Origin of the sequence: Delftia sp. WSY_12, assembly GCF_043104645.1 — a bacterium.
Taxonomy (GTDB): Bacteria; Pseudomonadota; Gammaproteobacteria; order Burkholderiales; family Burkholderiaceae_C; genus Comamonas; species Comamonas tsuruhatensis.
Genome location: NZ_JBICKW010000031.1, coordinates 1 through 55,415 on the forward strand (window position 1 = coordinate 1; position 55,415 = coordinate 55,415).

Here is a 55,415-nt window from a genome sequence, read left to right on the forward strand (position 1 = left end):
CGTGCCGCATCGCGGCGGCGCTGCCCCAGGCCAGCGAGGCGCACGCCGCCGACCCCGCCTTTGTGCGCAGCGTGGTGCTGCGCACGCAGCTGTTCGACCGGCTCACCACGCAATTCCTGAGCGCGCATCCGTCCGGCCTGTGCATTGCGCTGGGCGCGGGCCTGTGCACGCGGCGCAGCCGCCTGGCGGCCCTGGCCGGCACCGCACGCTGGCTGAACGTGGACCTGCCCGACGCCATTGCGCTGCGCGATCAATACATGGACGGCGACGAAACCCGCCTTGCCTGCTCCATCCTCGACACCTCCTGGCTGGACGCCGCCGCCCTGCCCGGCAGCCAGCCCGTTCTGGTGCTGCTCGAAGGCGTCTGCCCCTACCTTCCCCAGGCGCCGCTGGAGGCCATGCTGCAGCAGCTGGCCCAGCGTTTTGCCGCGCCCGGCAGCCCGCCGTGCACCGTGGTGCTCGACCATGTGCACCCTGCCCTTGCACGGCTGCCCATGCAGGTGGGCGGCATGCGGCTGCCCGTCGTCTCGGGCTTTGCGGACGGCGCCCAGATGGAGCGCATCCACCCCGCCATCCGCATCAGCCTGCAGGAGCACCTGTATGCCCGGTTCTCGCAGCAGCACCAGCTGTTCGAGACCGCCTTCCACGCCACCACCGGCCAGCACCCGTATGCCGTCGTCCGCCTTGAACTGGGAGCCCCGTCCCTTGCCTGAGCCTGCGGCCCCGGACCTGTTTGCCGACGCCTTCCGCTGGCACGAGAAATTCCTGTCCCCCGTGCAGCAGGGCGACCGCCTCTTGCTGGCCAGCGAACGCGACACCCTGGCCCTGGGCTCCGCCGCCGTCCTGGCGCTCAACGCCCCGCTGCAGGCCGGCACCAGCCTCATGCAGCACTGCGCCACAGCGCCCGATGCGCCGCTTGCGCAGATGCTGCACGCCCTGGGCGCCCTGCTGCGCCAGGGCCTGGTCCAGCCGGTGCTGCACAGCGGCTTGAACGGCCACGGTTATCTGCAACCGGATTTCTCGGCCCCGCCCGTGCGCCTGCAGGCATCGGAGCAGATCGACATCGTCCTGCTGACTGCAGCGCTGGACAGCACAGCCGCCTGCCACTGGGCTGCGGCCGTGGCCACGCAGGCACCAGCCCCCGCCCCCGCCCCGCTCACCATCGTTTTCTGCGACGACTACCTGGACCCGCGCCTGGGCGCCATCGACGCCGGCCAGCGTGCCGCAGGCCGGCCCTGGCTGCCGGTCCGGCCCGCGGGCGAGCAGGCCATGGCCGGGCCCTTGTTCACGCCCCATGCCGGCACCGCATCGGCCTGCTGGCATTGCCTGGCGCACCGCTGGCAACGCAACCATCCCGCACGCGCCGCGCAAGGCGGCCCGCCGCACGACAGCGGCCGCTGCCCGCCCGTGCGCGCCGGCGCCGACCTCATCGCCACGCGGCTGCAGGCCCTGCTGCCCACGGTGCAGCGCCTGCTGGCGCACACCGATGCAGCGCAAACCGTGTGGACGCTGGAGCCCCTCCAGGCCCACCCCGTGGCCGCCCGCCCGCAATGCCCGCACTGCGGCACACCGGGGCTGATGGCACTGCGCCAACGCGAACCCATTGCGCCAGTTCCCGGCACGCATGCCGCGCGCGCCGACGGCGGCTGGCGCAGCGTGCCGGCCGAGACCACGGTGCAGCGCCTGTCCCGGCACGTCAGCCCGCTGACCGGCGTGATTGCCCGGGTCACGCCGCTGACGGCCGAGACAGACGAAGCGCTCACCGTCTACCGCAGCGAAATATTCAGAACGCCCGCGCCTGGCAGCGGCTTCCTGGCAGGCCCCCCGACACAGCTGTGCCTGGGCAAGGGCCTGTCGGCCATGCAGGCCCGCGCCAGCGCCATGTGCGAAGCCGTGGAGCGCTACGCCGCCTTCCACCAGGGCGATGAAGCCGTGGTCGTCGCCCCCGCCGCGCAGCTGGATGCGCCCTGCATTCCTCCCACAGCGCTGGCCCGCTTCAGCGACCGGCAGACCGCCCGCTTTGCCACCGACAGGCCGCCGCATGCCGTGGCCCCCGGCGCCGGCCAGGGCGAACCCCTGTGGTGGGCGCCCGCCTGGTCCCTGACCGCCGATGCGCGCCGCTACCTGCCGCTGGGCTTTTGCCTGGCCCATGCGCCCGCGCAAAGCCAGCACCACGTGGGCTGGACCTCCAACGGCTGCGCGGCCGGCAACACGCGGGAAGAAGCCATCCTCCAAGGCTTCATGGAACTGGTGGAACGCGACGCCGCCGCCATCTGGTGGTACGGCCAGATCCGCAGGCCCGCCATCGCGCTGAACGGCATCGCCGCAGCCACGCGCCAGCGCCTGGCGCGCAGCTGCGGCCCGCAATGGTCGTACTGGCTGCTGGACATCACCCATGACTTCGGCATACCGGTCGTGGTCTGCGTGGGCCGCCACGCGGATACCGGCCATTGGGCCGTGGGCTTTGGCTGCAGCCTGGACCGCGCCCTGGCCTGCGAACGCGCCCTCACCGAAATCAGCCAGCTGATCGCGGCGGGCAAAAGCTTTGCCGTGCCGCAGCAGGTGCAGGCCTTTCTGCATCCGCTGGACGGCACCGATGCGCCGCCGCAACAGCCTGCGCAGCAGGCGGACACCGCGCCGCCGGACATTGCCCGGGCCATTGCGCACTGCGTGGACATCGCACGGGGCCTGGGCCTGGAAACCATCGTCTACGACCACTCGCGCCCCGACATCCCTCTGTACACCGTCAAGGTCGTGGTTCCGGGCCTGTGCCATATCTGGCCGGAACTGGGCAATCCACGGCTGCGCGACGTGCCCGTGGCCCTGGGCTGGCGCAGCCGGCCGCTGCAGGAATCCGAGTTCAATCCGCAGGCGCTGTACGTTTGACAAACTGAAACGCGCAGCGGGCATGTACTCTCTCGGCTTGGCAACAGGCTGCCGGCTCCGGGCCAATGCGCCCCCAGCCCACCCCCTGTTCACACAAGCCCCAAGGAGAATTCGAGGCGATGGCCCTCTTTCGTAACCAACTCGACGGCAGCATCGTCGTGCTGCGGCCCCTGCATACCTTCGGCCGCCACCCCTCGGTCTGCCAGACCGTCATGAAGGCGCCCGACGTCTCCCAGGTCCACGCCCTGTTCCGCTGGAACCGGCAGACCTGGGAAATCGTGGACCAGAGCCGCAACGGCACCATGCTCAACGGCGTGCGCCTGGTCGCCGGCCGCTGGACCGTACTGACCGTGGGCGCCAGGCTCAGCATGGGCGAAGGCGCAGAAGCGGCCTGGACCGTGCAAGACCTGGGGCCGCCCGTCACCTGCCTGAGCCCCGGCCCGGGCCTGCCCCAGGACGCCCCCCTGGCCCTGAACCCGCGCGGCACCCTGCTGCCCGACGCCCAGGAGCCCGAAGCCAACGTCTTCTTCGAAGACGGGCGCTGGCTGCTGGAGTCCGGCGACGGCACCGAGCCCCTGGTGGACGGCGCCATGGTCCACACCTCGGCAGGCAGCTGGGAATTCGTGCAATGCGACGACCTGGAATCCACGCGGGAAAGCAGCTTCGACCCGCATGCGCCCAAGCCGCCGGACGTGTCCTTTCGCTTCCACGTCAGCCAGAACGAGGAGCACGCCAGCCTGACCGTTATGAGCGACGGCAAGCCCATCGCGCTGGGTGAACGCATACACCACTACACCCTGGTCACCCTGGCCCGCGTGCGCCAGCAGGACGCCCACAAGGGCCTGGCCCCCGCAAGCCAGGGCTGGATAGAGCTCGACGCGCTCTCGCGCATGCTGGGCGTGGATTCGTCGTACGTGAACATCCAGATCTTCCGCGCCAAGCACCAGATCCTCAGCGCCCTGCCCGAATGCGCGGCCTTGCCGGCCCTGGTGGAGCGGCGGCGCGGCAGCCTGCGCTTCGGGGACTTTGCGTTCGAGATCGAGGGCGGGGCGCGCAGCGCCTGAGCGGCGAACTGCAACGGAGAACGGCAGGCACACGGCGCATCGCTCGCCGTATGTAATCAGCTGTAATTTTCTTGTTGTGCACACGTCAATAAAGTGGGAACCGGTTCCTGCCGCCTGCGGCAAGGACCTCTCACCCTCCTCCCGGACCGGGTTGCCCGAGTCCACTGGCGCACCTGGAAACCGCAAATGAGCATGGACATGCGACGTGTACTGTTGATCCCCGCCAGCGCGCGGCCCGTTGACCCTGGCCTGGCCAGCCTTTCCATGGACGCACAGGTCTGGGAAAACGGCTATCCCCTGGTCGTCGGCAAGGCCCGCCACGGCCTGCTGCAGGACTTCTGGCGGCACTACTACGGCGAATCCGCCGCCATGTTCGTGGCCTCGGACCAGCTGCTGGAACTGCACAACGACATCATGGCCGCCATCCCCGCCTGCGTGGGCGAGATGCCGGTGCTGCGCTTTCTCAACGACCTCGGAAGAATGTGCCTGCAGGCGCATGGGGACGGCAGCGGGCTGCAGGTCATCGGCGACTGACGAAACGGATGACTCCTGGGGTTGCCGCGCATCCCTGTCGCGGCATTGGGGCGCATGCACAATGGCATGCGCCTTTTTTCGTGCCCGCCCGACCATGAGCAACGCCCCGGATAGCCCCCCTCTTGCCCTGACCGGCAGCTGCCTGTGCGGCGCCATCGCCTATGCACTGCGCTCCACGCCCCAGGCCGTCTCGCACTGCCACTGCCGCATCTGCCAGAAGGCCCACGGTGCCGCATTCGCCACCTACGGCAGCGTGCCGGCAAAGGACCTTGTCTTCACCCGGGGCCAGGAGCAATTGCGCTCCTTTGCCTCATCGCCCGGCATCACGCGCTGCTTTTGCCAGCAATGCGGCTCATCGCTGTCATGGCACAGCCAGCATTACGAAGAAGGCGCATGGATCTCCGTCGCACTGGCCACGCTGGATTCGGAGTTTGTCGTGGGCAGGCAGCGGCATGTGAACCGGGGGGCGGGGATGGCGTGGGTGGATGGTGGGACAAGGTGATCGGGCGGATGGGGTCGGCCAAAAGCGGCCGGATGCCAAGGCCTGCCCGGCCGGTCGACCGGTGGACGACTTGTCCAGTGGCGGCCCTGGGGCGGCACCTATGATGCAGGGCGCGCCAGACGAGCCTGTGCTGGTGGTCTTCTCGGACAAGCAGAACCAGGGCAATCCGGACCGGCCCTTCCAGTACTTATGAACGACAACCCAAGCCAGGCACTCGCAGACCAGCTGCAGAGCTCCACAAAAAACGTCGATGTGTTCTTGGCGCTGCAAGCGCTGTCCTGCGCTGCCCCCGCAGTGGCTTTCGAGGCCATCACGACATTCATGAGGTCCGCGCCGGCAAATCAGCTGCCCCTGGCCCGAAATGCACTGCTGGAGCTGGCGGACCGCGCTCCCGCGCTCCTGGTGAGCGCGACGCTGGACGAAGACGCAAAGGTGGCTGACGCGGCCAGGCAGGCCTTGTTGATCCGTCCCTCCAATGAGGCACTGCCCCTGTACCTGCGCATGGCCAAGTCCAAGAGCGTTGACGAAGCCTGCTCGGGCTGCATGTACCTGGGCCGTATCTCCTCGCCACAGGCCCGGGCGCCTTTGTTCAAGGCCTTGGGCCACCGCAGCGCAGCGGTGCGCGAGTATGCGGCGACATCCATTCACAGCCACGCCGACGAACACTGGATCGCCGACCTGCTGGAGGCCATCCGCACGCTGCGGCGTGAGGAGACCGACAAAAAGAAAGACTTTGGCGAGGTGATCAACACGCTGTGCAGCGCGGTGGTCCAGAAATCCACACACGCCTGCCTGGACCTGCTGATGGAAGGACTCCACGATGCGGACGCCAGAGTCCGCGGGACCTGCATCAGCGCACTGGGGCGCCTGGGCGATACGGCAGCCGTGGTCCCGCTGATCGAGACGCTTGAACACCCGCGCCGCGGGATGCCGCGGGAGCTGAGGACGGCATTGGTCAAGGTGCTTGGCGAGTTGGGCGACGCGCGTGCGATCGCGCCACTGCTGCGTGCCGGAGTGACCGTTGCAGCACCGGCGCTGGGCCCGCTGAAGGCGCAGGAAGCCGTGCCTGAACTGATGGCCGCGCTGGAGCAGGCAAGGACACCGCGCGATGCCGACGAGCTGGCCGAGGTGTTGGCCCAGCTGCAAGGGCCCGGCGAGTCGCAGTGGCCCCGCGCAGGGTTGCGCACGGCGTCGCTGCAGGTACGCCGAGCCGCCGCGCTGCAGCTGGCGCGCACCGCGCCCCAGGAAGCGGCCCAGCATCTGCGCGCCATGCTGCCCCAGCTGTGCGGCGGCGACGCCGTGGGCGTGGCCGAAGCGCTGGCCTTGATGGGCTCAGCAGAGGGTTTCGAAGGCTTCGCGAAGGCATTGGCGGACGACCCCCACCACTGGAATGCCAGCGCCGTGGCGTACGCCTGCCAGAATCTTCGCGGCCCCCAGGTGCAGGCCCTGCTCCTGGGGCTGATACCCGGCATCCGCAACGAATACGTCCACCACGTCTGCAAAGCGCTGGCAGCGCAAGGGGCTGACGTATTGCCTGCGCTGATCGCTGCAGCCCAGGCAGCCGGCGACAGCTTGCGATACCGCTACGTGATGGCGCTTGCCGAATTCCGCGACCCCCAGGGGGCCGGTTTGCTGGCGCCTCTGATGGTCCGCCGCAACCCGTTGCGGGACGCCGCCATGCTGTCGCTGTCAGCCACGCCCAGCGCCGAGGCCAGCGCGGCGCTGGCTGCGGCATTGCTGCAAGCCGAATCGCCGGCTGATGCCCGGCTGATCACCGAAACGCTGGCGAAGGCAGCCACGCGCGAGGCGATTCCCGACCTGATACGGGCGCTGCAGGCCGACCTCGCCACCGAAGAGATATTGGAAGCCTTGGGCCGTCTGGGCAGACTGGGCGATCGGGCGGTTGTGCCTGCACTGATCGATCAACTGAGCAGCCCCAACGCGCGCCGCCGCCAGGCAGCAGCCATGGCGCTGGGGCAGATCGCAGACCCTGCGGCGGGGGCACCGCTTGTCCGCCTGCTGCTGAAAGAGTTTCATCTGGAGGTGGCGCAGGCCGCAATGCAAGCCTGGCTGGCCATGGGCGCGCAAGATGGTGGCGCACTCGATGGGCTGGGCGCGCCGGGCACGCGCGCATTCCTGTTGGCCAGTGCCAGACAGCTGCGCAGGGAACGCTGACACGCACATCCCCGCACGGATTGCGGTGCGCCCGGTCAGGATCTGCCATCGCTGTAGAGCCGGCATTTGGTGCGGCTGCTTGAGGCTGAGAGCTGCCCGGCCCCTTGACGAAGATTCACCGTGCCTTCAGGCAAAATCCAGACGATCGGGAAAGCTTGGCGTCAGGTCTGCCGGGAAGCCCAACTTGAAGAAGGGAACAGTATCAATGGCACTGACGAAGAAGGGCGAGTTCTGGTACGGGACAACGTCCGGCGACACCCAAGCCGAGCTGCGCAGCTACAGCGTTGCGAATCGCCATGAGGCCGTCCGGTTTGCCTCGTCCAAATGCGATTGCGGATGTCGGACTTTTGCGCTGCAGACGGATGAAGAAGCCGGCGTGGCCATCCGCACCTGCACCGACTGCGGGCAGGAACACCTGATGGGCGACAGCGCGGAACATGTTGAAGAGGCCACCCCTGAGGCACACGAGTGCGTGTGCGAGAACGAGACGTTCGAACTGATGTCCGGCGTCTCCGTGTACGAAGGCACACACGACGTGCGCTGGTACTACATCGCTTGCCGCTGCGTGGAGTGCAATCTGGTTGGGGTCTTCGCAGACTGGAAGTGTGAAGCGGGTGATGCAGCGGCCTTCCTCGCCAAGGTATGAGCGCGCGGGATCAAGACGCGCTGCCCAAAGATCTGGTCAAGCGGGTTTGCCGGGTGCATGCAGGCGATAGCGCAAAAAGCGAGTCCCCTCGATATCCAGTGCGCCATCTGGCCGAAATCCCAGCTTGAGAATCCCTTTTATTCTGGTTCTTGAAGGTGGCAGCAAAATCGTGATGGAGCTCAGCCCCAAGCCAGTGAATGCACGTTTCACTATCTCTTGATAGATGGCTTTGCCACTTCCCCAGAATTTGGGGTGAAGCACCAAAGCGAGGTCGGCATCACCTTCCTCGTACTGCAAACCGCCCCAGCCGGCAAATTGCTGGTCAATTTCAAACGCCCATGGCCCATAGCCGTATTGCTGCCACTGGGCATCCTTTTGCCGAGCCCATTCATTTGCTTTCGCCAGGTCGAAATTCGCACTTCCAAGCGGCATTTGTCGTAGCACATCTGGATTGTTGTTCAGCGAAACAATGTGAGCCGGATCAACTTCAGTGAGTCGCTTAAATTTCAAATTCATGCCTGTATCTGGTTGTCTATCCATCAAATTCAAAGCCTACCAAAACGGTGGTTGCCGACCGTCTATCTGAGCGTCAACCAAGGGGCAGCAGTCCACAGTGCGGGGTTGCTGCCGCTGCAAGCCAAGGCTTCACTTTCTGATCGGCGGTGCGCAACCACTGCTCGGCGCTCGGCGACGCACCGCCACCAGACCCGCTGCCAGCAGCGAAAGCAACGCCAGCGCCCAGGGGCCGAGCGCGGGGATGGCCTGCGGGGCCAGCAGCACGGGCAGGCCGGGGTCGGTGATCTGGTTGGGCACGGAATCGCTGTCACCCACGCCGCCATCGGCCAGGGTGAAGGTCACGCTCAGGCCGTCGGGCGCAAACTGCGCGCCGGGCAGCGCATACCAGTGCGGCTGCGCGCAGGCAGCGCTGGTGCAGCCCAGCCCGTCAGGGCTGGGGCCGTATTTGTAATAAACGGCCCCCTGCGGCACTGGTGTGGTGAAGTGCACGGTCACCTGTGCATCTGCATTGCCAGCGACACGCCCCAGCACCAGCACCAGCCCCAGCGGCGCGTGCACCGCACGCACATGGGACGGCAAGGGTGCGGGCAAGGTGGAGGCAAAGGCGGCGCTGCTGATCTCCCAGCCATTCGCGCCGTCCACCTCCACCGCCCCCAGATTGCCGTTGCCGCCCGCACCCTGCCACGGTGCGCTGCACTGCTGCGCTGCGCCGCCATATTCACCGCTGCACTGCCATTTGTATTGGCCGCCAGCGGATAGCACGGTCCCTGGCGTGCCCGTGACGCACAGATTCGCGCTGGGCTTGAAGGCCACAGCGCCGTTGGCCGCTGAGCCGCAGGTGGCATCGACCGGATCGTGGGTGAAAGTGGCGCTCACGCTGCGCGGGCTGGTCACATTGGTGAGCTGGCATGCACCCGTGCCCGTGCAATCGCCCGCCCAACTGGTGAAGTGATAGCCCGCATCGGGCGTGGCGGTGCAGCTTGCGCCCTGCCCATGGTTAACGGGGTTGGGTGCGCAGGTGACCGTGCCGTTTGTGGTGACGGGGGCGATGCTGATGGGGTAGGTGTTCAGCGCGAAGGTGGCACTCACGCTGCGCGGGCTGGTCACGTTGGTGAGCTGGCATGTCCCCGTGCCCGCGCAATCGCCCGACCAACTGGTGAAGCGGTAACCCGCATCGGGCGTGGCGGTGCAGCTTGCGCCCTGCCCATGGTTAACGGGGTTGGGTGCGCAGGTGACCGTGCCGTTGGTTGTGGCGGGGGTGATGCTGATGGGGTAGGTGTTCAGCGCGAAGGTGGCACTCACGCTGCGCGGGCTCGTCACGTTAGTTAGCTGGCATGCACCTGTGCCCGCGCAATCGCCTGACCAACTGGTGAAGTGGTAACCCGTATCGGGCGTGGCGGTGCAGCTTGTACCCTGCCCATGGTTAACGGGGTTGGGTGCGCAGGTGACCGTGCCGTTGGCCGGGGCGGGGACGATGCCGATGGAATAGGTGTTGAGCACAAATGAGGCGCTCACGCTGCGCGGGCTCGTCACGTTAGTTAGCTGGCATGCACCTGTGCCCGCGCAATCGCCTGACCAACTGGTGAAGTGGTAACCCGCATCAGGCGTGGCGGTGCAGCTTGCGTCCTGGCCGTGGGTGACGGGGTTGGGTGCGCAGGTGACCGTGCCGTTGACGGCGGCGGGGGTGGCGATGGAGTGGGTGTTGGGCGTGAAGGTGGCCGAGACGGTGCGCGACGCGGTCACGCTGGTGAACTGGCATGCACCTGTGCCCGTGCAATCGCCCGACCAACTGGCGAAGTGGTAGCCCGCATCGGGCGTGGCGGTGCAGCTTGCATCCTGGCCGTGGGTGACGGGGTTGGGCGTGCAGGTGACTGTGCCGTTGGCCGGGGCGGGGACGATGTCGATGGAATAGGTGTTGAGTACAAATGTGGCACCCACGCTGCGCGGGCTGGTCACGTTGTAGAGAATGCACGCGCTGGCAGTGCCCGCGCAATCGCCCGACCAATGGGTGAAGTGGTTGCCCATCGCGGGCGAGGCGACGCAGATAGTGTCTTGCCCATGGCGCACGGGGTTGGGCGTGCAGTTCACGCTGCCGCCGGTGACTGTGGGGGTGGTAATGGCGTAGGTAATGGGCGCGAAGGTGGCTCCCACGCTGTGCGCGCTGGTCACGTTGGTGAACTGGCATGCACCCGTGCCCGCGCAATCGCCCGTCCAGCCGGTGAACTGAAAGCCCGTTTGCGGCGTGGCAGTGCAGCCAGCGCTCTGGCCGTGGGGCACGGGGTTGGGCGTGCACGACATGCTCCCGCCCGTGGTGGCAGTAGTGGTGATGGCGTAGGTGATGAGCGTCGTATTGGCAGAGACGGTGGTAGCCCCGAGAACCACGGGCTGGCAAGCTCCCGTGCCGCTGCATGCGCCGCCCCAGCCGCTGAAGGGGCGGGCGACTGAGTCATGCACCGTGGCCGTGCAGGTGGCGCTGGAGCCATGGGTCACGGGGTTCGGGGTGCACTGTGCGCTGGCGATGCCCGCATCCGTGTTGACTGTCACCATGTATTGGCGCGGTGCCAGGCAAGCGGCCGTGGTGCCGCCGCTAATGCCCGCGCAATTCCAGCGGAAGGCATCGGCCGCGGCAGACTGGTTGGTGGCCGAACCGGCGCTGCACAAGAGGGTTGGCAAGGTGAGCGAAGGCGCCGTGCTGCCACACGCGCCGTTGGTGGGCGGCGGGGCGAAGGTGGCGCTGATGGTGCAATTGCCGGTAATGGTCGCAGTGGTGTAGGTGTTGCCCGCAAGCGATCCGCCGCAGCCGCTGGCCTGCACCGTATAGCCCGGTGGCGTGGTGAGCGTGAAGCTGGCCTGCTGCCCCGCCGCTACATCGCGCCCCGCCTCGATGCTGCCGCCGCCCGTGGCCTGGGAGGTAACGAGGTAGGCGCGAGGCACGGAGCATTGCGGCGAAGGGTTGCCGCCGTAGCTGCTCTGGCACACCCAGGAGAAGGAGTAGGTATCACCCATCACGCCGCTGGTCGTGCCCACGCTGCACAGCAAGGCATCTGGCGGATAGCGGCGAGGCGTGGCGCTGCTGGCACTGCCGCACACGCCATCGAGCTGCACGGAACCGGCCTCGACCGTCATGCCGATGGAGGTCTGCGGCTCGGCCACCCAGGCCGGGTTGTGGCTCGCCCCTGAATACCAGGTCAGCCCGTCGTTGGTGGCCGTGGTGATCTGGCGGCGGATCATGGTCTGACCGATGCTGCGCACCACCACCCAGGCAAAGTCGCCCGCCGCCACGATGCGGTCGCCCGTGAACACGCGCATGCCTGGCGTGGCCGCGTCGGCGGTGAAGGGGGCGCAGGCCGTCATGTCCACGAACGGCGTGGCGGCGCTGGCGTCGGTTGCGCACACTTGCAGCTCGAACTGGTCGATCTGGGTGAGATTCATCTTCACCTGCGTGATGCGCAGCGACTGGCTGCCAATCGGGATCCGGTTGGCCACCCACAGGTTGGTGTGGTAGCTGGAGTTGTGCTGGATGAGCCACGGGTCATTGGCGGCTGCCAGGTTGTCGAATACCGTGACTGCACCAGCAGACACTGAAGCCGCCGCCGTCAGCAGCAGCATGGCAATTCGAAGGGTAAGGGTTTTCATGGCGATGGGGTGGGTGGGTGGAGCGGTGTTCCACCCAGCCGCGATCGGCCATGAAAAATGCTTTCAGCACTTGTGTATCAAGCGCTGAAAGCCATGTTGATGCAAGCGTGTGGCACGGGTGGATGCGCACTGCCGGCCATCTTGCGGGCGCGCAGCCCTGGCGGCTTGACTGTGCGTTCGTGCCGCGCTTGACTGGACGTTTCGCAAGCCTCACCCCCCCAAAAAAAGGGGCGTTCCCCTCCCCTCCCGCGCTATCATCCGCCCCGGCCCCCTGTCCCGGGGCTGATGCTTCAAAACATCCGTCGTATAGCGGCACAGCCTCTCCGAAAGCGAGGCTTGGTACACCGAATCCATCAGTCAACGCAGATGCGATGGCCTGTGGATTCGATCCGCAATGGAGCACGGAACAATGAGCGCCGTTTCTCTCGCCTGCGCGCCGTCTTTTGGCGCAGCCCCTCCCTCATGCCAGGCCTTTGTGCCCGGCCAACTGCGGAGGGACATGGCATGAACCCCGCCCAGCCCTCCCCCACCACGGACAGCCACAGCACCCGGCAGCTGTCCAACGCCCTCACCCAGGTGGACAATCTCGTGCAGCAAGGCTGTGCAGAAATCTCCGCCATCGCCCAGCTCGCCCTGGCATGGCTGGAGCCCCCCAAGGGCCATCGCCACCTGGACGTGGTGGCCCGCGCCCTGCAAAGCATCCGCGACAGCGCCGACACGCTGGCCGACTACGCCGGCACCGAGGCCCAGACCATGGGCAGCGGATCTGCCATGGCGCGCACTTCATGGCCCGGCCTGTGTTGATGGTCCGGCCACGGGCTGCGACGGTCATCCAGGCTCAGGCGCCCTGCGGCAGATAGCTTGGCCGGGCCGCCGTCATGCCGCGCTTGACCTGCTGGGTGAGCTCGTCGGCCAGCACTTCATCGAGCCCGGCCTCCAGTCCGTCCAGCGCGCGGCTGACGATGTCCTCGGGGCTGGACTTCGGTGCGTCAAGCCCGCGCGTGAGGTCGGTATCGACATAGGCCATGTGCAGGCCCAGCACCTGTGTCTTCTGCCCTGCAAGCTCGCTGCGCAGGGCGTTGGTAAGCGACCAGGCGGCCGACTTGCTGGCCGAGTAGGCGGCCAGTTCGCCGCCATTGACCCAGGAGGCCACCGACAGCACATTGAGCAAGGCCCCGCCGCCGTTGGCCTTGAGAACCGGCGCAAAGGCCTGGCTCATGCGCAGCACGGCGAAGAAGTTGGTCTCGAAGATGCGCCTGGCGACCTCTTCGCTGTCGGGCGCCAGAAAGCCGCCGGGCTGCGCGATGCCGGCGTTGTTGATCACCAGCGTGACGTCCGACGCCTGCGCTGCGGCGGCGGCCACGTCCTGCGGGCGGTTCACGTCCAGCTGCAGGGCATGCACGCCGGGCTGGGTGACGGTGGCGGGGTCGCGCGCGCCGGCGTAGACCTTGCGGGCGCCACGGGCAAGCAGCTCGCGTGCGAAGGCCAGGCCGATGCCGCGATTGGCACCGGTGACGAGAACAACAGCGTTTTCAATTTTCATGGAGCACTCCAGGGGTGGGGGGAAACAGATTCAACGGATCTTGATGACGACCTTGCCCTTTGCGTGGCCGGCTTCGGCATAGGCAAGGGCCTCGTTGGTGGACTCGAATGCGAAGACCTTGTCCACGACCGGGCGGATGGCGCCCGCCTCGATGAGGCGGGTGATCTCGCGCAGCTGGCCACCGTCGGCCTTCATGAAGACAAAGGAGTAGTCGATGCCACGGCTTCGCGCCCGGCGCCTGATGCCGGAGCTGAGCAGCCGCATCACCAGCTTCACGAACAAGGGCGCCGCGATTGCCCTGCCAAATGCGGGATCGGGCGGGCCGGAGATGGAGACCAGCTTCGCGCCGCCCTTGAGCACGCGCAGGGATTTGCCAAGCGTCTTGCCGTCCTGGCTGTTGAGCACCACGTCGTAGTCGTGCAGGACATCCTCGAAGTCCTGCGTGCGGTAGTCGATGACGACATCCGCACCCAGGCCCCTGACCAGATCGAAGTTGGCCGCGCTCGTCGTGGTGGCCACAGTGGCGCCCAGGTGCCGGGCCAGCTGGATGGCGAACGTGCCCACGCCGCCGGAGCCGGCCTGGATGAAGACCTTCTGCCCCCTGGCCAGCCAGGCTGTCTCGACCAGGACCTGCCAGGCCGTCAGGCCCACCAGGGGAATGGAGGCGGCCTCTTCCATCGTGAGCCCCTTGGGCTTGGGCGCCAGCGATGATTCCCTGACCGGCACGAACTCCGCGAACGTGCCGATCCGGAAATCGTCCGTGCGTGCATAGACCTCGTCGCCGGGCTTGAACTGCCGCACGCGCGGGCCGGCCTTGACCACCACGCCGGCCACGTCGTGGCCCAGGATCAGGGGCAGGCGATAGGGCAGGATGAGCTTGAATTGCCCGTCCCTGATCTTGGAGTCCAGCTGGTTCACGCCTGCGGCATGGACCTGGACCAGGACTTCGTCGTCACGCAGCTGCGGCTCGGGCACCTCTGCCAGCTGCAAGGCGCGGTTCGCTCCATAGCTTTCCAGAACAAATGCCTTCATGGTCTTCCTTTATATGATGATCATCATATGTAACGGCAAAAAAAATCCTGGCACATGCACTGGGCATGCGCCATCACTGGTTGGCTGGCGCCAGGTGCTTGAGTGCTGCCTCGCGCAGGCTGTCGGACAGGCCAGGATCGTCCACCGCCCGTGCCAGCAGCAGGCTTCCGACCATGGTGGACAAGGTGACGAGCGCGCGCTCGTGGGCACCGGGCTGTCCCCAGTCCGGTGATTGGCGGGCGATGAGATCGACCATTTCCTTGATGTGGCCCGTGGCCACGCGGCGCACCTCCGGCGCCTGGCGCGAGGTCTCGGAACCCAGGGCCGCCAGGGGGCAGCCCACCTCGGCGCGCTGGACATGTTCCTTGGAAAGATAGGCGGCCAGCATGGCCTGCAGCACCATGCCGGGCGGTGCCTTGGCCACCACGTCGGCGACGGCGGCGCAGGACTCGGCGCAGGCCTTGCCCGCCGCTTCGGCCAGCATGGCATCGCGCGAGGCGAAATGGGCGTAGAAGGCGCCGTGCGTCAGGCCCGCCTCCTTCATGATGTCCGCCACCCCGGTGCCGCCATAGCCGCTGCGGCGGATGGCACGCGCCGCCACGGAGACGATGCGCTCATGCGTGGCCTCCTTGGCGGAAGCCCGGGCGCTGGAATTTGTGTTTCGCATGATGGTCATCATACATTGTTTGCGCCATGCACGCGCCGCAGATGGGACATCCGCCCGCAGCCATTGCATGGACAATCCCGGCATGTCTGCTGCTGCTTCACACCACAATCCATCCCGCCCCGTGCTCATTGTCGGCGGCGGCATCGGTGGCATGGCCACTGCCCTCACGCTGCACCAGATCGGCGTGCCCTGCATCGTGTTCGAGTCGGTGGCGCAGTTGCAGCCGCTGGGCGTGGGCATCAACCTGCAGCCGAACGCGGTGCGGGAACTGCATGACCTGGGTTTCGGCAACGATGTGCTGGACACCATCGGCCTGCAGGCCCGGGAATGGGCGCTGGTCGGGCGCAACGGCAACGAGGTGTATGCCGAGCCGCGCGGGCTGCAGGCCGGCTACCGCTGGCCGCAGTACGCGGTGCACCGCGGGCAGCTGCAGATGATGCTGTTCAACGCCGTCAGGCAGCGCCTGGGCGACGACGCCGTGCAGCTGGGCCGGCGCGTGGTGGGCTACCGGCAGGATGCCGAGGGCGTGACCGCCCTCATCGACACCCGCGATGGCCAGCGGCTGGAGGTGCAGGGCTCGCTGCTGGTGGCGGCCGATGGCCTGCACTCGGCCGTGCGCGCGCAGATGCACCCCACGCAGCCGCCCATACAGTGGGGCGGCGCCATCATGTGGCGCGGCACCACGCCCGGGGTGCCGGTGCGCACCGGCGCGTCCTTCGTGGGCGTGGGCTCGCTGCGCCATCGCGTGGTGCTGTACCCCATCACGCCGCCGGACCCCGTCACGGGCCTGGCCACCATCAACTGGATCGCCGAGATCACGGTGGACAACCAGGGCGGCTGGCGGCAGGGCGACTGGAACCGGCGCGTGGCGCTGGAGGAATTCATCCACCACTTCGACGGCTGGGACTACGGCTGGCTGGACGTGCCGGCCATGCTGCGCGGCGCCACGGATGTCTTCGAGTACCCCATGATCGACCGCGACCCCGTGCCCACCTGGGTGGACGGCCGCGTGGCCTTGCTGGGCGATGCGGCGCATGTGATGTACCCGGTGGGCTCCAACGGCGCCAGCCAGGCCATCGTGGACGCGCGCGTGCTGGGTGCACAGTTCCTTGCCCACGGCGTGGGCCCGCAGGCGCTGCGCGCCTATGACGACAGGCTGTGCAAGGACCTCTCGGCGCTGGTGCTGCGCAACCGGGGGGCCGGCCCCTTCGGCCTGCTGGGACTGGTGGACGAGCGCTGCGGCGGCGTCTTCGACCATATCGACGAGGTGCTGCCACGCGAGGAGCGCGAGGGCTTCATGGCCCGGTACAAGGCCGCTGCCGGCTTTGCGATCGAGACGCTCAACGCCGCGCCCCCCACCATTGCGCCGGGGCAGCGCGTGGCCGGGGCCTGAGCCCTTGTGCGGCGGCAAGGGCCGCGAGTCGCCATAATCGGCCCTTGCCCCTGGCAGCCATCCCCAGATTTACATCACAGACCCAGCAGGAAGACCCCATGCCGATCCAATCCATTCTGAAATCCACCGTGGTGGCACTGGCGATCGTGGGCAGCGGTTCGCTCTTTGCGCAGGGCGCGCCCCTGAACACAGCGGCGTTCGACGCCCTGATTGCGCAAGGCCCCGTCGCCGACGCCGCGACCATCGCATCGAGCACCTGGGCCAGCAAGATCAAGCAGGCCGGCACGCTGCGCCTGGGCAGCACCCAGACCTCCAATCTGTTTTCCCTGCTCAACGAGAAGGACGGCAAGATCCGCGGCTTCGACGCGGGCCTGGCCCAGCTGCTGACGCGCTACATCCTGGGCGATGCGGCCAAGTACCAGTTCGCGCAGGTCACCTCGTCCACGCGCGAGCAGGTGCTGATCAACAACCAGGCGGACATGGTGATTGCCACCTATTCCATCACCCCCGCCCGTGCCGAAAAAATCTCGTTTGCCGGCCCGTACTACACCTCGCAGGCCGGGGTGCTGGTCAAGGCGAGCAACAAGACCGTGCAGTCGTACAGCGATCTGGGCGGCAAGAAGGTCGCCACGCAGGCCGGCTCCACGGGGCCCGCCATCCTGGCGCAGCACGCGCCCAAGGCAGCCGTGCAGGAGTTCCAGACGCACCAGGAAGCGCTTGACTCCCTGCGCCAGGGCCGCGTGGATGCCTACGTGACCGACTACACGCTGCTGCTCAACACGCTGAGCCTGGGCACCGGCGACGCGCGGCTGGCGGGCGCGCCCTTCGGCACGCAGGATTCCTATGGCATCGGCCTGCCCAAGGGCTCGGACGGCGTGGCCTTCATCAATGCCTTCCTGAAGAAAATCGAAGCCGACGGCACCTGGGCCAAGCTGTGGACCATCTCCATCGGCCAGCGCACCGGCAGCACGGCCGTTCCCACGCCGCCCGCCCTGCCCTGAGCGATGGGTGACGTCTCCAGACTCCTGTCCGACCACGGGCCTGCCTTCTGGCAGGCCCTCTTGCTGACCTGGAAGCTCACCGCGTTCTCGTTCCTGCCCGGCTTCCTGCTGGGCGTGGTCGTCACGGTGCTCAGGTTGCTTCCGCTGCCGCCGCTGCGCTTCGTGCTGACGGGCTACGTCGAGATCTTCCGCAACATCCCCAGCGTGGCGCTGCTGATCTTCATCGTGTTCGCGCTGCCCGATCTCAACGTCGTGATCGACTATGAGCCCAGCGTGGTCCTGGCCCTGGCGCTGGTGTGTTCCGCGTTCACGGCGGACTATCTGCGCGCCGGCATCAACACCATCGCCGGCAGCCAGATCGAGGCGGCACTGAGCCTGGGCATGCGGCCCCTGCAAATCATCACCTCGGTGGTCTTGCCGCAGGCGCTGCGCTCGGTGGTGCAGCCCATGACGTCGCTGCTCATTGCGCTGATGCTGTCCACCTCGCTGGCATCCCAGGTGCCGCTGGCGGGCCGGGAACTCACCTCGCTCGTGTCCAAGATCGCCAACGACTCCGCTGCCGGCATGGCCGCCTTCGCCGTGGCCGCCGCGATGTACGTGGCCACCGGATTGCTGATCGCCTGGGCGGGCGCCATCCTGGAAAAGAAGCTGCGGATACTGCGATGAGCCGTTCTCTGGAAGACATTCTGTTTGGCGCACCCAGCCCGCAGGCCCGGCGGGTCACGCAGGTGGCCAGCCTGATCGCGGCGGCCCTGCTGCTGGCGCTGGCCGCGGGCATCGCGCTGCGCTTTCATTCGGCAGGCCAGCTCGAGGCCCGGTTCTGGGAATTCTTCGCCTGGCCCACCACCTGGGCCTTTCTGGCCAAGGGCCTGCTCGGCACGCTGGCATCGTCAGCCATGGCCGCCGTGATTGCGCTGGCCCTGGGGCTGGTGCTGCTGGCGGGGCGCCTGGCGCGGCCCCGGCTCGTGCGCTGGCCCAGCGTCGCCGTCATCGAATTCCTGCGCGGCACGCCCACGCTGCTGCTGATCTATGTCTGCTTTCTGGTGCTGCCCGCCGCCGGCATCAAGCTGAGCACCTACTGGATGCTGACCCTGCCCATAGGCCTGAGCACCGCCGCCGTGGTGGCCGAGGTCTACCGCGCGGGCGTGCTTGCCGTGCCCCGCGGCCAGACCGATGCCGCGCGAAGCCTGGGACTGACCGAGGTCCAGGTCTTCCGGCTCGTCGTCTTCCCCCAGGCGGTGCGCTTCATCGTGCCGGCGCTGGTCGCGCAGTTGGTCATCGTGGTCAAGGACACCACCTTCGGCTACATCGTCACCTACGGCGAGCTCATGCAGAACGCCAAGGTGCTCATTGCCAACTACCACGCGCTGGTGCCCGTGTACCTGGTGGTGGCGGTGCTCTACTGCCTTGTGAACTACGCGATATCCAGGGCGAGCAGGCGGCTGAACCGGCCCGTGCACTGAGGCCCGCCAGTGCCTGCCCTCAGGGAAGGCTCAGATCCATGCCGAGCATCCTGGCAAGGCCGAAGGTGAAGGCCAGCACGCACAGCAGCAGCAGCGTGAAGACGGCAGCGATCTTGCCGCCCGCAATGAGCAGCTCGCGCCTGTCCGCCCCCTTCTTCTTGCCTTGGTCGTAATGCCACTTGATGGCGAAGAACATGGCCGTGCCGAACACGAGCGCCTTGAACGTGACGAAGACTACGGGGATCCAATCGATCATTTTGAGAACTTCCAGCCAATGACTTGGCACTGTCCACGGTGGGGAGCCCCCCTCCCGGACATGAGAGGCAGAGCGTCAGCGACGGCCATGCAAGCACGGTGCTGCCACACCTTGTGGCGCATACTACCCAAAAGCAATTTCCATACATGGACCCCAACATCGCTGCTGAAAACCATGCAAGATGACTCTTTGCCAAGCTGGCTGCCGCGCCTGGCCGTGCAGCGCGGCCCCCGTTTTCTGCAGATTGCGGATGCCTTGCAGGCAGCGGTGGCGGACGGATCGCTGAAACCGGGTGACCGCCTGCCTCCGCAGCGCCTGCTGGCAGCGCAGCTGGATGTGGACCTGACGACCATCACCCGCGCCTACGACGAGGCCCGGCGGCGCCACCTGCTGGAGGGACGCGGCGCGCGAGGCACCTATGTCGCGGCGCCGAAGGTCGAATGGAGCTCGGTGCTCGACCTGAGCATGAACACCCCGCCACCGCCCGAGGGCGTGGACTTCGACGACATGCTCAAACAGGGCTTGTCGCAGGTATTGATGAGGGCCGATGCCCAGCTGCTGATGACCTACCACCTGGGCGGGGGCAGCGATTCCGACCGCAAGGCCGCAGCCCAATGGCTGGAGCCGATGTTTGGAAGTCTGGATGACAGGCAGATCGTTGTCTGCCCCGGGGCGCAGGCGGCGATCGCCGCCCTGATTCTTGCGCTGACCGCGCCGGGCGACGTGATCCTGGCGGAGCCCGCCAGCTATCCCGGCCTGCGTGCCGCAGCGGCCCAGTTCGGCCGGCGCATCCTGGCGGTGCAGGCGGACAGGCAGGGGATGGTGCCGGAGATGCTGGAGCAGGCCTGCCGCGAGCACAGGCCGGCGCTGGTCTACCTCAATCCGACACTGCAGAACCCGACCGCCATCACCATGTCGGAAGGCCGGCGCAAGCAGCTGGCCAGCGTGGCCAGGCGCTGCCAGGTGCGCATCGTCGAGGACGACCCCTACTGGCTGCTGGCCGACGCCCCGCCGCCGCCCATTGCCGCATTCGCCCCGCAGCAGGTGTACTACATCTCGACCCTGTCCAAATGCCTGACGCCCGGCCTGCGCGTGGCCTTCGTGCTCATGCGCGACCCGCATGAACGCCAGCGCTTCCTGGTGGCGCTCAGGTCCTTTGCGCTGATGGCCACCCCCGTGACGGCCGCGCTGGCCACGCAGTGGATCCTCGATGGTTCGGCCAGGCAATTGATGGACGGCGTGCGCAAGGAGGCGCGCCTGCGCCACCGGATGGCCAGGGACATCCTGGCGGGGCGGTACAGCGGCGCCGGGGACGGCCTGCATGTATGGCTGGAGCTGCCGGGGTACTGGACTTGCGCCCAGCTGGCACGTGCCGCCGACAGCGAGGGCATCGCCGTCACGCCCGCGCAGGCATTCGCCACCGGCAGCGAATCCGTGAATGCCATCCGCATCTCCCTGGGCAGCATCAAGGACCGTGGACGCCTGCACGCCGGTCTTCAACGGCTGTCCCATCTGCTTGCACGGCTGCCGGAGTCGTTCAGCGCTGCCGTGGTGTAGCCGCGCCGGTCGCGGGAGCGCGGCTTGCGGCCGCAGCCGCAGCCGCAGCCGCAGCCGCAGCCGCAGTCGCAATCGCAGCCGCAATCGCAATCGCGAGCGCAGCCACGACCAGCACTGCCGCGACTGCGAACGTGATCCGCATCGCGTGGGCAATGGCCCCGGGATGCGCCGCGGCGATGTCGGCCGTCCCTGACGCGAACGCGAACACCATCCCCATCACGGATGCCCCGGTGACGAGCCCGAGGTTGCGCGACAGTCCGAGCATGCCCGACATCACGCCACGCTGGTCCGCAGCGACATCGGCCATGACGGCCGTGTTGTTGGCGGCCTGGAACAGCTGGTAGCCAGGGGTCAGGACGGCGATGGCGGCAACGTAGCCCGCAACACCGAACATCGCCGCAAGCACGGACAGGGCGAATGCGCCCGCCGCCATGGCGATGAGTCCGGCGATGACCATGGGGGCAGCGCCCAGGCGATCGACGACACGGCCGGCCGGGACACCGCTCAGGATGGCGATGAACGGGCCCACCGACATCACGAGCCCGACCGTGGTTTCGTCAAGCCCGAGCCCGCGAGACAGATAGAACGGCCCGACCACCAGCGTCGCCATCATCACCGTCGAGACGAGCGCATTCATGGCCAGGCTCGCGCTGAAGCCCGGATCGCGGAACCGCTCCAATCGGATCAATGGCGATGCGGCTGCCGCCTGGGCCCTCGCGAAGAGCACGACGCCGAAGGCCGCGGCCGACAGCAAAGCCCCGTTGAGCGAACCGAAGCTTGCGCGCCCCAGCGTCATGGCGAGTGCATAGGCCACAAGCGTCAGAGCGAGCAGCAAGGTGCCCAGGTGGTCGAAGCGCGCCCGATCCGCCTGCGCCCCTTGGCGATGCACGGGCAGGTATCGATGCGCGAGAAGGAATGTCAGGACGCCCAGCGGCAGGTTGATGAGGAAGATGGCCCGCCAGCCGGGTCCGGCGATCAGATATCCGCCGAGTGCTGGACCGAGGGTGGTGCCCATCGCGGACATCGTTCCGAGCAGGCCCATCGCGCTACCGGTCCTCGCCTTCGGAACAGTCTCGGCGACCAGCGCCATGGAGAGGGCCATCATGATGGCCGCGCCCAGGCCCTGCACCGCCCGGGCGGCAATCAGCAGCCAGAGATTGGGAGCCAGGCCGCAAAGGACCGAGGCCAGCGTGAACAGGACGATGCCGGCCAGCAGCAGCCGTCGGCGGCCCAGGACATCGCCAAGCCGGCCGGCGCTGACGGTCAGGGCGGTGATGGCCAGCAGATAGGCCAGGACGATCCACTGGACCTGCTGGAAGGACGCGTTGAACGCCTGCGCGAAGGTGGGCAATCCCACGTTGGCGATGCTGGTGCCCAGCGAGGACAGCAGCATGGACAGCGAAAGGCTGGCCAGCACCCACCGGACTGGCGGCCCCTGTTGCGCACTGCCGGCCCCTGCCCCACCTGTTCCGGCACCGATCGGTTTCGACGTGGACTTCATCTTTGGCGACTCCCATATTCAAGTTCTCAGGAGCCTAGTGCCGTGCCTGGCATGGCGGAAGGCGCACTGCTCTCACTTTATTCATGCGTTTGACGCCATGTCACTACCCGCTGTGCTACGGTCAATCCATGCCGAAGCCCGATCTCAACCTGCTTGTCACCCTGGATGTGCTCCTTGCGGAGGGAAACGTTGCGCGCGCGGCCCAGCGGTTGCGGCTGAGCCCGTCGGCAATGAGCCGGGCGCTGGCGCGGCTGCGTGAGACCACCGGCGATCCGCTACTGGTCAGGGCCGGGCGGGGTCTCGTTCCCACACCGCGAGCGCTTGAGCTGCGCGAGCGGGTCAGCCAGCTGGTGCAGGACACGGAAGCTGTTCTGCGCCCTGCCGGGCAGCCCGACCTCGGACAACTGGTGCGCACGTTCACGCTGCGCACCAGCGAAGGCTTCGTGGAGAATTTCGGACCGGACCTCATTGCCCGCGTGGGCCAGCAAGCGCCCGGCGTACGGCTTTGCTTCGTGCAAAAGACCAACAAGGACAGCGGCCCGCTTCGCGACGGGACGGTCGACCTGGAAACCGGCGTTGTCGCAAGCACGATAGGTCCGGAGGTGCGCGCGCAGGCGCTGTTCCGAGACCGTTTCATCGGCGTCGTGCGCCAGGGCCATCCGCTGAGCCAGGGCGAGATCACACCCGCGCGCTATGCGAGCGGCAGGCATATCCTGGTGTCCCGGCGGGGGCAGGAAAAGGGGCCCATTGATGAAGCCTTGAATGCGCTCGGCCTGCAGCGGCAGATCGTTGCGACCGTCGGCGGCTTTTCCAGCGCGCTGGCCCTGGCCCGCGCCAGCGACCTGATCGCCAGCGTTCCCGAACGACACACCGGCAACCTGCGCGCGCAAATGCACAGCTTCCCCCTTCCGGTCTCCATGCCGCAGATCACGGTTTCATTGCTCTGGCATCCCAGGCTGCATGCCGATGCTGCGCACCGCTGGCTGCGCGGGTGCGTACGGGAGATTTGCGCAAAGGCTGATTCGCCATGAGCGCCCGCAGCCAGCGGGCTGTCATCGCCGCTCCCATGCACCCATGCAGATACCCATGCAGATGGGCCAGCCCATCAGCAGACCAAGGCTGACCAGCGCCAGATGCAGCAGGCGCTGGAGGCCGGGATGGTTACATATGCAACAACGGGTTGCACACCTACGTGGACCGTCCCGCGCAGGCCATACCATCGCCGGCCTACAACACAGAAAGGCGCGAGGTTATGCAGGAGAGTTCTCTGGAGTGCTTCCTCTATCACAGTCAGTTGGCACCAGGGGCCGACACCACCTGCATCGCGGGCATCATCAAGACCGCACGCTCGTTCAACGGGTCGGCCGGGATCACGGGCATGCTGGTTTTCGACGGGGAACGTTTCTTTCAGTATGTCGAAGGGCCGGCACGGCAATTGGGTTTGCTGGTGGAGTCGATCTCGCGCGACGAAAGACATATCAACTTCACGCCGATGTTCCCGCAAACGCGCATTGATCAAAGGCGTTTCGCCAAGTGGTCCATGGCCTATGTGATTGTGGAAGATGCAGAACATCTGGGCACGATTTCCAAGCTGGAAGGCCCTGGTGCGCTGGCCAAATTGCAGGAGCTGTTGCCGCTGCTGGATGTTCAGTAATTCCTTAGGCCAAAGCGGAGCGGGATTTTCATGATGTGGGTTCACTGAGGCAGGAAATCGATGCTCACCCGTTGGACTACCGAATCCGAGAAAGAGCAACTGCTCGGACTTCAGACCGCTGAAATCCTGGACATGACCGCCAGACGGGAATTTCAGCGCATCACCCAGCTGACCAGCCAGATGTTCATGGTGCCGATTGCCATCATCACGGTTCTGGACGAGCACAGGCAATGGTTCAAGGCGCCCGTAGGTGTGGACATGGCCGGCAGCCTGCGCACGGACGCCTTCTGCGACCACACCATCAGAAACGAAGGAATCATGGTGATTCCTGACACGCACCTTGACCGCAGGTTCTCAGGCAATGCGCTGGTAACCGGCCAACCGAACATCAGGTTCTATGCCGGCGTTCCCCTGATCATGAAATCCGGCCATGCCATCGGCAGCCTGTGCATCATCGATACCCGACCCAGAACCTTCTCTGAAGAGCAAGGCCGGCAACTGGCCGCCATGGCTGCGATAGTGCAGGCTCAGATCCAATACCATCACAGCATTGGAAAAGTAGACGAGGTCACGGGCTTGCAAAATCGCTCGCAGCTCCAGTGCGACCTGAACAGCCTTTGCATTGTGGCCCCGCAGGAGGCACGCAGCCTGGTATTGATGGAAGCGATCAACCATTGCAGCCTGCTGGAAATGAGCAATGCGCTGGGCTTGAATTATGTCGAGCAGCTCCTGCGTGACATTGCGAAGGCCGTCACGGACATGACGGGACCGCACGCAACCGTGTACCACGTGGGCCTGGCCAGGTTTGCCTGGATCATCAGCGCGGGCAGGCAAGAAGATGAAGAGGCCCTGGTCAGGCAATTGCTGAAACACCTGCAAAAGCCCATCACCAGTGCCGATCTCCGGTTCGAACTTCAGCCCCGGGCAGGCGTGGTGCGGTTCCGCTTGGCCCAGGCCGAGGTCGATGATGTCATTCGCAAGGCCATGGTGTCCGTGCAGCAGGCTGGCCACAACCATCGGTCACTTCACCGCTATGAGGAGAACGAGGACAGCCGCCAGCGAAGATCCTATCGGCTATTGCGGGACTTTGGGCGTGCGCTGGACAAGGGGCAGCTGCGGCTGGTGTACCAGCCCAAATTCGACAACCGCAGTTTCAGCTGCAAGGGGCTGGAGGCGCTCATCCGCTGGAAGCACCCGGAAATGGGGGAAATCCCGCCCAGCGAATTCATCCCCCTGGTGGAAGCCACCCCGTTGATCCATGGCCTGACGCGGTTCGTGATCAAAACGGCGCTGGCGCAGGTTGCGGCCTGGAAAGCGGAAAGTCTCGACCTCCAGGTCTCCATCAATGTCTCGCCGCGCAATCTGGACGAGGTCGATTTTCCGGACTACCTCAACGCCATGTGCAGTCAATATGGCGTTGCCCTGGAAAATATCGTGATCGAGTGCACCGAAAGCGATGTGCTGACAGGCCATGGCACGGTCCAGGCGCTTCAGCACATCAGAAAACTCGGAATCCCGGTCGCACTGGATGATTTTGGTGCCGCCTACTCCAATCTTGCGTCACTCAAGAATCTGCCTGCCGAGATATTGAAGATAGACCGCTCCATGGTCTGCGACGTCGATACCAATGAACGGGCGCTGGCCGTGCTCAAATCCATCATGACCATGGCCTCGGACCTTGGCTACCGCCTTGTGGCAGAAGGCGTTGACAGCGCCGAAGTCTTCGATCTGCTGGTTTCGCTGGGGTTCGATGAGATACAGGGCTACTATTTCAGCAGGCCCATGGAGGCATCGGAAATCAGGAAATTCGTCGAAGAGCGCAATCGATACGCACAGGGGAAATGAAGGGCCTTGGCCTTGGCATGCCGGGCGCAGGCGCAGGCAATTGGCGGGACGACTGTAGGCAGTCTCCTCACCGTGGCGTTGGATCGGCTGACATGGCTTTGCTTGGTTTTCCGATCTCGCCGCTGCCGGGCTGCGCTCCTAATGAGGGCTTCAAATTTTGTTTTCCAGGAGTTCTCTATGACAGGTCTCAAGACGCTGAAGATGGGTTTGATCGCAACCGCGCTGATCGCAGCCACGGCCTCGACCAGCTGGGCACAGCCCGTGGCGGGCACCACCACCTTGGGCGTGGCGGCCACCGAAGTCCAGGCCGTGGCCACGGGCTGGAGCCTGAAGAAGTCCGTGCTGGGCAAGAGCGTCTACAACGAGGAAGGCAAGGCCGTGGGCAAGATCGACGACGTGATCGTCGCACCCGACAAGGCGGTCTCCTACGCCATCGTCGGCGCCGGCGGCTTCCTGGGCATGGGCAAGCATGACGTGGCCATTCCGGTGAACCAGTTCCGCGTGGAAAACAACAAGATCACGCTGCCCGGCGCCACCAAGGACGCGCTGAAGGCGCTGCCCAAATTCGAGTACGCCAAGAAGTAAGCCGGGCGCGCGCCCTGCTTCTTTGACAAGCCCTGCGTTGCAGGGCTTTTTCGTGGGCGGCCGTGCAGGACCATATGATCGCGGCGGATCAGATTCATACCAAAAAATATCCGCGAGTCAATGAAAACAATCGTCGCCGTATCCTTGGGAATATCGCTGTGCATTCAGGCATTGCCCTGCCTTGCAGACAACAGCAATGGAAAGCAGCTCTACCTGTCCAGATGCGCCATGTGCCACGGGGCAGACGCCAAGGGTACGGGCCCGCTGGCCAACAAGAGCAATCCACCCACCCCCGACCTGGCGACCGCCGCGTTCAGAAAAAGGCTCCATGACTATCCGGGCGTGATCGTCTCGTCCGTCATTCTTCGCCCCAATGGCGACCTGATTCCCAGGACCTTGCGGGAAAACGGGGTGAAGGTGCCGCCCCATGCCTGGACCGTGAAGGATTTCCGCGACCTCAATGAATACTTCAGTGGCCTGATTGCGAAGAAGTAGCCCTATATATCGAGTTTCTGCGCGCGCATATGCTCGCGCACCGCATCGACCAGGATGCTGGCCAGCCGGTCCACGGGCGCTGGCGCATCGAGCGTGGCACGGCCCAGGATCAGATCCATGGACGGCAGGGCCGGCAGGCCCAGGGCCTGCGCATCCAGCGGCTTGACGTGCGCGGGCAGGCCGAACGGCGTGCGCACGGACAGGCCCAGGCCTGCAGCCGTGGCGGCCCAGACGGCGGACAGGCTGGCACTGTTGAAGGCATGGCGCCAGGCCATGCCCTTCTTGTCCAGCGCAGCCGTCACGATGTCCCGCAAGGGGCAAGGCGCATCGAGCATGGCCAGGGGCAGCACGTCGTCGTCCTGCGCTGCACCACTGCGCCAGCGTGCCCAGCCGGCGTCGGCCGCGTCCATGGATGCCGGGCCAATCCACTGGAGCGGCAGACGCATGATGTGCTCCCCATGCACGCACGCGTGGTTCACGCCCGCATCCCATAGCAGGGCCAGGTCGAATTGCCCGAGGGCGATGCGCTCGCGCAGTTCATCGCTGCGGGCCACGCTGGCTTCGATGCGCACATGGGGATGGGCGCGCGCGAACTGCCCCAGCACATGGGGCAGCACGCTTTCGCCCAGGTCCTCCTGCAGGCCCAGGCGCACCAGGCCGCGCAGTTCGCTGCCGCGCACGGCCGCCACGGCGCGGTCGTTGAGTTCGAGCAGGCGCAGCGCGTAGCCGCGCAGGGTTTCTCCGGCCTCCGTCAGCACCAGCCCCCGGCCGGACTTGCGCAGCAAGGGCGTGCCGCATTGGGATTCCAGCTTCTTGAGCTGGGCGCTGACGGCCGAGGTGGAGCGGCCGAGCTTGTCCGCGGCGCGGGCAAAACTGCCCAGTTCGACGCCGGTGCAAAACGTGCGCAGCACATCCAGGTCATAGAGCACACGTGTCATTGCCAAGCCTTCATCGTGCTGAAAAACTGGATTGTAGATACGAAATTATGTGATTTTCAGGATGGTTGGGGCTGACCATACTGCCGGCCATGACCTCTTCTTCCGCCGGCCGCAGCGCCAATCCCAGCCCCTTGGCTTCCCCCCACCCGCCCCGCCACCGATGGAAGGTGCTGGCCGCTGGCGTCATCGCCAACGCCGCGTTTTCCGTGGCTTTCAGCGGCATCCCCATGACGGCCATCCTCATGCGTTCGGGCTACCAGCTGGACACGCAGACGCTGGGCCTGGCGCTGGGGCTGATGGGCCTGGGCATTGCGCTCAGCGAACTGCCCTGGGGCCTGCTGACGGACCGCTGGGGCGACCGGCCAGTGCTACTGCTGGGCCTGTGCGGCACGGCCTTGGCCCTGGCGGCGATGGCGCTCTGGGCCTCGCCATCGCCGGACCATATCCCTTCGTTCGGCCTGCTGGCCGGCGGGCTGGTGCTGGTGGGGCTGCTGGGCGGCAGCGTCAACGGTGCCAGTGGCCGGGCCGTCATGGGCTGGTTTGCCGAAGGCGAGCGCGGCCTGGCCATGAGCATCCGCCAGACCGCCGTGCCCTTGGGCGGCGCCATTGGCGCCCCCTTGCTGACCGGCCTGGCCACGCATGCAGGCTTTGCCGCCGTCTATGGCGTGCTGGCGGCGCTGTGCCTGGCGGCGGCGGTGTTTGCAGCGCTGTGGATTCAGGAGCCACCGCATGCACCGGCCTCAGGCAAGGCCGCTGCGCCAGACCGGGCCGGGCCATCCGCGCCAGGGCCCCTGCGCGATCGGCAAGCCTGGCGCATGGCCGCCGGCATCGGCATCCTGTGCGCCCCGCAGTTCGCCGTGCTCTCGTTCGGAACGGTGTTTCTGCATGACCATGCCCACCTGGGGCTGGGCGTGGCGGCGGCCGTCATGTCGGCCGTGCAGCTCGCCTCCATGGCCCTGCGCATCTGCAGCGGCCGCTGGACCGACAGGCGCCAGAACCGCCCGGCCTTTCTGCGCGCCTGCTGCCAGCTCACCCTGGCGTTGTTCGCGGGCATGGCGGCCCTGAGCTGGAGCAGCCATCCGGGCGCATCGGCAGTGTCGCCCGCCATGGGCCTGGTGCTGATGGTGATGCTGGGCGTGTGCGGTATCTGCGTGTCCGCCTGGCACGGCGTTGCCTACACGCAGCTGGCCGGGCTGGCCGGCGCGGCCCGCGCGGGCACGGCGCTGGGCATGGCCAATACCTCGGTGTTCGCGGTGTGCTTCCTCGTGCCGCTGGCCATTCCGCACTTGCTGTCGGCCCAGGGCTGGGGGCTGGTCTGGGCCTGCGCGGCGGCCTGCGCGGGCTGGGCCATGCATCTGTTTGCACGGGCCGGGGTGGCCGGCAACCCCGGGGCCACGCAGGGGGCGTTATTGAACGAGAATACCGGCTGTCTTCCCACGGCCTCCTCGCACCGACCATGACCATCGCCCACTGGCTTGTTTTCTGCGGCGTCTCGCTGCTGATGTGCTTCACTCCCGGCCCGGCTGTGCTGCTGGCCATCTCCAACTCGGTGGACGTGGGCGCCAGGCGAACGGCCCTGAGTTCGCTGGGCAGCTCGGTGGGCATCTTCGTGGTCTCCGGGCTGGCCATGATCGGCATGGGCACCATTCTCAGCATGTCGGCCCACGCATTTCTGGTCATGAAGGTGGCAGGCGCCATGTACCTGATCTGGCTGGGCGTCAAGCGCTGGCGCAGCAAGGACGCGCTGCTGGGCAGCGACGCCGGCCTGGCGCCTGCCCACCGGCGTGAACGCGGGAACTGGCAGCTGGTGGCGCAGGGCCTGGGCGTGTCGCTGACCAATCCCAAGGCCATCCTGTTCTTCTCCGCGCTGTTCCCGCAATTCGTCATCCCGGGCGAGCCACTGCTCACGCAGTACCTGGTGCTGACCACCACGTTCGCGGTCTGCGCCCTGATCTCGCACGCCTGCTATGTGCTGCTGATCTCCATGATCAAGGGCCACGTGCTGGCGCACGCCAGGCTGTTCAACCGCATCGTGGGCGGCACCTTCATCGCGCTGGGCCTGGGATTGCTCAGGACGCGGCACAAGCTGGGCTGAGTGCGGGCCAGGGCTTTGCACTGGCCGTTCAACAGCTGTCGGATCAACCCAGCAAGCCCAGCCGCTCGTTCACCACCCGCTTGATCAACTGCTCTGCAAAGCGCGTGACGCGGGTGGACGGGCGTGCGCGCGGAATGGCCAGCACCAGGCGGTTGCGCACGACGGGCGAGATGATCTGCGCGATCGACAGCTGCGACGGCGAGGCCGTGCCCTGGATGGCGCTCAGCGGCAGCACGGAGTCGCCCATGCCCCGGGCCACCAGCGAGAGCACGGTGTGCACGGAATCGACCTCGGCCAGCATGTGCAGCGGCAAGCCGCGCGGCACGGTGTAGCTCTCCAGCAGCTTGCGCAGCGCGTTGGGGCCGCGCGCCATGACGAGCTTGCGCTGGGACAGCGCCGCCATGCGGACCTTGGCGGGCAGCGCATGCCTGCTGACCAGCACCAGCGGCTCGCGCAGCAGGGTCTCCGTGGTGATCTGCGGCGAGTGCGGGGGATCGAACAGCAGGGCCATGTCCACGCGCCCGGCGATCAGCCATTCGCGCAGGCTGATGCTCAGGTTCTCCTCGATGGAGATGGTGACGTCGGGGTACTGCTGCAAAAAGCCCTGCACCAGGTCTGCGGCGATGGAGCGCGCCACCCAGGGCGGCAGGCCGATGCTGATGCGCCCGCGCGGGCTGCGCAGCCGGTCCTGCATGTCCGATTCGGCCTGCGCGGCCAGCGCAAAGATGCCGGCCGCATGCTGCAGCAGCGCCTGGCCCGGCTCGGTCAGCACCACGCCGCGCCCGGTGCGCTCCAGCAGCCGCTGTCCCAGCTCCCCCTCCAGCAACAGCACCTGTCGGCTAAGGGCCGGTTGCGACAAATGCAGGGCGGCGGCGGCGCGGCTGAAGCTGCCGGCCTCGGCCACCGCAGCGAAATAGCTCAGGCGCGTCAGGTCCATGGTTCTCCTTGGCAAGGGCTTTCAGCATGCTTTTGGCTGATAGCAGGTATCAGCCAAGTCTATGCCTCATTCGCGGCAAGCCCGCCCACAATCGCCACAAGCCTTCGCTGTCGCTGCCTTGTTGCAAAGCCCCATGCCTGAACTCACCTACGCCCTGTCCCCCTCCAAGCCCGCGCTGCAGCTGCCTGCGGGCGCCTGCGATACCCATGTGCATGTGTTCGGTCCCGGCACCCAGTTTCCCTATGCGGCCGGGCGCAGCTTCACCCCGGCGGACGCGGGCAAGCACACGCTGTTTGCACTGCACCGCCACCTGGGCGTGTCGCGCTGCGTGATCGTGCAGTCCGCCTGCCACGGCCTGGACAACAGTGCGGTGCAGGACGCGATTGCCGCCGGTGGCGGCAACTACCTGGGCGTGGCGCTGGTGGCCGCCGATGTGTCCGATGGCGAGCTGGCGCGGCTGGCGGGTGCGGGGTTCCGGGGCGTGCGCTTCAACTTCATGCGGCACCTGGCCGGCGCCCGCATTGAAGACGTTCTGGCGCTGACCCCGCGCCTGGCCGCGGCAGGCCTGCATCTGCAGGTGCATTTCGAAAGCAGCCTGGTGCATACGGTGGGCCGGCAGTTGCAGGCCAGTGCCGTGCCCGTGGTGATCGACCACATGGGGCGCGTGGATGCGCGCCTGGGCGCAGGGCATGCAGATTTCCAGGCGCTGATGCAGCTGCTGGCCGACCAGCCGCAGTTCCACGTCAAGGTCAGCGGCGTGGACCGCATCGACAGCCAGCCGCCCTATGCCCAGGGCAAGCCGCTGGCGCGCCTGCTGGTGGAGCGCTTTCCCACGCAATGCCTGTGGGGCACGGACTGGCCCCACCCCAACCACACGCATGTGCCCGACGACGGCCTGCTGGTCGATGCGCTGGCCGACATCGCGCCCACGCCAGCGCTGCGGCAGGCCCTGCTGGTGGACAACCCGCAGGGGCTGTACCGGTTCTGAGGATCGCACAAGGCGCCTGTCGCCTGTGGCTCATCGCCCGTCGCCCTGCCCACAGATACCCATAAAAGGAGACATCCATGACAAGCATCCCTTCCACCCGCCGCAGGCGCTGCCTGTCCATGGCGCTGGCGGCCCTGGCGCCCCTCGCTGCCCTGGTTTGCGCCGCATGGCCCGCGCCTGCGCCCGCGCAGCCGCAGATGACGCGCATCGTCGTGGCCTTTCCGCCGGGCGGCCCGGTGGACTTCGTGGCGCGCACGCTGGCCGAGCAGTTGGGCAAGGAGCTGGGCAGCATCGTCGTGGTCGAGAACAAGGCCGGTGCCAACGGCGCCATTGCGGCCGAATACGTATCGCGCGCACAGCCGGACACGCGCACGCTGTGGCTGACCAGCGTGGGCGCCGTGGCCATCAACCCGGCGCTGTACCCCAAGCTCGGCTACAAGCCGGCCACCGACCTCGCACCGGTGTCGCTGGTGGTCAGCAACGTGGAGATGCTGGTGGTCAACGCCAAGGCGCCCTACGGCAACGGCGCGCAGTTCGTGGCAGCCGCACGCCAGGCCCGTACACCGCTGACCATGGCCTCGTCCGGCACGGGCAGCGTGCCGCACCTGGCCATGGAATTGCTCAAAGAGCATGCGGGCATCCAGCTCGCCCACATTCCCTACAAGGGCGCCGCGCCCGCCATCACGGATGTGGTGGCGGGCCATGTCGATGGTTTCTTTGGCGACATTCCCGGGCTGATCGGACAGATCTCCGCCGGCAAGCTCAAGCCCGTTGCCATTGCCGCCAGCCGGCGCCACCCGCGCTTTCCCGAGGTCAGGACCTTTGCCGAGATCGGCATCACCGGCGTGGATTCGGACAACTGGTACGCCCTGTTCGCCCCCAAGGGTACGCCAGCGGCCGAGACCGAAAAAATGAGCCAGGCCGTGCAGCGAGCGCTGAACACGTCCTCGGTCAAAAGCCGCCTGGAAGCCTCTGGCACCGAAGTCGTGGGCAGCACGCCGGCCGAACTGGCCAGGGCGCTGCAGGCCGACACCCTCAAATGGAGCCGCGTGGTACGCGCCAACGGCATCACCCCCGACTGAAGCGAGCCCCCATGAGAATCCAACCCGTACTCCCCGGAACCCGCCCCGAACTGGCGGCTGTGGAATCGCGCATCCTGGCCGAACGCGGCCGCATTTCCGAGCTGTACCAGGTGCTGCTCAACAGCCCGCCCATCGCCCACGGATGGGAGCAGATGCTGTCGGCCGTGCGCAATCGCAGCAGCCTGGATGCAGGGCTGCGCGAGCTGGTCATCCTGCGCGTGGCCGTGCTCAACGGCGCGCCCTATGAATTCAATGCCCATGTACCCCATGCCCACAAGGCGGGCAAGAGCGATGCGGCCATCGAGGCGACCCGCAGCATCCCCTGCGCCGCGGATGCGCCGTGGACCGAGCAAGAGCACCTTGCCATCCGCCTGACCGATGCCATGACGCGCGACATCACCGTCGCCGACGCGCTGTTCGCCCAGGTGCAGGCCCGCTTCAGCGCGCAGGAACAGGTGGACCTGGTGGCCACCATCGCGGCCTACAACATGGTCTCGCGCTTTCTCACCGCATTCCATATCGGGCACTGAAGGCATGGCTGATTCCCGCATACCTGCCGACTGCCTGCTGCTGCAATGGACGATGGCAGCGCCCTGCCTGGCAAGCGCCAAGGCATTCGCAAGAAGCGCCTACGGTCCTGCGTTTGGCGACGCCCTCACCCAGGCGGCAGGCCTGGGCGTGCGCCTGACCGTCCAGCGATTCGCCTGGTCGGCCAGCACGGGGCGCATCTACGTCTATGTGGAGCTGCCGGGCCGCATGGGCGTCTCGCGGCCTGCAGTGCTTGCCGTGCAGGCGGCGGCGCAGGCCATGCTGCCGGCCGCATCAAACCTTGCGGCGTCCAGGCTGACGCTGGCCTTCGACCGGCCCGGCGCCTCGCACGGGCAGCAGCGCCATGCCCACTACACGGTGGAGATGGACCCGGCCGAAGGCTGGGCGCCCGAGATCTTTCGCTGGTACGACGAAGAACACATGCCGGGCCTGGCCGCCGTGCAGGGCAACATCCATTCACGCCGCTACCTGAACCACGACGGCGGCCCGCTGTCCCTGGCCTGCTATGACCTGCAAAACCCCGAGGTGCTGGGCTGCCCGGCCTGGCTGCAGGTGCGCGCCACGGCCTGGAGCGACATCACGCGGCCGCATTTCACGCACACCGTGCGCACCATGTTCGCGACCGTGGACGCGGGGGATGGGGCCTGGCCGCCCTATTGAACGCCCTATTGAGCGCCCTATTGAGCGCCCTGCCCGGGAATCAGCAGCAGCTTGCCCACGCTCTGGCCCGACTCCATGCGCCGGTGCGCCTGCGCGGCCTCGGCCAGCGGCCAGGTGCTGTCGATCACGGGACGGATGGTGCCGGCAGCCAGCGCGGGCAGCCAGCGCTGGGCAAAGCGCCGGACCATGGCCTGCTTGACTTCGGGCGGGCGCGACTTCATCACCGTGCCGAAGATCCTCAGGTGCCTGTACAGCAGCACGTCCATGGGCACGGCCGCCGCCAGCGCGCCGCCCAGCAGGCCCACGCAGACCATGCGCCCGCCCATGGCCATCGAGCGCAGGTTGCGCTCCAGATACGGGGCGCCGATGAAGTCCACCACCACATCCACACCCTGGCCGCCGGTCTGCTCGGCCACCACGGCCTGGAAGTCTTCGCTGCGGTAGTCGATGAACACGTCGGCGCCCAGGCCCAAGACAGCCGCCCGCTTGTCGCCGCTGGCCGTGGCGAACACGCGCGCCCCGGCCGCATGCGCCAGCTGCACCGCCGCCGAGCCCACGCCGCTGCCGGCCGCGTGGATGAGCACGGCTTCGCCAGGCTGCAGTTGGGCCAGGTGGAACAGCGCCTCATGCGCCGTCACGAAGACTTCGGCCACCGCGCCGGCATCCGTCAGCGAAAGGCCCTCGGGCACATGCATGGCCATGCGGTGGTCGATGCGCGACAGCTCGGCATAGGCGCCGCCGCCCACGATGCCCATGACGCGGTCGCCCACGGCGAAGCCCTGCACCTCGGCGCCCACTTGCACCACCGTGCCGGCGATCTCCAGGCCCATGAGGTCGGATTCGCCAAAGTGGGCGCGGCCATAGGCGCCCTTGCGGTGCGAGACATCGGCACGGTTCACGCCGATGGAGGCATTGCGCACCAGAAGGTCATGGGGCCGGACTTCGGGCCGGGCCACGTCGCGGGCCACGAGCACTTCGGGGCCGCCGAAATCGTCGAAAACAATGGCTTGCATGCGGGCGTCGTCATTCATGGCGAAAGAGTGTCCAAAAACAGGTTGAAGAAACGAATGCCCCGAGCTTACGACTGCCGCCAGCCGCTCGAACGCAGCGATTTCGCTCTACAGTGCTGCAAATCTGCATCACGCCAACCGCCATGAACTGGGATGACACCCGCATCTTTCTCGCCCTGACACGCGCCCCTTCCCTGCGCGCGGCCGCACGCATCCTGGGCGTGGACCAGGCCACCGTGGGCCGCCGCCTGAACGCGTTGGAGGCCGAGTTGGGCAGCAAGCTGTTTTTGCGCGCCAGGGATGGCTACCTGCTCACGGCCGCTGGCGAGGCAGCGCTGGGCGCGGCGCGACGCATGGAGGGCGCGGCGCTGGACCTGCGCACGCGCATCGAAGGCCTGGACGACAGCCCGGCCGGCCTGGTGCGCGTGAGCAGCACCGACTCGATTGCCACAGAATTCCTGCTGCCCGCCATCGAGCGCCTGCAGCAGCGCTGGCCCGGCATCCGCGTGGACCTGGAGGTGTCCACCCAGATGCTCAACCTGGGCCGCCGCCAGGCCGACATCGCGTTTCGCAACGTCCGCCCCGAGGCGCCCGAGCTGGTGGTGCGCCGCGTGGCGGCATGGCCGGTAGGACTGTTTGCGAGTGCCGCCTATGTGGCGCGCTTTGGCGAGCCCGTGGCCGAGGACGAACTGCGCGGCCACCACCTCGTGGTCTACGGCCCCTTCCTGGAGCAGCGGCCCGTTCCCACCATGGTGGACGTGCCCGCGCGACAGGCCAGGATCGCCATGGCCGCCAACTCCAGCCTGCTGGTGCGCAAGGCCGTGGCGGCCGGCATAGGCCTGGGCGAAATGCCCGTGAGCATGGGCGAGCGCGAAGGCCTGCTGCGCATCTGGCCGCAGCGCCAGCGCTCGGACGACTACGAGGTCTGGCAGGTCATGCACCCCGACCTGCAGCGCACGGCCCGGGTGCGCGTCACGGCCGAGTTCCTGGCCCAGGCGCTGGGCGCGGAGCCTGCGTGATGCAGAGCTTGTCCAGGGCAGCGGCAATCACGGCGGCAGGGATGCAGGCATGCAGCGGGAGCCGATGATCGGCAGAACCCGCGCCAGCGCACCGGACAGGCTGCCCGGTGGCCACCGGCTTCGCCTTCAGTCTTGGGAAGCAGGCCTGGGCCTGTCCTTGCGCAGCATCTCCAGATAGAGCGCCTCCACCTTCTCGCGCGCCCAGGGCGTCTTGCGCAGGAACTTCAGGCTGGAGCTGACGCTGGGGTCCAGCGCAAAGCAGCGCACCGGAACCTGCCGCGCAAGCCCGGCCCAGCCGTAGCGGGCCTCCAGGGCAAGGACGATGGCTTCGAGCGTGACGCCGTGCAGCGGATTGCGGGGCTGGGCGGCGGGAGGCGGGGTTTCTTGCATGGCGCGATTTTCGCCCGCCTTTGCAGTGCTGCGGACCGCAGCTTTATTTGTAATTACATGCAACCATGCCGTAAGTTTCTGTAGCATTGTGGCGTTCCTGGCCTTCTGCTGCACTCCCCGACCATGCCCGCCCTGTCCCTTCGCCAGAAACTGCTGGCACCGCTGGTTTTCTGCCTTCTCGCGCTGCTTGCGCTCACCCTCTTCAACGCCTACCAGGCACGCGACAAGGCCTACGAGGCCCGGCAGCAGGCGCTGCGCGACTTCGTCGATGCGGGCGACAGCCTGATTGCGGCGATTGCCGCCGAGGCCAAGGCCGGCAAGCTGACAGAGGAAGAAGCCAAAGCCACCGCCATTGCCCGCGTCGGCCAGTTGCGCTATGCAGGCGGCGCAGGCTACATCACCAGCATCACCACGGATTCCGTGGTGCTGAACAATCCCGCAAGCCCGGGCATCAACGGCAAGAACATGGGCGGCTTCCAGGATGCCAAGGGCAACTACCTGTACCGCAACATTGCCGCCGTGGGCGCATCGGCCCAGGGCAGCGGCTACCTCACGTACTGGTGGCCCCGCCCCGGCGCCAAGGAGCCCAGCGAGAAGCTGGCCTATGCCAGGCGCTCCACTGCCTGGAACTGGGACCTGATCGCTGGCGACTATGTGGACGCCATCCAGCAGGCCTTTGTCGCCACCATCACCAAGTCGGTGGCGGCGCTGGCCGTGCTGGGCGCACTGCTGTCCCTGATCGCGTGGCTGGCCACGCGCAGCGTGCTCAATGCCATTGGCGGCGAGCCGGCGGTGGCGGCCGAGATTGCCAACCGCATCGCCTCGGGCGACCTGTCGCAGTCGGGGCTGGCGGGCGCAGCCCAGGCCCCCGAAGGCAGCGTGATCGCCGCCGTGCAGCGCATGAGCGAGCAGCTGCGCCAGTTGGTGACGCGCATCCATGACACGGCCGGCGTCATCCACCGCTCGGCCGGCGAGATCGCCACGGGCAGCGTGGACCTGTCGCAGCGCACGGAGCGCCAGGCCAGTTCGCTGGAAGAAACCGCCGCCTCCATGGAGCAGCTCACGGCCACCGTGCACCAGAACGCCGAGAACGCCCAGCACGCCAGCCAGATCGCCTCGGGCGCCTGTTCCGTGGCCGAGCGCGGCGGCTCCGTGGTGGACCAGGTGGTGGCCACCATGGGCGAGATCAACAGCTCCTCGCGCCGCGTGGTGGACATCATCGGCGTGATCGACGGCATTGCCTTCCAGACCAATATCCTCGCGCTGAATGCGGCCGTGGAAGCGGCGCGCGCGGGCGAGCACGGGCGCGGCTTTGCCGTGGTGGCGGGCGAGGTGCGCACGCTGGCACAGCGCAGCGCCTCGGCCGCGCGCGAGATCAAGACGCTGATCCAGACCTCGGTGGAAAGCGTGGACGCCGGAGCCACCCTGGTGGACCAGGCCGGCCAGACCATGCGCGAGGTGGTCACCACGGTGCGCAACATCACGGGCATCGTGACCGAAATCGCCTCGGCCAGCCGCGAGCAAAGCAGCGGCATCGAGCAGGTGGGCCATGCCGTGACCGACATGGACCGCGTGACCCAGCAAAACGCCGCCCTGGTCGAGCAGTCCTCGGCTGCCACCCAGGTGCTGCAGGAAGAATCGGAGAAGCTGTCGCGCCTGACGGCTTCGTTCAAACTCTAGAGCCGGCTCTGCCCTCCCTGCCTCCCCTTTCCTTTCCTCCCCTTCTTCCATCCCCATGATCACCTGCTACCTGCGCTACATCATCGACCCGTTCAAGGCCAAGGAATTCGAGGAGTACGGCAAGACCTGGATTCCTCTGGTCGAGAAATTCGGCGGCAAGCACCACGGCTACTTCCTGCCGTCCGAAGGCGCCAACAATGTGGCGCTGGCCATGTTCAGCTTCCCCAGCATGGCGCTGTACGAGGAGTACCGCATCAAGTCCATGCAGGACCCCGAATGCCAGGCGGCCTTCCGCTACGCGGAGGACACGCGCTGCATCCTCAGCTACGAGCGCAGCTTCATGCGCCCCGTGTTCGGCTGAATCTGCCCGGCGCCGCAGCCGCCCGTCGAACCGGGCAAGCGGGCAAGCGCTGGCGGCTCGACAAATCCGGCGCCGCGCCTGCACGGGCCTACAGCAGAATGTCCGCCGTGGGGTACTTCCAGAAGTCGCGCAGCAGGTAGCTGATCGGCAGGTTCAGATTCGTGGAGCTGGGTGGAATCGGCTGCAGGAACCACTTCTCGTAGATCGGGTGGATTTCGCGGCTGGTGATGATGCGCTTCATCTCTTCATCGACCAGTTTCTTGAACGAGGTATCGGCCTTCGGCAGCATGATCGCCAGGGGTTCGGTGGACAGGAACTTGCCCACCACCTTCAAGGCACGTGGATCGGGCCGTGCAGCGGCCAGCCCGTTGAGAAGCACGTCATCCATCACGAACGCGTCGGCTTCGCCCTTCTCCACCATCTCCAGGGCCCTCGCGTGATCGGGGGCCTCCACAATGGTGATGCCCATGAGGCGCTGTCTGTTGGCCTGAGTCACCAGGGCCATCGGGCTGGTGCCCTTGGTGGAAACCAGCTTTTTGCCCTTGAGATCCTCCATCGCGTTGATAGTGCTGTCGGCCTTCACGAGCATCCGGGCGCCGGTGATGAAATGGGGAACCGTGAACGCCACGGTCTGGCGCCGCTGCGCGTTGTTCGTGGTCGAGCCGCACTCCATGTCGGCCTTGCCCTGCTCGATCACGGCCATGCGATTGGCGGGCGTGACCATCAGGAACTCCACCTTCATGTCCTTCCTGCCTGTCTGCTTGCGCACCGCCTCGGCCAGGCGAAGGCACAGATCCAGCGCATAACCGACGGGCTTGCCGCTGCGGGTGTCGATGTAGGAGAAGGGAACAGACGATTCCCGGTGCGCAATCACCAGCGCGCCACCGGCCTGGATCTTGTCCAGCACACCGGCTGCAGATACACCGCTCAAGGCCCACAGGCCCAACGCACCCAACGCAATACCCCACTGGCGAAAGATCATCTGAGTCCTTGGCTCGCAAGCGCCGGGCGGCGCCCAGCAGGTTGTGACAGGTTATACACGTATTGTTACCAGGTGCGCAAACCTGGGCTGCTGGCGGTTTCGATGGCAGCTTGGGCACTGGCTTTTCCCCCTCCCCCGTTATGGCAGGATCACCAGCACCAGAATTACCGAGGGAACTCCCATGCTGATCAACTGCGTTGCCTACGAAAACGGGGCCAAGCTGGCGGACATTCCTGTCGCCGACATCAGCAACTACATAGAGCGGCCCGGCTGCTTCGTCTGGGTGGCGCTGGCGGACGCCACGCCGGCCGAGCTGGAGGAGATGCGCCAGGAGTTCGGCCTGCATGCCCTGGCCGTGGAGGATGCGCTGCACGGCCACCAGCGGCCCAAGCTGGAGGAGTACGGCAGCTCGCTGTTTGCCGTGATGCACCTGCTGGAGCCCGAGCCCGAGCGGCCCGGCCACTTCAACCACGGCGAGGTCGACGTCTTCGTGGGCTCCAACTACGTGCTGTCGGTGCGCAACCGCAGCAAGCGCGGTTTCCTGGGCGTGCGCGAGCGCTGCGAGAGCGAGCCCGAGCTGCTGCGCCATGGCTCGGGCTTTGTGCTGTATGCGCTGATGGATGCGGTGGTGGACCGCTACTTTCCCATCATCGACGCGCTGGAGGTGGAGCTGGAGCAGATCGAGCAGCAGATCTTCACCAAGGGCGCGGCGCGCGACAACATCAAGCAGCTGTATGAACTCAAGGGCCGCGCCATGGACCTCAAGCACGCCGTGGCCCCCCTGCTGGAAGCCGTGGGCAAGCTCAACGGCGGGCGCGTCCCCCAGATCTGCGTGGGCTCCAGGGACTACTTCCGCGATGTGATGGATCACCTGGGCCGCATCAACGCCCAGATCGACACCATGCGCGACACCGTGGGCACGGCCATCCAGGTGAACCTGTCCATGGTGTCCATCGAGGAAAACGAAGTCACCAAGCGGCTGGCAGCCTGGGCCAGTATCTTCGCCATCTGCACGGCCTTCTTCGGCGTCTGGGGCATGAACTTCGAGAACATGCCCGAACTGAAGTGGCAATACGGCTATCCGGCCGCGCTGCTGTTCGTGCTGGGTGTTTGCGGCCTGCTCTACTACAAGTTCCGCAAGGCGGGGTGGCTGTAGGCGGCGGGAAGACGAGCGGTGCCAGGGTATTCACCCAGCCGCACCGTCACAGCCGCGTCACACATCCACGCCACCATCCCAGGCGCCAACTCCTGGACGCCCGGATTCCCCACCATGTACGACGAACTTCTGCCCGACCACCATGATTCGCTGATGCAGCGCATCGAACGCGATCTGCTCGACAGCTACGACGAAGAACTGGAGATGGAGATAGACGACGCCCGCCTGGGCAGCGGTGGCGACGATCTGGACGGTGCCGACTCCGTGAGCCGCCAGACCTACTTCCGCGAGCTGCTGCGCCTGCAGGGCGAGCTGGTCAAGCTGCAGGACTGGGTGCAGCACCACAGGAAAAAGGTGGTCATCCTCTTCGAGGGCCGCGATGCGGCCGGCAAGGGCGGCGTGATCAAGCGCATCACCCAGCGCCTGAACCCGCGCGTGTGCCGCGTGGCCGCCCTGCCCGCGCCCAACGACCGCGAGCGCACGCAGTGGTACTTCCAGCGCTATGTCTCCCACCTGCCTGCGGGCGGCGAGATCGTTCTCTTTGACCGCAGCTGGTACAACCGCGCCGGCGTGGAGCGTGTGATGGGCTTTTGCTCCGACGAGGAGTACGAGGAATTCTTCCGCTCCGTGCCCGAGTTCGAGAAGATGCTGGTGCGCTCGGGCATCACGCTGGTGAAGTACTGGTTCTCAATCACCGACGAGGAGCAGCACCTGCGCTTTCTGGGCCGCGTGCACGACCCGCTCAAGCAGTGGAAGCTCAGCCCCATGGACTTCGAGAGCCGCCGCCGCTGGGAGGACTACACCAAGGCCAAGGAAGCCATGCTGGAGCGCACCCACATCGCCGAGGCGCCCTGGTGGCTGGTGCAGGCCGTGGACAAGAAGAAGGCCCGGCTCAACTGCATCTCCCACCTGCTGACGCAGCTGCCCTACGAGGAGATAGAGCACCCGGCCATCGTGCTGCCCGAGCGCACGCGCAACCCGGAGTACACGCGCAACCCGGTTCCCCAACACATGTACGTTCCGGATCTGTACTGAGCGGCGGCCGGCGGCCGGCAGCGGGCTGCCGGCGTTCTCACGCCCCGTCTTCTCAAGACCCGTTTCCTCAAGCCTTCTGCGCCTCGCCATCCTCCACGGATGCCTCGGGCCACTCAGAGGACGCGGAGGCCTCGGAGGACTCGGACGCCTCAGGCGTCTCTGGCGCTGGCTCTGCCCCGGCGACTGCAGCCGCCTGCGGCACCTCGGCAACCTCTACAACCTCGGCCGCACGCTTGCGCCGGTCCTGCTCCAGCAGCGCGGTCAGCGCCGCGTGGATGCGCTCCAGCGTGCCGCCCGGGTTGACCCACCAGTCCGTGGACCAGATGCGCAGAATCTGCCAGCCCAGGCCGCGCAGTACCTGCTCGCGCAGCTTGTCGCGGTCGCGTGCCGTGGCCGAGCGGTGGTAGGTGGCGCCGTCGCACTCCACGCCCGCCAGGTAGCTGCCCGCATGGTCCGGGTGCACCACGCCCAGGTCCACGCGGAACGAGGATGCGCCGATCTGCGTGTGCACGCGCCAGCCCTTGCGCTCCAGCGCCTGGGCCACGCTGGCCTCGAAGGGGCTGTCGAAATCGCCCTGGCTGCCATGGTGCGACTCGGCCAGCGCGCGCGGGCCGCGCTCGGCAAATTCCAGGAAGTGCTTGAGATCGCGCACGCCCGCCGCCTGGGTGCGCGACAGGTCCATCTGCTCGCCGCGCAGGCTGGAGAAGATGCGCAGCTCCTGCCGCGCGCGCGTCACCGCCACGTTCAGCCGCCGCTCGCCGCCGTCGCGGTTGAGCGGGCCGAAGTTCATGGACACCGCGCCCGAGATATCGGGCCCGTAGGTGATGGAAAAGTACATGATGTCCCGCTCGTCGCCCTGCACGCTTTCCAGGTTCTTGACGAAGACGGGCTCCAGCAGCGCATCGGAGAAAAACGGCTCCAGCCCCGGGTCCTTGCGGCGCTCCTCGTCCAGCAAATCCTCGATCAGGCTTTGCTGCTCGGAGTTGAAGGTGACCACGCCGATGGTGGCACCCGACTGCGCAAACCCCGGCGACTTCAGCCGCGCCACCAGGTCGGCCACCAGGGCCTTGGCCTCGGGCTGGTTGATGCGGGCGCCACCTTTTTCATAGCGGCCCTGCACGGCGTGGAAGCTGACGGCGCGGTCATCGGTGACGGGCGAGGGAAAGGTCACCAGCCCGCCGCCGTAGTAGCGGTGGTTGCTGAAGGCGATCAGGCTTTCATGGCGCGAGCGGTAGTGCCACGACAGGTTGCGCGTGGGCAGGCTGGCGCCCAGGCATTCGTCCAGGATGCTTTCCATGTCCCCTTCCACGCCCTGCGTGTCGTCGTCGAAGGTGTCGGAGGTGTCGGCGCGGCCGAAGAAGCTGGTGGGCGGCAGTTGCTTGGGGTCGCCCACCATGACCACCTGCCTGGCACGCGCCATGGCGCCGATGGCGTCCCAGACGGGGATCTGCGAGGCCTCGTCGAAGATGACGATGTCGAAGTTGCTGGTCTCGGCGCTCAGGTACTGGGCAATGGACAGCGGGCTCATCAGCAGGCAGGGCGTCAGGCGCAGCACGGCCGAGGGGATCTGCTCCAGCAGCTGGCGCAGCGGCAGGTGCTGGCGCTTCTTGGTGATCTCGCGCCGCAGGATGCCCCACTCGCTGTTGCGCTGGATGCTGTCGGCCGACGGCAGGCCCGCGCACAGCCGCGCACGTATCCACTGGCGCGTGACCGAGGTGAATTCATCGTCCAGCGCGCGGAAGTCGGCAATGCGCCGCTCATGCTCGGCAGAGACGAAGCGCTTGAGCACCTCGTCCTCGTCCACGGCCAGCGCCAGCCACCAGCGCGCGTAGTTGACCTCGAAGGCCTGGGGCGCCTGGGCCGGTTCCAGGCTACCGGACTCGATGGCGTCGGCCAGCGCTCCCAGCCCGCCCGCGCGGGCCGCGGCCTGGGCATTGCGCCAGGCGCACCAGGCATGCAGGCCGCCCTGCCCGGCCAGCACGCCGCCCGCCGTGGCCGCCAGCTGCTCGGCCGTGCGCTGGGCCAGGGCACGCTGCTGCGGCTCGCCATGGGCTGCCGCCGCGCTGAAGGGGTCTATGGCCGCGTGCAGGCCGGCCAGGCTGTCCAGCAACTGCTGGCAGGCCATGCCGACCGCGGCGCCCTCGCCCAGCTCGGCGCTGCGCAAGGCCAGCACCTGGTGCAGGGCCTGGCGTGCCTGGGCCAGCTCGGCCTCCTGCCAGCCCAGCCCGGTCAGCCCTGCCTGCAGCGATCCCTGCAGGCGCAGCGCATGCTCCACGGCTTGCGGGCGCGTGTCCAGACCGTCCCAGACGCCAGGGCAGCGCAAGCGCAGATCGTCCAGCGCCAGCAGTTGTTCCTCGATGGCGCTGCGGGCCGCCAGCTGCGCATGGGCCTGCTGCAGCGCCGCGCCACAGCGGCCCTGGGCCACGGCGGCGTGCGATGCCATCAGGCTGCCGCGCCGCGTCAGTTGCAGGCGCTCGCGCTCGAAGGCCAGCGCGTCCTGCAAGGCCTGGGCATCGGTTTCCAGGCCGCGCCACAGGCCGTGGCTGGCATCGGCCAGCGGCAGGTAGCCATCGAGCTGGCGGTCGATCTGGTACAGGGCCTGCAGGCGCTGCACTTCGGCAGCCCAGCGCTCGCCGCCATGGCCTTCGGCCACGGCCTCCAGTCCATCGAGCGAGAAGGACTTCTGCGCGCGCGCGGCCAGCAGGGCCGCATTGGCCTTCAAGGCGCTGCGCGCATGGTCGGTGCGCGTGCGGTGTCCGGCCCACAGGCCGTCGGCTGCGGCGCCGGGCTGGATCTGGTCCAGTTCCTCTCGCAGGCCCCGGATGCGCACCAGGGCGGCCAGGTCATCGGCCACGCGCGGCTCGCCCGCGCCTTCGATGGTGGCCTCCAGCGCCGCGCGCACCTTGCGCCGGCCCAGCCAGGACAGCGGCCACAAGGACTTGCCGGCCCTGGCCCATTCGCGCTGCAGCTGCGAGACATTGAGCTGGCCCACGCCCGCGCCGTACTTGACGGACAGGCCCTGGCGCAGCGCCGCGATCTCGTCGATGCACTGCAGGCCGCGCTCCAGCTCATCGCCCAGGGCCACGGGCCAGGGCGTGCCCAGCCCGGCCTGCAGGCGCCGGCGCTGCGCCAGCAGGTCCAGTGCCTGGGCCAGGCGCGCCTGCAGCTCGGCCGGCCAGGGCGCCGGAATCTGTGCGGACAGATCACCGTGCTGCGCCAGCAGCTGCAGGCCCGATTGCAGGGATTCGCCAATGCGCGCGCCGTCAGGCAGCACGCAGAAAGCCAGGTTGCGGCCTGCGGCCGCAGGCAGCGCGCGCGCGATCACGCCCAGCGCCGAGCGCGCCTGGCGCCCCAGCGCCGGCCACTCGATGCGCAGCAGCCGGCCCAGCTGCTGCGCCGCCTCGGCAAAGCCCTGGCCTGCATCGTGCAGGGCCTGGGCGGCATCCACCATCTGCTGCTGCCAGCGCACGGACCAGTCGCTGGCCTGCACCGTGGCCAGCGGCCCGTCCTTCAGATGCTGCGCGCCCACGGCCTGGGCATTGGCCTGCAGGCGGCCCGCAGTCTCGCGCAAAAGGGCCAGGCCCGCTTCGTCATGGGCCTGGGGCGTGGGCCAGTGAAATCCCAGGCGCGGCAGCGCCTGGCCACCGGCCACGGCGCCAATGGCGCGGTAGATGGTCCAGCCGTTGGCGTGGCGCCGGTGCAGGCGCTCCACATAGGCCGACAGCTGCTCGCGCAGGCGGCCGAGCTGGCTGGCCTTGGCGGCCCAGGCCTCGGCATCCACCTGGCCATGCGAGTCCCAGGATTTCTGCAGCTGGCCCAGCACGTCGAGCTTGCGGCTCTTGTTGGAGTGCAGCTCCAGGCAGAACTCGCCCAGGCCCACTTCGCGCAGGCGGCGGTAGACCACGTCCAGCGCGGCGATTTTCTCGGCCACGAAGAGCACGCGCTTGTCCTCGGCCAGGCACTGCGCGATCAGGTTGGCAATGGTCTGGCTCTTGCCCGTGCCCGGCGGGCCGATGAGCACGAAGTCCTTGCCGCGCGCAGCGGCCATCACGGCCGACAGCTGCGATGAATCGGCCGGCAGCGGGCTGAAGACCTGCTGCGGCGCGAACTCCTGGTCCAGCCGCCGCGTGTCGGGAAAGGCGATCTCCGAGCGATAGGGCTCGCGCGGCGTGTCGATCAGGTGGGCGACCACGGGCGAGCTGCGCAGCTGGTCGGCGCGCTCGGCCAGGTCCTTCCACATCAGGTATTTGGCGAAGGAGAACATGGACAGCACCACGTCCTCGCTGACCTCCCAGCCGCGCACGTCCTTGATCGCCTCGCGCACGCGGGCCCAGATGCCGGTGATGTCCAGCCCGGCCTCGTCGCGCGGCAGGTCGCCTGCGGGCACGCCCAGCTCCAGCTGGAAGTCCTGGCGCAGCATCTCGACCAGCGTGGGATTGAAGCGCGGCTCGTCCTCATGCGCCTGCAGCGTGAAGCCCGAGCGCGCGCTCTTGCGCTCCAGCGTGACGGGCAGCAGGATCAGCGGCGCGCGCACGCGCACATCGGGCTTGTCGGGCCGGCTCCAGACCAGAAAGCCCAGGGCCACGAACAAGGTGTTGGCGCCGCCTTCCTGCAGCGCGTTGCGCGCGCCGCGAAACAGCTCCACAAAGCGGCTGTCCAGCTCCAGCGGCTCCAGGTCGATGAAGACCTCGCGCCGCTGCAGCGCCTCTTCGGCGTGCGCGCCGCGCAGATCTTCCAGGCTGCGCGCCTCGTGCAATGGCTGGCTGCGCGGGTCCTTGCCCTGCATGAGCTCGGGGCTGGGCAGCAGCTTGAGCACCTGGCCCCGGGCCAGCGTGTCCTCCAGCGCGGGCGCGGCCACCTGCAGCAGCAGCGATTTCTTGCCAGGCTTGAAGTTGAGCAGCGCATTGCGCAGCGACAGGTCCAGCAGCCGGCGCTGCCAGCGCGCCAGCCTGTCCTTGGGATCGAGCTGGGAGGTGGGCACTTCGCGTGTCTGCGCCTGCGCCAGGAGTTCGGGCGGCGGCTCCACGGTGAGCCGTGGCTCGGCCTGTCCTTCGCCGGCCTCGGGCGCGGCGTCCTGCGGCTGGGCCAGCGCCAGCGGGCGGATGCGCTGCATGCGCGCGCGCCGAACGTCCACCAGCAGCTCGAACTGGTCCTCATGCTCTTCGGCCAGCTGGCGCGCGCCCTGGGCAATGGCCTGGCTGAAGGCCACGGCCTGGCCTTGCGCGGCCAGCGTGGTCTCGAAGACCACCAGCTCCTGCAGCTTGAGCCGCTTGCGCACGGCCGTGATGTCATCGACCACGGCGGTCGAGAATTCCTGCCTGCCCAGCCACAGGCCCACGAAGGCATGGCCGCGCGTGAAGACCAGCAGTGGGTTCAGGTGCGCCTGCTCCAGGCAGGAGGCGAACAGCAGCGTCAGGTCCAGGCAGGTGGCCAGGCCCGCATCCAGCACCTGGGTCGCGCCGCGTATCTTCTGGCCCGCATGCTCGAAGCTGGCCGGCGGCAGCGCGTAGTTGAGTTTCTTCTGGAGCACGGAAGTCCAGATGGCCGAGGCCAGTTCCCAGGCCCGCTGCGGCCCCTGTTCATAGCCGTTGATGGCGCCGGACTTGCCCGCCGCCTCCAGCGCCTGCGCCGCGCCCTTGAGGATGCGGTCCACGGCCGGATCATTGGGTTGCACGAAGGCCGCCACCATCTCGGGCAAATGCCCCAGGCCGCCCCACTGGTTGCGGGCCAGCAGTTCCAGCGGGTGTTCGTGCCGGGCCAGCACCGTCTGTGCCGGCTGGCCGCTGCGCAGCTCCAGCCGCAGCACGGCAGGCTCGGCCTCGGTCAGGCGCGAGAGCAAGGCGCCGTCCAGCGCCACATCCAGGTCGGTCAGCGCATAGGTGCTGTGCGCGGCCACCGACTCCAGGCGCCACGTGCGCGGCTTGATGAAGGCAGGCTCCGAGGCCAGGTGCAGGCTCAGCGCCTGCAGCGGCAGCTCGCCCTCGTTGACGATGGCCAGCTCCAGCAGCGCGGGCACGGCGTTCTGGAAGTCGGCGAGATTGAGCTTGGCGACGGTGCCGATGCGCAGCTGCGGGGCCGTCTGCGGCGCCTGGGCGGCGGCGGGGGCGGCATCTGCGGGGGAATCTCGGCGGGGGTCTTCTGTCATGCGCGGTAGTCCTTGGCTGGCCAGCAGGCGGCGGGAACTGTCGAAATCCCGTCATATTCCTGGCCCGACGATTGTCCGCTGCGAATGAGGCGCCGTGTCCGAGATGGGCGGTTTTCAGGGGTCACTGTTTGCAAAAAATGAGAGCAGGAAACCGCGCCGAGAGCGCCAATCCGCAGGGCCGGCCATCACTTCATCAATCACTTCATGTACGAGCGCATCACCGACAGCACAAGGTCCACGTCGTCATCACGGGCCTGGCCGCCGGCCGTGCCATCGGCCAGATGGGTGCGCACATGGCCCTCGAGCACCTCGAAGATCATGCCGTTGACGGCGCCGCGCACGGCTGCCAGTTGCTGGAGGATGGCCGCGCAGTCGTGCTCGGCCTCGAGCGCGCGCTCCAGCGCCTGGGCCTGGCCCTGGATGCGGCGGATGCGCGTGAGCAAGCGCTTCTTGTTCTGAATCGTATGTGCCATGAAGGCCATTCTAGGCGCCTGCATATACTGGGGTACAGTATCTGCATGCGCAGCATTCCATCCCTCTCGACCGCTGGCGGCGCCAGCCCCAGGCAGCATTCACACCGTTTCGACGAAGGCAACCCGCTGGGCGAGCGCCGTGCCATGCTGGCTGCGGGGCTGACGGCGGCCATGATGGTCGGGGAGATCGCAGGCGGGTGCGGATTCAACTCCATGGCGCTGCTGGCCGATGGCTGGCACATGGGATCGCACGCGCTGGCGCTGGGGCTCTCAGCTGGCGCCTATGCGGCCGCGCGCAGATTGGCGGGCGATACGCGCTTTGCCTTCGGCACCTGGAAGATCGAGGTGCTGGCCGGCTACACCAGCGCCATCTTGCTGCTGCTGGTGGCGGGCGGCATGGCCTGGCAGTCGGTGCAGCGCCTGTTCTCGCCCTCGCCCATCCATTACGAGCAGGCCCTGGGCGTGGCCGCGCTGGGCCTGCTGGTCAACCTTGTCTGCGCCTGGCTGCTGAAGGGCGGGCACGGGCATCACCATGGTCACGACCACGGACATCACCACGGGCACGGCAGGCATGCGCACGGCGGCCACGCGGGCGACCGCCATCACGGCGACCACGGTGACCATGACGACCACGGCGATCTCAACCTGCGCTCGGCCTACCTGCATGTGCTGGCCGATGCCGCCACCTCGGTGATGGCCATCGCCGCCCTGTTCGGCGGCATGGCCTGGGGCCTGGGATGGCTGGACCCGGCCATGGGCCTGGCCGGCGCCGTGCTGGTGGCGGCATGGGCCATGGGCCTGCTGCGCGACAGCAGCCGCGTGCTGCTGGACGCCGAGATGCACGCCCCCGTGGTCAGCGAGGTGCGTGAGGCCATCGCCCAGGCGCCGTTTGCCGCGCAGATCTCCGACCTGCATGTCTGGCGCGTGGGCAAGGCGCGCTACGCCTGCATCGTGGCACTGGACGCGCCCGCAGGCGTGGACCCCGATGCCGTGCGCCAGTTGCTTGGCGTGCATGAGGAACTGGTCCACGTCACGGTGGAGGTCAACCGGCCGCAGCCGGCTGCGACACACTGAGCCTATTGCGCGCCGGCCACCGCAGCCTGGCGCGCACCGGGCTGCTTGAACAGCTTGAAGTACGGCGTGTTCGACGGATTCACCGGGATGTCGAACTTGCGCACCATGGCATAGGTCTGGATCTGGTCGTGCAGCGGCAGGTAGATCAGCTCCTTTTGCACCGTGCTCCAGATGGAGTGGATGGTGGCATCGCGCTTGCGCGCATCGCCCTCGGAGGCCAGGGAGACGATCTGGCTGTCCAGCTCGGCATTGCTGTAGCGCGTGGCATTGGTGTTGCCCCGGCCATTCTTGCCGCGCGTGTGCACCAGGTAGTCGAAGACGTAGGCCGAGTCATAGGTGGGCACGCCCCAGCCGTAGAGGTAGAAATCCGTCTCCTGGTTGTTGATGGCCGCCGTCTGGATGGCCAGCGGCCGGGACGACACGGCCGTCTTCACGCCGATGCGGCCCAAAAAGCCGGCGATGGCCTGGCAGATGGCCTCGTCGTTCAGGTAGCGGTCGTTCGTGCAATGCAGGGTGATGCCGAAGCCGTTGGGATAGCCGGCCTCGGCCAGCAGCTTCCTGGCCTGGGCCAAGTCGGCCTTGCCCACGGCGCCAAAGGATTTCTCGTAGCCATGCACAAAGGGCGGCGCAATGATGTTGGTGGGCACGGACAGGCCGCGCATCACGGCGCGCTGTATGGCCTGCCGGTCTATGGCCAGCTGGAAGGCCTGGCGCACGCGCAGGTCAGCCAGCGGGTTCTTGTCCTTCACATCGGAATGCGACAGCGGGGCGGCGCCCACGTTCAGGCCCAGGAAGATGGTGCGGTTCTCGGCGGCCTGGTTGATGCGAAAGCGCGGGTCGGCGCTCAGGCGCGCAATGTCCTGGATGGGCAGGTCCTGCACGAAGTCCACCTCGCCCGACAGCAGCGCCGCCACGCGCGTGGCCTGGGACTTGATGGGCAGGTAGACCAGTTCGTCGATCTCCAGCGGGAACAGCCCCTTGCCCCAGTAGCCGGGAAACTGCCGCAGCACGGTGCGCGTGTCCTGCTCGCGCGAGGCGATGACGTAGGGCCCCGTGCCGTTGGCGTTGCGCGTGGCGTAGTTCTCTTCCTTGGCCAGCGCGTTCTGCGGCTGCTCGGCACCATGGGCCTTGGCCCAGGCGGCGCTCAGGATCTGGATGTTGATGAGGCTGGCCGGCAGCAGCGGGTTGGGCCCGTTGGTCCTGATGTGCACGGTGAAGGCATCGACCTTGGTCACGTCGGTGATCGAGGTCAGCAGCGAGCGCATGTCCGAGGTGGCCGAGCGCGCGCGACGCAGCGAGAACAGCACGTCGTCGGCCGTGAACAGGCTGCCGTCATGGAACTTCACGCCCTTGCGCAGCTTGAACTCCCAGACCGAGGGGTCGGCAGTCAGCGCCCAGGACGTTGCCAGGGTGGGCAGCAGCTTGCCATCGGCCGTGCGGATGATCAGCGGCTCATAGATCTGGTGCAGCAGGTTGTGGTTGGGGCCGTTGTTCAGCGCGTGCGGGTCCAGCGTGGATGCGTCGGTGGAGCGCGCCCAGCGCAGGGTTTCGGCCTGGGCGGGCGGTGCGCACAGCAAGGCTGCGGCCAGGGCGGGAAGCAGTGCGGAGGTTCGCAGGGTGCGCAAGTGGGTGCGCAGCAGGGAAAGGCGAGGCAGGAAGCGTCTTTGGGTCATGAAGTGTCCTGGCAGCCGGAACAAGATCGCAGGAAGGCGGCGGCGGGTGCCGCGCCGGCTGCACCAGACGGCCGATTGTGTGGAGCCACCAGCCCGCCGCAAAGCCCGATTGCGCCTATGCAAATGCGCTGCACGCAGATGCAAAGCGCTGCGACAGCAGGGCGTACAGCGCGCGCAGGCCCTGGGCTTCGCCGCCCCTGGGCCGGCCGGGGCGCTCCTCCAGATTCCAGGCGAACAGGTCCAGGTGCAGCCAGGGCAGCTCGGGCGGCACAAAGCTCTCCAGGAACAGCGCAGCCGTGATGGCGCCGCCCTGTGGCGTGCTGGCGGCGTTGAGCAGGTCGGCCTGGTCGGAGCGGAGCATGCGGCGGTACGGCGCCCACAGGGGCAGGCGCCACAGCGGGTCGGCCTGCGCGCGGCCCTGGGCCAGCAGCTCATCGGCCCAGCCGTCATGGTTGCTGAACAGCGCGGGCAGGTCCGGCCCCAGCGCCGTGCGCGCAGCGCCCGTGAGCGTGGCCAGGTCGATCAGCAGCGCGGGCGGCGTGGGCGCGCTGCGAATGGCGTGGTGCAGCGCATCGGCCAGCAGGAGCCGGCCTTCGGCATCGGTGTTCTCGATCTCCACGCGCCGGCCGTCACCGGCCTCGATGATGTCGCCGGGCCGCAGCGCACCGGCACCCACGGCGTTCTCCACCGCAGGCACCAGCAGCTTCAGGTGGATGGGCAGGCCCGCCTGCATCAGCAGATCGGCCAGGGCCAGGGCGTGTGCGGCGCCGCCCATGTCCTTCTTCATCCAGCGCATGCCTGCGGCGGGCTTGAGGTCCAGCCCGCCGGAGTCAAAGCACACGCCCTTGCCGATGAGCACCACATGGGGCAGCGCGGCATCGCCCCAGGTCAGCTCGGCCACGCGCGGCGCCTGGGCCGCCCGGGACGCCGCCCGACCCACGGCGTGCACCAGGGCAAAGCCTGCGGCGGGCAGCTCGTCGCCCACCCATTGCCGGTAGCGCGCGCCATGGCGCGCGGCCAGGTCGGCCACGGCCTGGGCCAGCTGTTCGGGACCCAGCTGGTTGGCAGGCAGGTTGACCAGCCGCCGCACCTCGCCAATGGCGGCGGCCATTGGCGCGACGGCGGCCTGCTCATCGGGGCTTGCCACCAACCGAGCGAGTGATAGAGCGAGTGATGGAGCGGTTGCCGCATCCGACTGCCGCGCCTGGCGGGTCGATGGCAGCGCGCCCAGTGCCCAGCCCAGCAGCAGATGCGGCCTCTGAGCCTCATCCGCATCGGCGAGCGCATAGGTGCCGGGCGGCAGCGCAGCCGGCAGGCCGGCCAGCTGCCACAGCAGCTGGTCCGGGTCCACGCCGACCAGCACGCCAGCGAGGGCAGTGCCCTCGCCCTGCCCTTCCCTCTGCACTTCGCTCTGCATGCCGGGCAACAGCAGGATGCGGCCCGGCTGCGCATCAAAGCCTGCGGCGCGCGCCCATCGGGCCTGGGCCGGGGGTAGTTGCTCCAGCACGGCCGCCAGCGTGGCGGGCGTGGCACGGTGCAAGGCCGTGGCGGGTTGGGATGAAATGGCAAAGGCGCCGGGGCGGGAATCGGAATGGACGGTTGTGGCGGAGCTGGACATGGCGTGGTCAAAGCGCGCCAGCCTAAAGGCCAGCCCGGCTATCGCAAACAAGCCTGCCGCATATGGATATGCGCATCTGGCGCTTTCCCGATACCGCCGCGCGCGATGCCCTGCTGGCGGGCATCAAGGCCAGCGGCTGGTACGGCTACTTCGACCATGTGAACGCGGCCAGCGGCACCGGTGGCCTGGAAAGCCATCTGAAGGCGCTGGCCGAGGTCTGAGGCGGACGGGCGATGGGTGATGAATGGGTGCAGGATGGATGCTGCAGCGCCGGCGCTACGGCTGAATCGGGCAGCCCAGACGCTTGAGCGTCTCGTCGATCCATGGCGCGCTGTAGGTACCGGCAGCGATGTCGGCCACCATCTTGGCCTCAACCATCTGTTTTCCATGTGCTGCATCCAGCAGGGCCTGCGCTTGCGCATAGGGTACGCACAGCAAGCCGTCGTCATCGCCAATCATGAGGTCGCCGGGCTCGATCACCATGCCATCGATGGCGATAGGCACATTGATTTCGCCCGGGCCATCCTTGTAGGGTCCGCGGTGCGTGACGCCCGCAGCGAATACCGGGAAGCTGCCAGCACGAATCCATGCCGCGTCCCGGATCGCGCCATTGATCACGATGCCGCCCAGCTGGCGACGCATGGCGTCTCCGACCATGATTTCTCCGATGAGTGCGTTGGTGAGGTCGCCACCGGCATCCACCACGATCACGTCACCTGGGCTGGCCAGTTGAAGTGCCTTGTGGAGCATGAGGTTGTCGCCCGGGCGTGTCTTGATGGTCAACGCGGGGCCGGCCATGCGCCCGCCGCCGTGCATGGGGCGCAGCCGCGCGCCGCCAGCCGTCATGCGGGCCATGCAGTCGCTGACGTTGGCAACAGGCACGTCGAGATAGCGCCTGGCAATATCCAGGCTGACAGCGCGTTGCCGCTTCAGAATTTGAAGACCGATCATGGTGTGGTGCTCAGAGTGGATGGAATGAAAGCCGTGCCGCTCAATCGAGCGTGGTGCCAGAGCTCTTGACGATGGGTGCCAGGCGTGCGCGGTCGCTGGCGTAGAGCCTGGCCATGTCCTGCGGTGTGCCGGTGATGAGTTCGGCGCCGGAGTCGGCGATCTTCCTGGCCGTGTCGGGTGCGTTCACCACCTTGTTGATGGCTTCGTTGAGCTGCCTGACGATGGCGTCGGAGGTGCCGGCCGGGGCCATCACGCCCCACACGCTGGCCAGCTCCACGCCCTTGATGCCGGATTCGGTGTAGGTCGGCACGTCGGGCAGCAGCTTGGAGCGGCTCGCGGTGGTCACGCCGATGGCGCGCACCTTGCCCGACTGGATGTGCGACAGCAGCGTGGGGATGGAGCCCATGTACATGTCGATGCGCCCGCCCAGCAGGTCGGGCATGGCCTGCGCCATGCCGCGAAACGGCACGTGGGTGAACTTCACATCCGAGCTTTTCTGCCAGGCCTCGCTGATGAGGTGCGAAATGGTGCCGGTGCCCGGCGTGGCAAAGCTCAGGCGCCCGGGTTCCTTCTTCGCCGCCTGGACGATGTCGTCCAGGGACTTGTACGGCGAATCGGCATTCACCACGAGCACGGCCGGGCCGGCTGCGACCAGGGCCACGGCGCGCAGGTCCTTGTCGGGGTTGTAGGTGAGCTTGGAGTACAGCAGCGGGTTGAGCACCACGTTGTCGGTCTGCGCCATCACCAGGGTCAGGCCGTCGGCGGGGGCCTTGGCCACCTGGTCCAGAGCCAGGTTGCCACCGGCACCGGGCTTGTTCTCCACCACGATGGCCCACCCATGGGCCTCGGTGAGCTTGGTGCCGACCAGCCGCGTGAGGTTGTCGGTGCCGCCACCGGCCGGAAAGGGCACGATGAACCTGATGGGTCGCTGCGGATAGGTGCCCTGGGCATGGGCCGGAGCCATGGCGGCAGCGGTCAGTGCCAGCAGGCCGGCGAGGGCCAGGCGGCGTCGGGTCGGGGTCGTCATTGCGGATGTCTCCTTTGGTGGTGTCGGTTGGCGCAGGGGTACGTTGATCAGGCTTGGCTGGCGAGCACGTGGCTGCCCAGCCAATCGATGGCCTCGTCGGTGGAGGTGCCGGTGAACGGTTGGGCCGCATGCGCCCGGGCCGTGGCGGCGAACAGCGCCTCGACGGCGGGCGAGGCGATGGGCGCCAGGCCGTTGCGGGCCATCTGCTGCCGGGCCTCGGCCACCTCGTTGCGGCGGCGTGCGGAGTGCGGGATGTGCGTGCGCACCATGGACTCCATCAGCGTGCGCAGCGGTGTCTCGTCGATGTCCTGCAGCACGACATGCAGCTGCTCGCGCAGGCCCATCTGCTGGGCCGTCACCAGGCACTCCACGGCCAGCGCCTCGGTCCCCTTGGTGTAGATGCTGCGCAGGAGCTTGAGCGCGGCGGCATCGCCCGGCTGCCCACCCACCACGCGAACGGAGCCGCCAAAGGGCAAGAACAATTCCTGTACAAAACCGGCCTTGCCACCGGCCACGAGCAGCGGCGTCTTGCTGCCGCCCAGGTTGACCGCGCCGGTGATGGCCACATCCACGAAGTGCACCGCCCTGCCCTGGGCGACGCGCCGGGCCAGCTCGCCGCAT

The 55,415-nt window shown here is 67.5% G+C and carries 50 protein-coding genes (1 of these 50 running past the window's edge); 31 read left to right on the forward strand and 19 right to left on the reverse strand.

Going from position 1 to position 55,415, the window contains the following annotated elements; all coding sequences use genetic code 11:
• The 7 genes from ACF8LI_RS19910 to ACF8LI_RS19940 form a co-directional block, all read left to right on the forward strand.
• A partial coding sequence (locus ACF8LI_RS19910) for a class I SAM-dependent methyltransferase (protein WP_392413986.1) occupies positions 1–713 on the forward strand: 713 nt, incomplete at its 5' end.
• On the forward strand, positions 670–2,886 hold the full coding sequence (locus ACF8LI_RS19915) for a TOMM precursor leader peptide-binding protein (RefSeq protein WP_392413987.1): 2,217 nt from the start codon (positions 670–672) through the stop codon (positions 2,884–2,886). The genes ACF8LI_RS19910 and ACF8LI_RS19915, both read left to right, overlap by 44 nt.
• Positions 2,887–3,005: 119 nt before the next feature.
• Positions 3,006–3,950, forward strand: coding sequence for an FHA domain-containing protein (locus tag ACF8LI_RS19920; protein ID WP_016446376.1), 945 nt, complete (start codon positions 3,006–3,008; stop codon positions 3,948–3,950).
• Positions 3,951–4,148: 198 nt separating this feature from the next.
• Positions 4,149–4,484 (forward strand): hypothetical protein, encoded by a 336-nt coding sequence (locus ACF8LI_RS19925; protein ID WP_223275358.1) that lies wholly within the window; start codon positions 4,149–4,151, stop codon positions 4,482–4,484.
• A gap of 94 nt (positions 4,485–4,578) precedes the next feature.
• Positions 4,579–4,986: a GFA family protein gene (locus ACF8LI_RS19930; protein ID WP_016446377.1), complete on the forward strand. Its 408-nt coding sequence runs from the start codon at positions 4,579–4,581 to the stop codon at positions 4,984–4,986.
• A 189-nt stretch (positions 4,987–5,175) separates the two neighbouring features.
• Positions 5,176–7,161: a HEAT repeat domain-containing protein gene (locus tag ACF8LI_RS19935; protein WP_392413988.1), complete on the forward strand. Its 1,986-nt coding sequence runs from the start codon at positions 5,176–5,178 to the stop codon at positions 7,159–7,161.
• Positions 7,162–7,366: 205 nt separating this feature from the next.
• Positions 7,367–7,807 carry a hypothetical protein gene (locus tag ACF8LI_RS19940; RefSeq protein WP_043793056.1) on the forward strand — a complete coding sequence of 147 codons (441 nt, stop codon included), beginning with the start codon at positions 7,367–7,369 and terminating at the stop codon, positions 7,805–7,807.
• Positions 7,808–7,843: 36 nt separating this feature from the next.
• Here ACF8LI_RS19940 and ACF8LI_RS19945 read toward each other — a convergent pair whose 3' ends face one another.
• Together ACF8LI_RS19945 and ACF8LI_RS19950 are read right to left on the reverse strand one after the other, a co-directional pair.
• On the reverse strand, positions 7,844–8,323 hold the full coding sequence (locus ACF8LI_RS19945; protein ID WP_074931903.1) for a GNAT family N-acetyltransferase: 480 nt from the start codon (positions 8,321–8,323) through the stop codon (positions 7,844–7,846).
• 129 nt (positions 8,324–8,452) lie between these two features.
• On the reverse strand, positions 8,453–11,959 hold the full coding sequence (locus ACF8LI_RS19950; protein ID WP_392413989.1) for an IPTL-CTERM sorting domain-containing protein: 3,507 nt from the start codon (positions 11,957–11,959) through the stop codon (positions 8,453–8,455).
• Positions 11,960–12,463: 504 nt separating this feature from the next.
• Here ACF8LI_RS19950 and ACF8LI_RS19955 point away from each other — a divergent pair.
• Positions 12,464–12,763, forward strand: coding sequence for a hypothetical protein (locus ACF8LI_RS19955; protein WP_392413990.1), 300 nt, complete (start codon positions 12,464–12,466; stop codon positions 12,761–12,763).
• 34 nt (positions 12,764–12,797) lie between these two features.
• Here the strand turns inward: ACF8LI_RS19955 and ACF8LI_RS19960 are convergent, their stop codons facing one another.
• The 3 genes from ACF8LI_RS19960 to ACF8LI_RS19970 all read right to left on the reverse strand — a co-directional run bounded on the left by ACF8LI_RS19960 (position 12,798) and on the right by ACF8LI_RS19970 (position 15,213).
• Positions 12,798–13,502: an SDR family oxidoreductase gene (locus ACF8LI_RS19960; RefSeq protein WP_016446383.1), complete on the reverse strand. Its 705-nt coding sequence runs from the start codon at positions 13,500–13,502 to the stop codon at positions 12,798–12,800.
• A 30-nt stretch (positions 13,503–13,532) separates the two neighbouring features.
• On the reverse strand, positions 13,533–14,534 hold the full coding sequence (locus ACF8LI_RS19965; RefSeq protein WP_392413991.1) for an NADP-dependent oxidoreductase: 1,002 nt from the start codon (positions 14,532–14,534) through the stop codon (positions 13,533–13,535).
• Between the two features lie 73 nt (positions 14,535–14,607).
• The gene (locus ACF8LI_RS19970) at positions 14,608–15,213 is read right to left on the reverse strand and encodes a TetR/AcrR family transcriptional regulator (RefSeq protein WP_133074057.1); all 606 of its coding nucleotides are present in this window, start codon (positions 15,211–15,213) and stop codon (positions 14,608–14,610) included.
• 70 nt (positions 15,214–15,283) lie between these two features.
• Here ACF8LI_RS19970 and ACF8LI_RS19975 point away from each other — a divergent pair, with 70 nt between their 5' ends.
• The 4 genes from ACF8LI_RS19975 (at position 15,284) to ACF8LI_RS19990 (ending at position 19,058) form a co-directional block, all read left to right on the forward strand.
• On the forward strand, positions 15,284–16,594 hold the full coding sequence (locus ACF8LI_RS19975) for a flavin-dependent oxidoreductase (RefSeq protein ID WP_392413992.1): 1,311 nt from the start codon (positions 15,284–15,286) through the stop codon (positions 16,592–16,594).
• Positions 16,595–16,692: 98 nt separating this feature from the next.
• A complete protein-coding gene (locus tag ACF8LI_RS19980; protein ID WP_392413993.1) occupies positions 16,693–17,595 on the forward strand; it encodes a glutamate ABC transporter substrate-binding protein in 903 nt (300 codons plus the stop codon).
• A gap of 3 nt (positions 17,596–17,598) precedes the next feature.
• On the forward strand, positions 17,599–18,261 hold the full coding sequence (locus tag ACF8LI_RS19985) for an amino acid ABC transporter permease (RefSeq protein WP_392413994.1): 663 nt from the start codon (positions 17,599–17,601) through the stop codon (positions 18,259–18,261).
• On the forward strand, positions 18,258–19,058 hold the full coding sequence (locus ACF8LI_RS19990) for an amino acid ABC transporter permease (protein WP_016451468.1): 801 nt from the start codon (positions 18,258–18,260) through the stop codon (positions 19,056–19,058). The genes ACF8LI_RS19985 and ACF8LI_RS19990 overlap by 4 nt, the downstream gene beginning before the upstream one ends.
• 19 nt (positions 19,059–19,077) lie before the next feature.
• Here ACF8LI_RS19990 and ACF8LI_RS19995 read toward each other — a convergent pair whose 3' ends face one another.
• Entirely contained in the window at positions 19,078–19,314 is a 237-nt protein-coding gene (locus ACF8LI_RS19995) for a hypothetical protein (RefSeq protein WP_016446390.1), read from the reverse strand.
• Positions 19,315–19,488: 174 nt separating this feature from the next.
• On the opposite strand from ACF8LI_RS19995, the gene ACF8LI_RS20000 reads away from it, so the two are divergent.
• Positions 19,489–20,871, forward strand: a complete 1,383-nt coding sequence (locus tag ACF8LI_RS20000; RefSeq protein ID WP_392413995.1) for a PLP-dependent aminotransferase family protein — start codon at positions 19,489–19,491, stop codon at positions 20,869–20,871.
• Here the strand turns inward: ACF8LI_RS20000 and ACF8LI_RS20005 are convergent.
• The gene (locus tag ACF8LI_RS20005; RefSeq protein ID WP_392413996.1) at positions 20,852–22,372 is read right to left on the reverse strand and encodes an MFS transporter; all 1,521 of its coding nucleotides are present in this window, start codon (positions 22,370–22,372) and stop codon (positions 20,852–20,854) included. The two genes, ACF8LI_RS20000 and ACF8LI_RS20005, sit on opposite strands and share 20 nt — an antisense overlap.
• A 128-nt stretch (positions 22,373–22,500) precedes the next feature.
• On the opposite strand from ACF8LI_RS20005, the gene ACF8LI_RS20010 reads away from it, so the two are divergent.
• The 5 genes from ACF8LI_RS20010 (at position 22,501) to ACF8LI_RS20030 (ending at position 26,951) form a co-directional block, all read left to right on the forward strand.
• Positions 22,501–23,403 (forward strand): LysR family transcriptional regulator, encoded by a 903-nt coding sequence (locus ACF8LI_RS20010; RefSeq protein ID WP_126312957.1) that lies wholly within the window; start codon positions 22,501–22,503, stop codon positions 23,401–23,403.
• Positions 23,404–23,552: 149 nt separating this feature from the next.
• Positions 23,553–24,026 (forward strand): BLUF domain-containing protein, encoded by a 474-nt coding sequence (locus ACF8LI_RS20015; protein ID WP_241150299.1) that lies wholly within the window; start codon positions 23,553–23,555, stop codon positions 24,024–24,026.
• Positions 24,027–24,086: 60 nt separating this feature from the next.
• Positions 24,087–25,871 carry a putative bifunctional diguanylate cyclase/phosphodiesterase gene (locus ACF8LI_RS20020; protein ID WP_392413997.1) on the forward strand — a complete coding sequence of 595 codons (1,785 nt, stop codon included), beginning with the start codon at positions 24,087–24,089 and terminating at the stop codon, positions 25,869–25,871.
• Positions 25,872–26,048: 177 nt separating this feature from the next.
• Positions 26,049–26,456, forward strand: a complete 408-nt coding sequence (locus ACF8LI_RS20025) for a PRC-barrel domain-containing protein (protein WP_016446396.1) — start codon at positions 26,049–26,051, stop codon at positions 26,454–26,456.
• Positions 26,457–26,576: 120 nt separating this feature from the next.
• On the forward strand, positions 26,577–26,951 hold the full coding sequence (locus ACF8LI_RS20030; RefSeq protein WP_392413998.1) for a c-type cytochrome: 375 nt from the start codon (positions 26,577–26,579) through the stop codon (positions 26,949–26,951).
• A 2-nt stretch (positions 26,952–26,953) separates the two neighbouring features.
• On the opposite strand, the gene ACF8LI_RS20035 is transcribed toward ACF8LI_RS20030, so the two are convergent.
• A complete protein-coding gene (locus ACF8LI_RS20035; RefSeq protein ID WP_016446398.1) occupies positions 26,954–27,889 on the reverse strand; it encodes a LysR substrate-binding domain-containing protein in 936 nt (311 codons plus the stop codon).
• Between the two features lie 89 nt (positions 27,890–27,978).
• Between ACF8LI_RS20035 and ACF8LI_RS20040 the strand changes: the two genes are divergently transcribed.
• Together ACF8LI_RS20040 and ACF8LI_RS20045 are read left to right on the forward strand one after the other, a co-directional pair.
• Positions 27,979–29,349 carry an MFS transporter gene (locus tag ACF8LI_RS20040; RefSeq protein ID WP_392413999.1) on the forward strand — a complete coding sequence of 457 codons (1,371 nt, stop codon included), beginning with the start codon at positions 27,979–27,981 and terminating at the stop codon, positions 29,347–29,349.
• Positions 29,346–29,984, forward strand: coding sequence for a LysE family translocator (locus ACF8LI_RS20045; protein WP_016451462.1), 639 nt, complete (start codon positions 29,346–29,348; stop codon positions 29,982–29,984). The genes ACF8LI_RS20040 and ACF8LI_RS20045 overlap by 4 nt, the downstream gene beginning before the upstream one ends.
• A gap of 43 nt (positions 29,985–30,027) precedes the next feature.
• Here ACF8LI_RS20045 and ACF8LI_RS20050 read toward each other — a convergent pair whose 3' ends face one another.
• Entirely contained in the window at positions 30,028–30,921 is an 894-nt protein-coding gene (locus ACF8LI_RS20050; protein WP_392414000.1) for a LysR family transcriptional regulator, read from the reverse strand.
• Between the two features lie 133 nt (positions 30,922–31,054).
• Between ACF8LI_RS20050 and ACF8LI_RS20055 the strand changes: the two genes are divergently transcribed.
• The 4 genes from ACF8LI_RS20055 to ACF8LI_RS20070 all read left to right on the forward strand — a co-directional run bounded on the left by ACF8LI_RS20055 (position 31,055) and on the right by ACF8LI_RS20070 (position 34,200).
• Positions 31,055–31,909, forward strand: coding sequence for an amidohydrolase family protein (locus ACF8LI_RS20055; RefSeq protein ID WP_392414001.1), 855 nt, complete (start codon positions 31,055–31,057; stop codon positions 31,907–31,909).
• 77 nt (positions 31,910–31,986) lie between these two features.
• Positions 31,987–32,991: a tripartite tricarboxylate transporter substrate binding protein gene (locus ACF8LI_RS20060; protein WP_047471551.1), complete on the forward strand. Its 1,005-nt coding sequence runs from the start codon at positions 31,987–31,989 to the stop codon at positions 32,989–32,991.
• Positions 32,992–33,002: 11 nt separating this feature from the next.
• The gene (locus ACF8LI_RS20065) at positions 33,003–33,521 is read left to right on the forward strand and encodes a carboxymuconolactone decarboxylase family protein (protein ID WP_016451460.1); all 519 of its coding nucleotides are present in this window, start codon (positions 33,003–33,005) and stop codon (positions 33,519–33,521) included.
• Positions 33,522–33,525: 4 nt separating this feature from the next.
• Entirely contained in the window at positions 33,526–34,200 is a 675-nt protein-coding gene (locus ACF8LI_RS20070) for a hypothetical protein (protein ID WP_154834065.1), read from the forward strand.
• Positions 34,201–34,217: 17 nt separating this feature from the next.
• Here the strand turns inward: ACF8LI_RS20070 and ACF8LI_RS20075 are convergent, their stop codons facing one another.
• Positions 34,218–35,231 (reverse strand): NAD(P)H-quinone oxidoreductase, encoded by a 1,014-nt coding sequence (locus tag ACF8LI_RS20075; protein WP_016451458.1) that lies wholly within the window; start codon positions 35,229–35,231, stop codon positions 34,218–34,220.
• Between the two features lie 122 nt (positions 35,232–35,353).
• Here ACF8LI_RS20075 and ACF8LI_RS20080 point away from each other — a divergent pair, with 122 nt between their 5' ends.
• Positions 35,354–36,229 (forward strand): LysR family transcriptional regulator, encoded by an 876-nt coding sequence (locus ACF8LI_RS20080; protein ID WP_392414002.1) that lies wholly within the window; start codon positions 35,354–35,356, stop codon positions 36,227–36,229.
• Positions 36,230–36,355: 126 nt separating this feature from the next.
• On the opposite strand, the gene ACF8LI_RS20085 is transcribed toward ACF8LI_RS20080, so the two are convergent.
• Entirely contained in the window at positions 36,356–36,619 is a 264-nt protein-coding gene (locus ACF8LI_RS20085; protein ID WP_198803962.1) for a VF530 family DNA-binding protein, read from the reverse strand.
• 123 nt (positions 36,620–36,742) lie between these two features.
• Between ACF8LI_RS20085 and ACF8LI_RS20090 the strand changes: the two genes are divergently transcribed.
• Together ACF8LI_RS20090 and ACF8LI_RS20095 are read left to right on the forward strand one after the other, a co-directional pair.
• A complete protein-coding gene (locus tag ACF8LI_RS20090; RefSeq protein WP_392414003.1) occupies positions 36,743–38,299 on the forward strand; it encodes a methyl-accepting chemotaxis protein in 1,557 nt (518 codons plus the stop codon).
• A gap of 55 nt (positions 38,300–38,354) precedes the next feature.
• A complete protein-coding gene (locus ACF8LI_RS20095; RefSeq protein WP_012206218.1) occupies positions 38,355–38,660 on the forward strand; it encodes an NIPSNAP family protein in 306 nt (101 codons plus the stop codon).
• An 88-nt stretch (positions 38,661–38,748) separates the two neighbouring features.
• Here the strand turns inward: ACF8LI_RS20095 and ACF8LI_RS20100 are convergent, their stop codons facing one another.
• A complete protein-coding gene (locus tag ACF8LI_RS20100) occupies positions 38,749–39,642 on the reverse strand; it encodes an amino acid ABC transporter substrate-binding protein (protein ID WP_392414004.1) in 894 nt (297 codons plus the stop codon).
• A gap of 181 nt (positions 39,643–39,823) precedes the next feature.
• Here ACF8LI_RS20100 and corA point away from each other — a divergent pair, with 181 nt between their 5' ends.
• Entirely contained in the window at positions 39,824–40,798 is a 975-nt protein-coding gene (gene corA / locus ACF8LI_RS20105; RefSeq protein WP_012206223.1) for a magnesium/cobalt transporter CorA, read from the forward strand.
• A gap of 114 nt (positions 40,799–40,912) precedes the next feature.
• Positions 40,913–41,833 (forward strand): polyphosphate kinase 2, encoded by a 921-nt coding sequence (gene ppk2 / locus ACF8LI_RS20110; RefSeq protein ID WP_392414005.1) that lies wholly within the window; start codon positions 40,913–40,915, stop codon positions 41,831–41,833.
• Between the two features lie 67 nt (positions 41,834–41,900).
• On the opposite strand, the gene ACF8LI_RS20115 is transcribed toward ppk2, so the two are convergent.
• Together ACF8LI_RS20115 and ACF8LI_RS20120 are read right to left on the reverse strand one after the other, a co-directional pair.
• Positions 41,901–47,978 (reverse strand): DUF4011 domain-containing protein, encoded by a 6,078-nt coding sequence (locus ACF8LI_RS20115; protein WP_392414006.1) that lies wholly within the window; start codon positions 47,976–47,978, stop codon positions 41,901–41,903.
• A gap of 197 nt (positions 47,979–48,175) precedes the next feature.
• Complete coding sequence (locus ACF8LI_RS20120; protein WP_026062191.1) at positions 48,176–48,451, reverse strand: metal/formaldehyde-sensitive transcriptional repressor; 276 nt, start codon at positions 48,449–48,451, stop codon at positions 48,176–48,178.
• Positions 48,452–48,496: 45 nt separating this feature from the next.
• Between ACF8LI_RS20120 and dmeF the strand changes: the two genes are divergently transcribed.
• Complete coding sequence (gene dmeF / locus ACF8LI_RS20125; RefSeq protein ID WP_392414007.1) at positions 48,497–49,525, forward strand: CDF family Co(II)/Ni(II) efflux transporter DmeF; 1,029 nt, start codon at positions 48,497–48,499, stop codon at positions 49,523–49,525.
• Positions 49,526–49,527: 2 nt separating this feature from the next.
• Here dmeF and ACF8LI_RS20130 read toward each other — a convergent pair whose 3' ends face one another.
• A complete protein-coding gene (locus tag ACF8LI_RS20130; protein ID WP_016451452.1) occupies positions 49,528–51,198 on the reverse strand; it encodes an ABC transporter substrate-binding protein in 1,671 nt (556 codons plus the stop codon).
• 115 nt (positions 51,199–51,313) lie between these two features.
• Complete coding sequence (locus ACF8LI_RS20135; protein WP_392414008.1) at positions 51,314–52,816, reverse strand: leucyl aminopeptidase family protein; 1,503 nt, start codon at positions 52,814–52,816, stop codon at positions 51,314–51,316.
• Between the two features lie 62 nt (positions 52,817–52,878).
• On the opposite strand from ACF8LI_RS20135, the gene ACF8LI_RS20140 reads away from it, so the two are divergent.
• Positions 52,879–53,037, forward strand: coding sequence for a DUF6616 family protein (locus ACF8LI_RS20140; protein ID WP_016451450.1), 159 nt, complete (start codon positions 52,879–52,881; stop codon positions 53,035–53,037).
• A 55-nt stretch (positions 53,038–53,092) separates the two neighbouring features.
• On the opposite strand, the gene ACF8LI_RS20145 is transcribed toward ACF8LI_RS20140, so the two are convergent.
• The 3 genes in view from ACF8LI_RS20145 to ACF8LI_RS20155 are tightly spaced (at most 47 nt apart) and all read right to left on the reverse strand, a layout consistent with a single transcriptional unit that may run on beyond the window.
• On the reverse strand, positions 53,093–53,767 hold the full coding sequence (locus ACF8LI_RS20145; protein ID WP_016451449.1) for an RraA family protein: 675 nt from the start codon (positions 53,765–53,767) through the stop codon (positions 53,093–53,095).
• 40 nt (positions 53,768–53,807) lie between these two features.
• Positions 53,808–54,794 carry a Bug family tripartite tricarboxylate transporter substrate binding protein gene (locus tag ACF8LI_RS20150; protein WP_392414009.1) on the reverse strand — a complete coding sequence of 329 codons (987 nt, stop codon included), beginning with the start codon at positions 54,792–54,794 and terminating at the stop codon, positions 53,808–53,810.
• A gap of 47 nt (positions 54,795–54,841) precedes the next feature.
• Positions 54,842–55,415: the 3' portion of an NAD(P)-binding domain-containing protein gene (locus ACF8LI_RS20155; RefSeq protein WP_392414010.1), read on the reverse strand. The gene runs 305 nt beyond the window's last position; only the last 574 of its 879 coding nucleotides appear in the window; its start codon lies off the right edge, out of view — the gene reads right to left on this strand; it ends in the stop codon at positions 54,842–54,844.

What these genes read in the sequence shown, in the direction of transcription:
- ACF8LI_RS19915 (WP_392413987.1), top strand. Translation starts at nt 670, where the DNA reads ATGCCGTCGTCCGCCTTGAACTGGGAGCCCCGTCCCTTGCCTGAGCCT.
- ACF8LI_RS19920 (WP_016446376.1), top strand. Translation starts at nt 3,006, where the DNA reads ATGGCCCTCTTTCGTAACCAACTCGACGGCAGCATCGTCGTGCTGCGG.
- ACF8LI_RS19925 (WP_223275358.1), top strand. Translation starts at nt 4,149, where the DNA reads ATGCGACGTGTACTGTTGATCCCCGCCAGCGCGCGGCCCGTTGACCCT.
- ACF8LI_RS19930 (WP_016446377.1), top strand. Translation starts at nt 4,579, where the DNA reads ATGAGCAACGCCCCGGATAGCCCCCCTCTTGCCCTGACCGGCAGCTGC.
- ACF8LI_RS19935 (WP_392413988.1), top strand. Translation starts at nt 5,176, where the DNA reads ATGAACGACAACCCAAGCCAGGCACTCGCAGACCAGCTGCAGAGCTCC.
- ACF8LI_RS19940 (WP_043793056.1), top strand. Translation starts at nt 7,367, where the DNA reads ATGGCACTGACGAAGAAGGGCGAGTTCTGGTACGGGACAACGTCCGGC.
- ACF8LI_RS19945 (WP_074931903.1), bottom strand. Translation starts at nt 8,323, where the DNA reads ATGAATTTGAAATTTAAGCGACTCACTGAAGTTGATCCGGCTCACATT.
- ACF8LI_RS19950 (WP_392413989.1), bottom strand. Translation starts at nt 11,959, where the DNA reads ATGAAAACCCTTACCCTTCGAATTGCCATGCTGCTGCTGACGGCGGCG.
- ACF8LI_RS19955 (WP_392413990.1), top strand. Translation starts at nt 12,464, where the DNA reads ATGAACCCCGCCCAGCCCTCCCCCACCACGGACAGCCACAGCACCCGG.
- ACF8LI_RS19960 (WP_016446383.1), bottom strand. Translation starts at nt 13,502, where the DNA reads ATGAAAATTGAAAACGCTGTTGTTCTCGTCACCGGTGCCAATCGCGGC.
- ACF8LI_RS19965 (WP_392413991.1), bottom strand. Translation starts at nt 14,534, where the DNA reads ATGAAGGCATTTGTTCTGGAAAGCTATGGAGCGAACCGCGCCTTGCAG.
- ACF8LI_RS19970 (WP_133074057.1), bottom strand. Translation starts at nt 15,213, where the DNA reads ATGATGACCATCATGCGAAACACAAATTCCAGCGCCCGGGCTTCCGCC.
- ACF8LI_RS19975 (WP_392413992.1), top strand. Translation starts at nt 15,284, where the DNA reads ATGTCTGCTGCTGCTTCACACCACAATCCATCCCGCCCCGTGCTCATT.
- ACF8LI_RS19980 (WP_392413993.1), top strand. Translation starts at nt 16,693, where the DNA reads ATGCCGATCCAATCCATTCTGAAATCCACCGTGGTGGCACTGGCGATC.
- ACF8LI_RS19985 (WP_392413994.1), top strand. Translation starts at nt 17,599, where the DNA reads ATGGGTGACGTCTCCAGACTCCTGTCCGACCACGGGCCTGCCTTCTGG.
- ACF8LI_RS19990 (WP_016451468.1), top strand. Translation starts at nt 18,258, where the DNA reads ATGAGCCGTTCTCTGGAAGACATTCTGTTTGGCGCACCCAGCCCGCAG.
- ACF8LI_RS19995 (WP_016446390.1), bottom strand. Translation starts at nt 19,314, where the DNA reads ATGATCGATTGGATCCCCGTAGTCTTCGTCACGTTCAAGGCGCTCGTG.
- ACF8LI_RS20000 (WP_392413995.1), top strand. Translation starts at nt 19,489, where the DNA reads ATGCAAGATGACTCTTTGCCAAGCTGGCTGCCGCGCCTGGCCGTGCAG.
- ACF8LI_RS20005 (WP_392413996.1), bottom strand. Translation starts at nt 22,372, where the DNA reads ATGAAGTCCACGTCGAAACCGATCGGTGCCGGAACAGGTGGGGCAGGG.
- ACF8LI_RS20010 (WP_126312957.1), top strand. Translation starts at nt 22,501, where the DNA reads ATGCCGAAGCCCGATCTCAACCTGCTTGTCACCCTGGATGTGCTCCTT.
- ACF8LI_RS20020 (WP_392413997.1), top strand. Translation starts at nt 24,087, where the DNA reads ATGCTCACCCGTTGGACTACCGAATCCGAGAAAGAGCAACTGCTCGGA.
- ACF8LI_RS20025 (WP_016446396.1), top strand. Translation starts at nt 26,049, where the DNA reads ATGACAGGTCTCAAGACGCTGAAGATGGGTTTGATCGCAACCGCGCTG.
- ACF8LI_RS20030 (WP_392413998.1), top strand. Translation starts at nt 26,577, where the DNA reads ATGAAAACAATCGTCGCCGTATCCTTGGGAATATCGCTGTGCATTCAG.
- ACF8LI_RS20035 (WP_016446398.1), bottom strand. Translation starts at nt 27,889, where the DNA reads ATGACACGTGTGCTCTATGACCTGGATGTGCTGCGCACGTTTTGCACC.
- ACF8LI_RS20040 (WP_392413999.1), top strand. Translation starts at nt 27,979, where the DNA reads ATGACCTCTTCTTCCGCCGGCCGCAGCGCCAATCCCAGCCCCTTGGCT.
- ACF8LI_RS20045 (WP_016451462.1), top strand. Translation starts at nt 29,346, where the DNA reads ATGACCATCGCCCACTGGCTTGTTTTCTGCGGCGTCTCGCTGCTGATG.
- ACF8LI_RS20050 (WP_392414000.1), bottom strand. Translation starts at nt 30,921, where the DNA reads ATGGACCTGACGCGCCTGAGCTATTTCGCTGCGGTGGCCGAGGCCGGC.
- ACF8LI_RS20055 (WP_392414001.1), top strand. Translation starts at nt 31,055, where the DNA reads ATGCCTGAACTCACCTACGCCCTGTCCCCCTCCAAGCCCGCGCTGCAG.
- ACF8LI_RS20060 (WP_047471551.1), top strand. Translation starts at nt 31,987, where the DNA reads ATGACAAGCATCCCTTCCACCCGCCGCAGGCGCTGCCTGTCCATGGCG.
- ACF8LI_RS20065 (WP_016451460.1), top strand. Translation starts at nt 33,003, where the DNA reads ATGAGAATCCAACCCGTACTCCCCGGAACCCGCCCCGAACTGGCGGCT.
- ACF8LI_RS20070 (WP_154834065.1), top strand. Translation starts at nt 33,526, where the DNA reads ATGGCTGATTCCCGCATACCTGCCGACTGCCTGCTGCTGCAATGGACG.
- ACF8LI_RS20075 (WP_016451458.1), bottom strand. Translation starts at nt 35,231, where the DNA reads ATGAATGACGACGCCCGCATGCAAGCCATTGTTTTCGACGATTTCGGC.
- ACF8LI_RS20080 (WP_392414002.1), top strand. Translation starts at nt 35,354, where the DNA reads ATGAACTGGGATGACACCCGCATCTTTCTCGCCCTGACACGCGCCCCT.
- ACF8LI_RS20085 (WP_198803962.1), bottom strand. Translation starts at nt 36,619, where the DNA reads ATGCAAGAAACCCCGCCTCCCGCCGCCCAGCCCCGCAATCCGCTGCAC.
- ACF8LI_RS20090 (WP_392414003.1), top strand. Translation starts at nt 36,743, where the DNA reads ATGCCCGCCCTGTCCCTTCGCCAGAAACTGCTGGCACCGCTGGTTTTC.
- ACF8LI_RS20095 (WP_012206218.1), top strand. Translation starts at nt 38,355, where the DNA reads ATGATCACCTGCTACCTGCGCTACATCATCGACCCGTTCAAGGCCAAG.
- ACF8LI_RS20100 (WP_392414004.1), bottom strand. Translation starts at nt 39,642, where the DNA reads ATGATCTTTCGCCAGTGGGGTATTGCGTTGGGTGCGTTGGGCCTGTGG.
- corA (WP_012206223.1), top strand. Translation starts at nt 39,824, where the DNA reads ATGCTGATCAACTGCGTTGCCTACGAAAACGGGGCCAAGCTGGCGGAC.
- ppk2 (WP_392414005.1), top strand. Translation starts at nt 40,913, where the DNA reads ATGTACGACGAACTTCTGCCCGACCACCATGATTCGCTGATGCAGCGC.
- ACF8LI_RS20115 (WP_392414006.1), bottom strand. Translation starts at nt 47,978, where the DNA reads ATGACAGAAGACCCCCGCCGAGATTCCCCCGCAGATGCCGCCCCCGCC.
- ACF8LI_RS20120 (WP_026062191.1), bottom strand. Translation starts at nt 48,451, where the DNA reads ATGGCACATACGATTCAGAACAAGAAGCGCTTGCTCACGCGCATCCGC.
- dmeF (WP_392414007.1), top strand. Translation starts at nt 48,497, where the DNA reads ATGCGCAGCATTCCATCCCTCTCGACCGCTGGCGGCGCCAGCCCCAGG.
- ACF8LI_RS20130 (WP_016451452.1), bottom strand. Translation starts at nt 51,198, where the DNA reads ATGACCCAAAGACGCTTCCTGCCTCGCCTTTCCCTGCTGCGCACCCAC.
- ACF8LI_RS20135 (WP_392414008.1), bottom strand. Translation starts at nt 52,816, where the DNA reads ATGTCCAGCTCCGCCACAACCGTCCATTCCGATTCCCGCCCCGGCGCC.
- ACF8LI_RS20140 (WP_016451450.1), top strand. Translation starts at nt 52,879, where the DNA reads ATGGATATGCGCATCTGGCGCTTTCCCGATACCGCCGCGCGCGATGCC.
- ACF8LI_RS20145 (WP_016451449.1), bottom strand. Translation starts at nt 53,767, where the DNA reads ATGATCGGTCTTCAAATTCTGAAGCGGCAACGCGCTGTCAGCCTGGAT.
- ACF8LI_RS20150 (WP_392414009.1), bottom strand. Translation starts at nt 54,794, where the DNA reads ATGACGACCCCGACCCGACGCCGCCTGGCCCTCGCCGGCCTGCTGGCA.